The organism is Janthinobacterium sp. Ant5-2-1 (assembly GCF_001445815.1).
GTDB lineage: Bacteria > Pseudomonadota > Gammaproteobacteria > Burkholderiales > Burkholderiaceae_D > Janthinobacterium > Janthinobacterium lividum_E.
In genome coordinates this window covers 1-56,571 of record NZ_LNCE01000025.1, presented here as the reverse complement: position 1 = coordinate 56,571, position 56,571 = coordinate 1, and the positions used below count along the sequence as shown (strand labels likewise).

Sequence of the window (56,571 nt, the reverse complement as noted above, 5' to 3'; positions counted from 1 at the left end):
GGTTTCGGTTCCACATAGGTCGGCTTGACCGGTGCAGGCTGGGCGGCCGCCAGCACGGGTGCCGGTGTCGGTGCAGGGGTCGGCTTGGCCGCAGGCGGCAGCGGCGCGTCGACGATTTCCTCGGACTGGTCCAGGCCATTTGCCGCGGCCCGGGCCGGAACGGCCGGCACGGGCGCCGGTGCAGGCGCGACGGCCTTTTCCTTCGACGGAATGTCGATGGCGATATCGTTGAACGGCGCCTTCGGCTCGGAGTCGAGCAGCATCGGCAAGCCGACAGCCACACCCAAGGCCAGGGCAATGGCCCCGACCAGGCGGCGACGTGCGCGCTTTTTTTCAGGCAAGACCGGGTCCGGCGCTTCCTTGCCGCCACGGCGCGATCCACCGCCACCGGCCGTGTTGGCTGCGCGCTTGCGGGTCGGCGACTGTGCTTCGCCAGGGACATAAAAGCCGCTGTCTTCGCCAGAGGATTCTTGCTTGTTTTTAAACAGTTTCGAGAACAAGCCCATGCGTGATTTTCAGTCGAGTGCGTTTCAGTGAAGTGAGGATTTTCGGGCCTTCATCACGCCTGCAACGGTGAGGAAAGAACCAAAGACCACAATTCTATCATTCTCACCGGCCCGGCTCATTGCATTTGCAAAAGCTTGTGCCGGATCATCGAAAATAGACACAGTATGTTCGCTACTGTCGGGCTTATCTTCGAGCATGATCTGCACCTTGGCGGCCAGCTCGGAAGCCGTCGCCGCGCGCGGCGAAGGCAGGTTCGTCAGGCACCAGTGGTCGACGTGTTCGCTCATCGCGGCCAATACGCCATCGATATCCTTGTCCTGCATGGAGCCGAACACGGCATAGGTGTACGGGTGATAGCCCATATTGCCCAGGTTCTGGTTCAGCGCCGACGCCGCGTGGGGATTGTGCGCCACGTCGAGGATCACGCTGGGGCGGCCAGGCAAGACCTGGAAGCGGCCCGGCAGTTCCACCGTCACGAGGCCCGTGCGCACTTCCTGCGCGCCCACGGGCAGTTTCAGCTTCAGCACTTCCAGCGCGGCCAGCACGGCCGTCGCATTGAGGATCTGGTTGGCGCCGCGCAAGCTTGGATACGCGAGCGAATTGCGGCGCTGCTCGCGCCCGCCGTAGTTCCACTGCTGCTTGTCGCCCGAATAGTTGAAATCGCGGCCCATCAGCCACAGGTCGGCGCCGATGGTCTCGGCATGATCGATCAACGACTGCGGCGGCACGGGGTCGCTGCAGATGGCCGCCTTGCCCGGACGGAAGATGCCCGCCTTTTCAAAGCCGATCGCTTCGCGCGTGTCGCCCAGGTAATCCGTGTGGTCGATATCGACGCTGGTGACGATGGCCACGTCGGCATCGATCACGTTGACGGCGTCCAGGCGCCCGCCCAGGCCCACTTCCAGGATGGCCACGTCCAGCTTGGCCTGCGACAGCAGATGCAGAATCGCCAGCGTGGTGAATTCGAAATACGTCAGCGGCGTGTCGCCGCGCACGGCTTCAACGGCTTGGAAGCTGGCGACGATCTGTTCGTCGCTGGCCATCTCGCCCAGCACGCGGGCGCGCTCGTTAAAATCGAGAAAATGCGGCTTGATGTACAGCCCCACTTTGTAGCCTGCACGCAACAGTACGGATTCCAGCATGGCGCAGGTGGAGCCCTTGCCATTCGTGCCCGCCACCATGATCACGGGGCAAGCAAACGCCAGCTGCATGCGCGCCTTGACGGCTTGCACGCGGTCCAGGCCCATGTTGATCTGGGTTTCCGAATGGCGGGTTTCCAGCATGGCGAGCCAGTCCGGCAAGGTGGTGGGGAGGTTTTGCATGGGAGACTTCTTGATGAGGAGACAGTGCGCGAGGCGCGGAGACGGTGTTGCATGGCAACCGGGCGGGTCCGCAGGACACCGCCCGGCCTGATACTTTGGCGTTACGCCAGCACTTCCACAGCCTGGTTTTGCAACAAGGCCAGCAAGCGTGCGATTTCTTCGCGCATCTTGCGGCGGTCGACGATCATGTCGACGGCGCCCTTGGTGACGAGGAACTCGGCGCGCTGGAAACCTTCCGGCAGTTTTTCGCGCACGGTGTTTTCAATCACGCGCGGGCCGGCAAAACCGATCAGCGCTTTCGGTTCGGCGATGACCACGTCGCCCATGAAGGCGAACGAGGCGGACACGCCGCCCATGGTCGGGTCGGTCAGCACGCTGATGAATGGCAATTTCTTTTCGGACAACTTGGTCAGCATGGCCGTGGTTTTTGCCATCTGCATCAGGGACAGCAAGCCTTCCTGCATGCGCGCGCCACCGGTGGCTGTGATGCAAATGAACGGCACTTTCTGTTCCAGCGCGATTTGCGCGCCGCGCACGAAGCGCTCGCCCACGACGGAGCCCATGGAGCCGCCCATGAATTCGAATTCGAAGCACGCCACGACAACCGGCAGGCTCATGATGGCGCCGCCCATGACGACCATCGCATCCGTCTCGCCCGTCGCTTCCATGGCGGACTTCAGGCGGTCAGGATATTTCTTGCTGTCCTTGAATTTCAAGGTATCGACAGGCAGGATTTCCTGGCCGATTTCATAGCGGCCGCCCGCGTCGAGCAGGCTGTCGAGGCGTTCACGCGCGCGGATGCGCATGTGGTGGTCGCATTTCGGGCACACGTGCAAATTCGATTCCAGGTCCGTACGGTACAGCACGGCTTCGCACGACGGGCACTTGACCCACAGGCCTTCCGGCATGGTCTTGCGCGCGGCGGCATCAGAACGCTGGATGCGCGGTGGCAGCAGTTTTTCCAACCAACTCATATTTTCTCCTTGGGCCCTTGTAGGGGTAGCGTCGGTGGACGCCCCCGGCAGACGGTAAACGGCGACGCCCCGCAGGGCGCCACCAAAAATTTTATCTATTGCACAATAACAGGCAAATCAGTGGCCGAAGTGTAGCCGTTTATCGCCGGGCTGTCGAACTTTGCCGCCACCCGAGCTTGCGTAAACAACAAGCTTGCTCAGGCGTCCAGTGCGGCGCGGATGCCTGCCGTAAAGCTGCGCACGGCGTCGACGGCGCCGCCTTCCGGGGCATTTTCAATTTCCTGGATGATGCGGCTGCCGATCACGACGGCGTCGGCCACCTTGGCAACAGCCTTGGCCGTGGCCCCATCGCGAATGCCGAAGCCCACGCCGATGGGTAATTTTACATGCTGGCGGATGGCCGCGAGGCGCTCCGCCACCTGTTGCGTATCAATGTTGCCGGCGCCCGTGACGCCCTTGAGCGACACGTAATAGCTGAAGCCGCCGCCAACCTTGGCCACTTGCGCGATGCGCTCTTCCGTCGAAGTCGGTGCCAGCAGGAAAATCAGGTCAAGGCCCGCTTCGCGCATGGCGCTGGCAAATTCCTCGCACTCTTCCGGCGGATAGTCGACGACGATGGCGCCGTCGGCGCCGGCCGCTTGCGCCGCTGCAATAAAGGCGGCGCTGCCGATGCGCTCGATGGGGTTGGCATAGCCCATCAGCACCACGGGCGTCGTCTGGTTCGTCTCGCGGAACTGGCGCACATAGCCGAACACGTCGTGGATGCCAACATTGAATTTCAAGGCCCGCTCGCAGGCGCGCTGGATGACGGGGCCTTCGGCCATGGGGTCGGAAAACGGCACGCCCAGTTCCAGCACATCGGCGCCGCCCTCGACGAGTGCGTGCATCAGGGGCACGGTGGCGTCGGGGCCGGGGTCGCCGGCGGTGATGAAGGTGACCAGGCCGGTCTTGTTGTTGGATTTTAAGTTGGCGAAGATGGTGGCGATACGGGACATGGGATGCTTTCTTTATCGGTGGGAGATGTCGGATTACGCGCATGCGCGCTAATCCGACCTACGCAATACTGGGGTTGTCAGTTATTTAACTGAAATTCAATCCCATGCGTTCCGCCACGGTATGCATGTCCTTGTCGCCACGGCCCGACAGGTTGGCCAGCACGATCTGGTCTTTCGGCAAGGTGGCCGCCAGCTTGGCCGCATAGGCCAGCGCGTGCGACGATTCCAGGGCCGGGATGATGCCTTCGATATGGCAGCAGTCGTGGAACGCCTGCAAGGCCTCGTCATCCGTGATCGACACGTATTGCGCGCGGCCCGAGTCTTTCAGCCACGCGTGTTCCGGTCCCACGCCAGGATAGTCGAGGCCGGCCGAGACGGAGTGCGTCTCGATGATCTGGCCATTTTCATCCTGCAGCAGATAGGTGCGGTTGCCGTGCAGCACACCCGGGAAACCGGCCGTCAGCGAGGCCGAATGCTTGCCCGTGTCCAGGCCTTCGCCGGCCGCTTCCACGCCGATCAGTTTTACCTCTTTCTGGTCGATATATGGGTAAAAGATGCCCATGGCGTTCGAGCCGCCGCCGATGCAGGCCAGCACGTAGTCGGGCTGGCGGCCCGTCATTTCCGGCATCTGCACCAGGCATTCCTCGCCGATCACGGACTGGAAGTCGCGCACCATCATCGGATACGGGTGCGGGCCTGCCACGGTGCCGATGATATAAAAGGTGTTTTCAATGTTGGTGACCCAGTCGCGCATGGCTTCATTCAGCGCATCCTTGAGGGTCTTGGAACCGGACTCGACGGGCACGACGGTCGCGCCCAACAATTTCATGCGGTACACGTTCTGCGCCTGGCGCTTGACGTCTTCGCTGCCCATGTAGACCACGCATTCGAGGCCGAAGCGGGCGCAGATGGTGGCCGTGGCCACGCCGTGCTGTCCCGCGCCCGTCTCGGCGATGATGCGCGGCTTGCCCATGCGCTTGGCCAGCAGGGCCTGGCCGATCACGTTATTGATCTTGTGCGCGCCCGTGTGGTTCAAGTCTTCGCGCTTGAAATAGATTTGCGCGCCACCGGCCAGCTCGGACCAGCGCTTGGCGTGGTAGATGGGCGACGGACGGCCGACAAAGTGTTTCAACTCATAGCGGAACTCTTCGAGGAATTCCGGATCGACGCTGTAGCGGGCGTAGGCGTCTTTCAGCTCGGCCAGCGCATGCGTGAGCGTTTCGGCAACGAAAGAGCCGCCGTACGGGCCGAAGTGGCCGCGCAGGTCGGGAAACGGATAATCGGTAGCGTGGAACAATGCGGCGGCTGCGCCGGGCGCTGTGGTGTGGTCATTCATGGTTGTTTCCTCTGGCAATGATGGCATCGGCATCCTGCACCGCGGCGATAAACGCGCGAACACGGGATGCGTCCTTGATGCCCTTGGACGCTTCGACACCACTGCTGATGTCGACGGCGTAAGGGCGCACGCGCACCACTGCGTCAGTCGCGTTTTGTACGCTCAAGCCACCACTTAAAACGACCCGAGGCGCGAGTTCTTTTGGAATGAGGGACCAATCAAATACCTTTCCTGCACCGCCATAAGCATCCACATAGGTGTCCAGCAAGAGGCTGGCAAACAAGGGACTGGCGGCGCGATAGCGCTGTTCGTATTCTAGCAAATCTTCAAAGCTGGTGTCGGGTTTGACGCGGAACACTTGCGTAAACGGCGTATTCACGGCCGCAGCCAGCGCGGCGCTGTGTTCTGGCGTCTCGTCGCCATGAAATTGCAGCAGCGACAAGGGCGCCACGGCTTTCGTTGCCCGCACCTCGTCCAGCGTGGCGTTGACGAACAGGCCCACCGTCGTCACGTACGGCGGCATGGCCGCGATCAGGCTGGCGGCCTGTTCAGGCGTCACGTAGCGGGGGCTTTTCGGATAAAACACGAAACCGATGGCGTCGGCGCCCGCCGCCACGACGGCCTGGATATCTTCGGCGCGGGTCAGGCCGCAGATCTTGATGCGTGTGCGTGGCATGGCTTTTCCTTGAAGTAAACGTCAGAACCAGGGCAAGGCGCTGCTGCTGTCTTGCGGCAGTTCCCATTTCGGATCGTAATCGATCTGCGCCAGGTACAGGCCGTCCGGCATGAAGGTGGGCGCGGCCGCATGGCGGTCCTTGCTTTCCAGCAGATGGCCGAGCCAGTCCGGCTTTTCGCGCCCCGTGCCGATGTAGACGAGCGAACCGACCAGGTTGCGCACCATGTGGTGCAGGAAGGCATTGGCCGTAATCGTAAAAATGACGCAATCGCCGCGCCGCTCGATGCGGATGTCATGCATGAGCTTGACGGGCGACTTGGCTTGGCATTGCGCGGCGCGGAAGGCCGTGAAGTCATGCCAGCCCAGCAGCGGCTGCACGGCCTGGCGCATCAGTTCCACGTCCAGCGGGCGGAAAAAGAAGCCGGCGCGCCCTTCCACCAGCGGCGAGCGGGTGGCGTTGTTGTACAACACATAATGATAGGTGCGAGCGCGGGCGCTGAAGCGGGCGTGGAAGAAGTCATTGACCGTCGGATCGCCTTCCAGTTCCCTGGCCCAGCGCACGGCGATGGACTTCGGCAGGAAGGCGTTGACGCCGCGCACCCATGAGTGCACGTCGCGGTTCAGTTCCGTATCGAAATGCACGACTTGCTCGAGCGCATGCACGCCCGTATCCGTGCGGCCGGCGCAGGTGGTGGCCAGGCGCACGCGGGCAAACTGTTCCAGCGCGTTTTCCAGCTGGTCCTGCACCGTTTGCCCGTCTTCCTGTTTCTGGTATCCATGCCAGGCCGTGCCGTCGTACTGCAGGCCGAGGACGATACGCTTCAATGGCGTTGCTGTCGTAATATTTTGCATCGAAGCATTATACCGGCGCGGCAGCCTGCCGCACCGGCGGGCACTGCTAGCTCAACAGCGCGCGCATGGTATTGGCTTTCGCAACCTGCTCGTCGCTACCGCCCTTGATGACCTCATCGATCAGTTCGCGCGCGCCTTCCTTGTCGCCTATTTCCTGGTACGCGATCGCCAGGTCCAGCTTGGTATCCATTTCCATGTGGATGGCCGAAAGCGGATCGTCCACGCCCACGCTGGCCGTCTTGCCATCGTTGAGGTCCAGGTCGATGCCGGACAAGTCGAATTCCTGCGCAGGCGGGATATTTTCCGGCGGCGCGGCCGGCGTTTGCGCGTCGTCGAACAGGCTGTCGAGCGAAGGCTCGGCCGCCGCGACCGGCGCGCTAGCTGGCGCCACGGGCTCGTCGAGGTCAAAATGGGCCAGGTCGATATCTTTCAACGGATCAGGCAGCGGCGTCAAGCCGGCACCCACGCCATTCACGGGGCCGGCTGGCGGCTCCAGGTCCAGGCCGAAATCCATGCTGGCGTCATACTGCGCATCCTGCGCGGCGGAGACGGGCTTGCTGTCCGGTCCCGGCATGACGATCGGGTCGCCGGTGGAAACGGGCTCGAAATCGAGGCTGTCGAGGTCAAAGTCGAGGGGATCGCGCGCATCGCGGGCCGCCACGGAAGACACGGACTCGGCCGGCGCCAGGTCGGCCAGCGGCGCGGCTGGCTCGTCAGGCAAATCCATGCTCTGGCCATGCACGTCGTTGCCGGCAGCCTTGCTCAGGCTGACGACGGCGTCGTCTTCCGTATCGCCATACAGGGGATTGGTGGGGTCGAGCGCCAGGCCTAGCGCGGCCGCTTGCGGCCACTCTTCGCCCTGGCCACGCGTCAGGCTGTACAGCTCGCTGGCCTGGTCTTCAAACGCGCGCACGTCATTGCGGGCCGAATAGATTTCCAGCAGCTTCAGGCGGGCAGCATGGCGTTCCGGGTGGATACGCAAGGCTTCCTTGAGGATATCTTCCGCCTGACCATCGCGGCCGTAGGCGATATACACGTCCGCTTCGGCGACCGGGTCCGTTTCATTCGCATCGAGCATGCTGGCGCCCGCTGCGGCGGCCACGCCGGCAGCGGCGGCGCCCGTGCCGAACAGGTGATTGCTCGCTTCGGACTGCTGGTCTTCCGGCGCCAGGCCTGACGGCGGCGCGACGGGCGGCTCTGGCTCGAACACGGGCGGTACGTCTTCGCGCGCAGGCGGCGCATCCTTGCGGCGGCGCGCGATCACCAGCGCAGCCACGGCAGCCAGCAGCGCGGCGATGCCGATGCCGATGGCGCCCAGGTGGTCATTGATCTTGTCGGTGATGGTCGGTTCCAGCGGCGATGGTTTTTTCACCAGCGGCACCGGTTTCGCTTTGGGAACGGGCGGCTGCGCTTCGGCTGGCACGCTGGCAACAGCCGGCGAGCTTGCCAATGCGCTGGCGGCAGCTTCGGCCGGCTTGGCGGGCGCCGGGGCGCTCTTGTCGGCCATGGCCTTGCTCTTGACCGCCATCAATTTTTCCAGGTCGCTGACGTTCTTTTCCAGCTCCTTGACGCGGGCAGCCGCTTCATCGACCTGCTTCGCCTTGGCGATCTTGTCTTCCTCGCTGACCACGGCGCTCTTGCCGGCCGACTTGGCCGCCGGTTCCGCCTTCGACAGTTTCAGCTTGTCTTGCGACTCGCTCACGGCCGTCGGCTTTTCCTGCACCTTGGTCGCGCCGATCTTGCCGGCCGTGCTTTGCGTCGCTTCGGCCGCCTTGGCCGGCTTGCTTTGCGACACCTGGCCCGCCAGCTTGTTGCGGTAGGCTTCGAAATCGATGGCGTGCGCCGTCACGATGCCCTTCGCTTCAGCCGCACCGGTGGCACGCACGGCGTCCGCGCCCGGCACGGCCAGGATGCGCCCGGCCTGCATGCGGTTCATGTTCTCGCCCTTGAAGGCGTCGGGATTGGCGCGGTACAGGGCCACGAGCATCATGTCGAGCGACACGCCAGAAGGCTTCAGTTCGCTGGCGATGCGGCTCAGGGTATCGCCCGCCTTGACCTTGTATTCGCCTGCCGCCTTTTTCGCGGCAGGCGGCGCAGTCTCGGCAACGGCGGCCGGCTTGGCCTTGCCCGGCTCGACTGGCGCCGTCACTTGCGCGCCGCGCGTCTGGCGCGCTTCGGGCGTGTCGAGCACGAACGCATATTCGCGCACCTGGCGGCCGCTCTTGCTGCTCAGTTCCAGCAGCAGGTCGACCATCGGCTCGGCCACCGGTTGCGCCGAACTGATGCGGATGAAAGGCTTGCCATTGCGGTTTTCCACGGCAAACGTCAGCGCATTCAACGCGGGATTGAATTCCACGTTGGCCTGACGGTAGGCGTCCGGCGGCGCCAGCTTGGCCAGCAGGCTGGTGGCTTCGCCTGGCTTGATGGCCGACAATTCGACCTCGGCGCGCAGCGGCTGGCCGGCGGCGGACAGCACCGTAATCTTGCCCAGCTCGGCTGCGGATGCCGCCGGTGACAATAACACCGCACAGGCGACAGCGCTGCTGAGTGTTTTAATGGCAAGGGAGGCGACCCGGGGACGAGTGTGTACAGGCATAGTTGGCGGCATCTTAGTTGACATGGGAAAACTGTTACTTTTCCAGAGGTATCAACATATCATCATGCCCAGAGCTATGCAAGCTCCGCATGGTTGAGCCTTGACGGGCTTGGGACGAAAAAAAAGCCGGGAAAACAGCCCCGGCTTGATCTTGATCAGCAATTTGTGGCGATTACGCGTCCAAGAGAATACGCAGCATGCGGCGCAACGGCTCGGCCGCGCCCCACAGTAACTGGTCGCCCACGGTGAAGGCAGACAGGTATTCGCCGCCCATGCTCATCTTGCGCACACGGCCGACGGGAATCGTCAGGCTGCCGGTCACGGCCGCCGGCGACAGGTCGCGCACGGACGCTTCGCGCGTGTTCGGCACGAATTTCACCCATTCGTTGTTGCTGGCGATGATGTCGTTGATCTCATCGAGCGGCACGTCTTTTTTCAGCTTGATGGTCAAGGCTTGCGAATGGCAGCGCATGGCGCCGATGCGCACGCACAGGCCGTCGACAGGAATTTCCTTGGTACCGAAGTCGATGCCGCGGCCGAGGATCTTGTTCGTTTCCGCGCCCGCCTTCCACTCTTCCTTCGACTGGCCGTTGCCCAGGTCCTTGTCGATCCACGGGATCAGGTTGCCGGCCAGCGGCGCGCCGAATTGCTTGATTTCATCCGGGGAATAGCCGTGCTGGGTGGCCAGCACCTGGCGGTCGATTTCCAGGATGGCGGAAGCAGGATTGTCCAGCAGCGCCTTGACGGAACCGTTGATGGTGCCAAATTGCGTCAGCAGTTCGCGCATGTGCTGCGCGCCGCCGCCCGATGCCGCCTGGTAGGTCATCGACGTCATCCAGTCGATCAGGTCGTGCTGGAACAGGCCGCCCAGGCCCATCATCATGCACGACACGGTGCAATTGCCGCCGATGTAATTCTTGACGCCCTTGCCCAGCGCATCCTTGATGACGTGCAGGTTGACGGGGTCGAGCACGATGACGGCGTCTTTTTCCATGCGCAAGGTCGAGGCCGCATCGATCCAGTAGCCATTCCAGCCCGCTGCGCGCAGCTGCGGGAACACGGCGCTCGTGTAGTCGCCGCCCTGGCAGGAAATAATGATGTCGCACTTGGACAGTTCGGCGATGTTGTTGGCATCCTTGAGGATGGTTTCATTCTTCGCCATGGCCGGCGCCGAGCCGCCCGTGTTCGACGTGGTGAAAAACACCGGTTCGATATGGGCGAAATCGCCCTCTTCCTGCATGCGTTGCATCAGGACCGAACCGACCATACCGCGCCAACCTACCAAGCCAACTAATTTCATTACCATTCCTCAAGATGAGACGGCGACTGCCGTCATTAGACTATTTTATCCCAGTGCTTTTACAACTGCATCACCCATGGCCTCGGTACCGACCAAAGTCGTGCCCGCTTCGTGGATGTCGGCCGTGCGCAGACCCTGCGCCAGCACTTGCTTGACGGCACCCTCGATGCGGTTTGCCTGCTCTTCGCGGTTCAGCGAATAGCGCAGCATCATGGCGGCCGACAAGATCGTCGCCAGCGGATTGGCGATGCCCTTGCCCGCGATATCGGGCGCCGAACCATGCGATGGCTCGTACAAGCCCTTGTTATTGGCGTCCAGCGAGGCCGACGGCAGCATGCCGATCGAGCCCGTCAGCATGGCGGCCGCATCCGACAGGATGTCGCCGAACATGTTACCGGTCACCATGACGTCGAATTTCTTCGGCGCCCGCACCAGCTGCATGGCCGCGTTGTCGACATACATGTGGTCGAGCGCCACGTCCGGGTATTCCTTGTGCACGTCAGTGACGATGTCTTTCCAGAACTGGAAGGTTTCCAGCACATTCGCCTTGTCCACGCTGGTCAGGCGCTTGTCGCGCTTTTGCGCAGCCTGGAAAGCCACGTGGGCGATGCGGCGGATTTCGCCTTCTGCATAGCGCATGGTGTCGAAGCCTTCGCGCTGGCCCTTGAACGGACCGTCCGGGCACTCGCGCACGCCGCGGGGCTGGCCGAAATAAATGTCGCCCGTCAACTCGCGGATGATCAAAATGTCCAGGCCGGACACCACTTCCGGCTTCAGGGTCGAGGCGCCCGCCAGTTCCGGGTACAGAATAGCCGGACGCAGGTTGGCGAACAGGCCCAGGTTCTTGCGCAAGCCCAGAATCGCCTGTTCCGGGCGGAACTGGCGCTCCAGGTTGTCATATTTATAGTCGCCCACGGCGCCGAACAGCACGGCATCCGCCGCTTTCGCCAGCGCCAGGGTGGCTTCCGGCAAAGGGTGGCCATGGGCCGCATAGCCGGCGCCGCCCACGGGTGCCGTTTCCAGCTCGAACGATTCGCCCAGCACATTCAAGACCTTGACGGCTTGCGCGACGATTTCAGGACCGATCCCGTCGCCGGGTAAGATTGCAATTTTCATGGAGTGATCTTTAGATAACGTTGGCCAGCCAAGGCTGATTATGCAGATGCCGTTCTTCGAAGGCGCGGATATCGTCCGCGTGGCGCAGGGTCAGGCCGATATCGTCGAGGCCATTCATCAGGCAGTATTTGCGGAAGGCGTCGATCTCGAACGGGTACGAGACGGAACCGTTGCTGGTGCGCACGCACTGCTGTTCCAGGTCGACCACCAGCTTGTAGCCGGGGAAAGCCTTGACTTCATTGAACAGGTGCTCGACCTGGCTTTCCGACAGTACGATGGGCAGCAAACCGTTCTTGTAGCAGTTGTTGAAGAAGATGTCGGCAAACGATGGCGCGATGATGGCGCGGAAGCCATATTGATCCAGGGCCCACGGCGCGTGTTCGCGCGAGGAGCCGCAGCCGAAGTTCTTGCGTGTCAGCAAGATCGAAGCGCCCTGGTAGCGCGGCTCGTTGAGCACGAACTCGGGGTTCAGCGGGCGGCGGCTGTTGTCCTGGCCCGGTTCGCCATGGTCGAGGTAGCGCCATTCGTCGAACAGGTTGGGGCCGAAGCCGCTGCGGTGGATCGATTTCAGGAATTGCTTCGGGATAATCGCGTCGGTGTCGACGTTGGCGCGGTCCAGCGGGGCCACCAGGCCTTCGTAAATCGTAAATTTATCCATGCTGTTTCTACTCGGTAAGACGCGCGGCGCAGGGCGCCGGCACGTCACGGTTTATTTTCCGCCGGCGCCAGTGACAACCTGGCCGACTTTCTGCACGTCGCGGCCGATGCCGGAGACGGTGTTGCAGCCAGACAGGATGACGGTGGCGATGAGGAGGGCGAAGAGTTTTTTCATGATGAGTTCTCGATAAGAAAGATGGGACTGAGACCGCTAGTGTAAACCAGCGGCGCCAGTCCCTGCCGTCATCGCAATCCCCGCACGTCGACAAAGTGGCCGGCGATACCCGCCGCGGCCGCCATCGCCGGCGACACCAGGTGGGTACGTCCGCCCTGCCCTTGCCGGCCTTCGAAGTTGCGGTTCGAGGTCGACGCGCAGCGTTCGCCCGGCTCCAGGCGGTCCGCATTCATGGCCAGGCACATGGAACAGCCCGGTTCGCGCCACTCGAAACCGGCATCCTTGAAGATGCGGTCCAGGCCTTCGCGTTCCGCCTGGTCCTTGACGAGGCCGGAACCTGGCACGACCAGCGCCAGGGTCACGTTCGATGCACGGTACTTGCCGCGCACCACGGCGGCGGCCGCGCGCAAATCTTCGATGCGCGAATTGGTGCAGGAACCGATGAAGACCTTGTCGATGCGCACGTCGGTGATCGGCGTATTCGGTTTCAGGGCCATGTAGACGAGGGCCTTTTCGATGGCATCGCGCTTGACGCTGTCTTTCTCGTTGTCCGGGTCCGGCACGCGGCCATCGATGCCGATGACCATTTCCGGCGACGTACCCCACGTCACTTGCGGCTCGATCTCTTGCGCGTTGAGCGTGACGACCAGGTCGAAACGCGCGCCCGGGTCCGAATGCAGGGTGCGCCAGTAAGCCACGGCGCGTTCCCAGTGCGGACCGGCCGGCGAAAACGGACGGCCCTTGACGTAATTGATGGTGGTGTCGTCGACGCCGATGATGCCGGCGCGCGCGCCCGCCTCGATGGCCATGTTGCACACCGTCATGCGCCCTTCCATCGACAGCGCGCGGATGGCCGAGCCGCCGAATTCGATACAGTAGCCCGTGCCGCCGGCCGTGCCGATCTTGCCGATGATGGCCAGCACGATATCTTTCGCCGTCACACCGGCCGGCAGCGCGCCGTCGACTTGCACCAGCATGGATTTGGATTTCTTTTGCAGCAAGGTTTGCGTGGCCAGCACGTGTTCCACTTCGGACGTGCCGATGCCGTGCGCCAGCGCGCCGAAAGCGCCATGCGTGGACGTGTGCGAATCGCCGCAGACGACCGTCATGCCGGGCAGGGTCGCGCCCTGCTCGGGGCCGATCACGTGCACGATGCCCTGGCGCTTGTCGTTCATGTTGAAATAGGTCAAGCCGTAGTGCTTGGCGTTCTTGTCCAGGGTTTCCACCTGCAGGCGCGAGACCGGATCGGCAATGCCGTCCACGCGGCTGGTGGTGGGCACGTTATGGTCGGCCACGGCCAGGTTGGCGGAAATGCGCCACGGCTGGCGGCCCGCCACGCTGAGGCCGTCGAAGGCTTGCGGGCTGGTGACTTCGTGCAGCAGGTGCCGGTCGATGTACAGAATTGTCGTGCCATCATCTTCGGCCCGAACAACGTGGGATTCCCAAAGTTTGTCGTAAAGCGTCTTCATCATGATTTATGCAGCGTTGCCACAGCCTGTAGTAAGTGATCAAGTGATACCAGGTCATACGGTGATCCACAAGGATTATGCCATATATTGCGGGACACAGAACCGAAACAGGCAAAAGCGTGGGATTGGCGATACAAAGTTTGGCCACATTGTTGGATATGAGCTGGAAATTGCCGATATCGGCTTGCCAGCGGCATCATAAGCCCATCCGTACACGGCCGGCCGAAGGACTGACGGCGGCGGCAGAAATACATGTTTTTCCCTCAATCTTTCGTGTATTGTGTTTCGACAATAATGACTGCGCACGCGCGCCACCACCGGGGTACTTCGATGAAACTGAACTTGTTGGCGCTGGCCGCCCTGACCCTGGCCGGCAGCCATGCGGCGGCGGCCACGCCGGGAGAAACATGCGTGCAGGACTTGCGCGCCATTGCGCCCTTCCTGCTGGAAAACGATACGGGCGCGCGCCAGCATCTGGAACAAAAGGGACAGGCGTATTTCGACCTGGCGCTGGCCACGGCTGCCACGTCGGCGGCTGGCGCGGCCGATGGCAATGCCTGCGATGCGATTCTGGAAAACTATGCGCGTACGTGGCGCAAGGGCCACCTGCACGTAAAACCGGGCAGCGCGCTCGATATCGCCAAACCGGCGCCGGTGCGCCCCGCCGCGTCAGGACAGGCAGCACCCTCGAAGGCGCCGGCGCTGCAGATATTGTCGGACTCGACCGTGCTGCTGACCTTGCCCAGCTTCCACGGCAGCTACCGCGCCGCCGTGGCCAGCCTGCTCGACACGCACCGCGCGGCGCTGTCGGCGCGCCCCAACTGGATACTCGACGTGCGCCGCAACGGCGGCGGCAGCGACAGCACGTATGCGCCGCTGCTGTCCTGGATCAGTTCGGATGAAATAGTGACGATGGGCGCCGAATGGCTGTCCACTCCAGCCAATATCGACGGCCAGGAAAAAGTCTGCGCACTGCTGGCGCCCGGCGACCAGGCCTGCGCGGCCTTTGCAAGCCAGGCCGTGGCGCAGATGCGCAGCGTCAAGCCGGGCCAGTACGTGCCGCAGCAAAGCGGCGGCACCATCAGCTATACGCGCGTGGACACGCCGGAGCCGCGCCGACCGGCGCGCGTGGCCGTACTGGTCGACCGCGACTGCGCCAGTTCCTGCGAAGAATTCCTGCTGGCGGCGCGGCAAAGTTTTCACGTCAAGCTGATCGGCCGCAACAGCTATGGCGCGCTCGACTATTCGAACATGCGCCTGCACCTCCTGCCGTCGGGCCAGCGCCACCTGCAATACGCCACCTCGCGCTCGGCCCGCCTGCCGCAGATGCAGGTGGATCTCGGCGGCATCATGCCCGACATCTATTTGCCGCCGCCAAAGGACGAGGCGGGCCGCGCTGAAGAAGTGCTGCGCGTGCAGCGCTGGCTGGAAGGCGGAAGCCTTCGCCCAAGCGATATTTGACACCGCTGGTCCCATAAAAAAAAGCCCGCTATATCCAGCGGGCTTTCTAACGAATCGAGCAAGACTCAGGCAGCTAAACGCACGCTACCTCTACACCCGTCCATCAGGAACGACAGACCCACGACCAGCACCAGCTCGCCTTCGGCCGAGCGGGCCGTGCCCGTGATGCCTTCCACGGTGATGGCCGTCATCGGCTTGATAACGAGGTCGGCCGTGCCATCGACGGCTTCCACGGCAAGGATGTACGGCTGTGGCGCAGCGACCACGATGCCGACGCGCTCGCTGCACGATTCGTAGCCCAGGGCGCCGGCCAGCGAACGCACGGGCAATGGACGGCCCTGGTCTTTCAGCACGGGCGCGCCGCCCACTTCCATGAAGGTTTCCGGCAATTCGACGACGCGCTGCACCACCGCCATCGGCAGCGCCAGCGCGGCGCCCGAGGTCGACACGAGCATGGTCGGCACGATCGACAATTCGATCGGCAGGCGGATGGCGAACTTGGTGCCCTTGCCCAGCATGGATTCGATGTGGATGGCGCCGCGGTTTTTCTCCACGGCCGTCTTCACCACGTCCATGCCCACGCCGCGCCCGGAAACGCTGGAGGCGACTTCCTTGGTCGAGAAGCCCGGCAGGAACACCAGCTGGAAGCATTCGTCGTTGCTCAGTTGCGCGTTTTCGCTGATCAAGCCCTTTTGCTGGGCCTTGCTGCGCAGGAAGACGGGGTCCATGCCCTTGCCGTCATCCTGCAGCACGATCATGACGCTGTTGGCTTCCTGCCATGCCTTGAGTGAAATATACGATTTGGCGGGCTTGCCGGCGGCCAGGCGCGCTTCCGGCGATTCGACGCCATGGTCGAGCGAGTTGCGCAGCATGTGCACGAGCGGATCGTACAGGCTGTCCACCACCACGCGGTCGACTTCCGTCTCCGCGCCTTCGATGGTCAGTTCGACATCCTTGCCCAGGTCTTTCGCCAGTTCGCGCACCAGGCGCGGGAATTTCTGGAACAGGCGGCCGACAGGCTGCATGCGCGTGGCCAGGGTGGCCCGCTGCAATTCCGTCGAGTAACGCGAAGCGCGCTCCAGGGTTTCCGCCAGGGTCGCCATCAAAGTGGCGGCCTGGCCTTCGAATTTGAATTGCAACAAGCGCTCGAGCAGCACGGCAGCCTGGTTGGCGGCCTGCACGGATTCGCCGGCCACTTCCAGCAGCGCGTCGAGCTTGACGGCGTCGACACGGATGCTGTCTTCCTTGACGGGAGCAGCATGGCGCACTTCCGGACGCTCTTCGCGGCGTTCGGCGCCATCCCAGGCCTTGGCGGCCGGTTTGGCAGCAGCAGCGGCAGGTGCAGCAGGTGCGGCGGCCACGGTGGCAGGCGCAGCGGCAACGGCGGACACGGGCGCGGCAGCGACACGGCTACCGGCCGGGACGACGGCGTTGTACATGGCTTCCCAGTCCAGGCCATCGGCGCTGGCGGTGGACACGGCGGCAGCGGCGGGCGCTGCCACAACAGCTTCGGCGACCTGGGCAACGGGCGCGGCCACTTCCGCCACCACGGCGGCGGCAGGCGCAGGCGCGTCCATGCCCTTGCCTTCGATGGCGTTCGTCAGGATGTGTTCCAGCTCTTCCGGCATGGCCGGCAAGCTTTCCGGCGCGGCGCCATTGGCCAGTTCCGTCAGCTGGTCGGCGACGAAACCGGACGCTTGCAGCGCCGCCTCGATGGCGATCGGGGTGACAGGCGCGGCGCCCGTGCGCAAGGCGTCGAACAGGTTTTCCGTCAGATGGCAGGCCGCCACCAGCGCGGGCAAGCCCATGAATCCGGCGCCGCCCTTGATGGTGTGGAAGGAACGAAACACGGCATTCAGTGTTTCCTTGTTGTCAGGATCGCGCTCGAGGCGCAACAAGTGCTCTTCAACATTAACCGCAAGATCCATCGCCTCAACGACGAAATCCTTGAGCATATCGTCCATTAGAATCCCAAATCCGCAAGAAGGTCGTCGACATTATCCTGGTCCAGCGCCACCGACGGCACGGACGGGCCCTGCATCAGCGGCACCGGCTTTTGCGCCAGTTTTTCGCGTACTTCGGCCGGCGCGTTGTCGCGCAGCAGCTGGGCCAGTTCGTTTTCCACCGTCTTGGTGATGTTGACCACTTTTTTGATCAGCTGGCCCGTGATATCCTGGAAGTCCTGCGCCATCATGATTTCCAGCAAGCGCGCTTTTTCCGCTTCCGTTGCTTCAGCAACGGCTTGCGCGAACTGGCGCGAGTCGCCGGCCAGGGCCTTGAATTCTTCCAGGCTCAGCTTGCCATCGAACAGGGCCGTCCAGCGGCTGTCCATGTCCTTGGCTTTCTTCGACAGCACATCTTGCGCCGGCATGCCTTCGTCAAGCGTGTTCAAAACCTTGTTGGCGGCCTGTTCGGTCAGGGTGGCGACATATTCCAGGCGGTCCTGGGCGTCGACGATCTGCGACGACGCTTCCGTCAACGCCTTGTCGTAGCCCAGTTCGCGCAGCGAATCGTGCAGCAGGCGCACGATGCCGCCCAGGCGCTCGAACATCGGCTTGTCGGACTGGTCGACGGGATCGGCCGCCTCGCCAGACGCGTCGGCGCTGGCTGCGGGGGCCGCTTCCGGCTCGGTTGGCGCGGCGGCCACCGGCGCCGCAGCAGCGGCAGGCACGGCGGCGCTGGCCGACACGGAGTCGAACAGCGCGTCGAAATCGTCATCCGCGATCACGGCGGGAGCGGGCGCGGCGGCTGGTGCGGGCTGAGCCGCGGCCGCACTTTGCGCAGATACTTCATCGAATAATGCGTCGAAATCATCAGCGGCGTTGGTCATATCCCTGCTTCTCCATAATTTGTCAAAATTCCGCCTGAACTGTGCGTTTTACAGACTGATACCCACAATTTCTCGATTAAGATGATTTGAGGCAATACCGCTGCGATGGTGCGAGTGTAGCAGGGCGCCGCCCTGTTGGTAAATCTCAAAACGCGCTTCCTGGTGCAAAGCTGGCCCACAAGAGCTTTTCCACCAGGAAATAAGTGTTCCTGCTGTTGTATTTTGAAATACTACCATTGGCGTGCGTGCAAGACTACGCACCGTACAAGAAATCCTGCTTCCGGGCGCCTGCGCAACAGTGCGGTATGGACTCGTCGGACATCGTTGCAGCTAAACACGATCTTTCTGCCAATGTTGTCTATACTGAAGGTGCAGTTGTATTGATAATTATCAAGTCTTTACATGAATACAATGCTGCCGCCGCGTCTACAATAAGAGGCGTTGCGCGCGCTCAGTCACCGCCAAAGGACCTGCCATGTATAAGAAAATTCTGATCGCCACGGACGGCTCCACCGTCTCCAACTTGACAGCCTGTGCCGGCGTTGCCTTTGCCGAACAGATGCACGCCGACATCCTTGCCGTGTACGTGGCGCCCGAATACCAGTACCCGGTGTACATCGAGATCATTCCGCCAAGCTATCCCAGCGAGGAAGAATACCGCATCGCCATGCGCAAGGCGGGCGCCGACCACTGGCAGCCCATCCTCGACGCGGCCGCCAAGCGGGGCCTGGAAGCAACGGGCCTGACGGCGTTTTCCGACAGCCCGGCCCTGAAAATCGTGGAAGTGGCGCAATTGCAGCATTGCGACCTGATTTTCATGGGCTCGCATGGCCGCAGCGGCTGGGGGCAATTGCTGCTGGGCAGCGTGACCAACAAGGTGCTGTCGCACTCGAAATTGCCCGTGCTCGTGCATAGGCTGATCAAGGAACCCCTGGCGGAATAAGGGGTCACATGGCCACGGTGGCCGCTGTTGCCGGCACATTAAGAAAAAGGCAAATTTTCGGCCGCTTCAGTTAAAATGACAACGTTTCTCGCTTTTCAACATTTGATTGTCCGGTGACGGACATAGCAGATTTCACGCATCCAGATTGCCCGCCTATGATACGTATTGTGATTGCCGACGACCACACCATCATGCGAGAAGGATTGAAGCGCATCCTTGACGGCGCGCCGGACATCGATATCGTGGGTGAAGCCATCGACGGCTTTGAAGTCCTCAACCACGTGCGCCAGGGCGGCTTCGACCTGTTGCTGCTCGACCTGTCGATGCCGGGCCGCAGCGGCGTCGACCTGATCCGGCAAATCCGCAGCGAGGCGCCCAAGCTGGCCATCCTGATCCTCACCATGCACGAGGAAGAACAATATGCGGTGCGCGCCATCCGCGCCGGCGCGCAAGGCTATCTGACCAAGGAAAGCGCGGGCACCCAGCTCGTGGGCGCCATCCACAAGGTGGCGTCGGGACGCCCCTACATCAGCGCCGAGGTGGCGGAGCAGCTCGTGCTCAACATCATGATGCCGAATGAAAGCTTGCTGCACAAACAGTTGTCGGACCGCGAATTCGAAGTCTTTTCCCTGCTGGTGGCGGGCAAGTCGATCACGGAAATCGCCAACAACCTGCACCTGAGCGTCAAAACGGTGAGTACGCACAAGACGCGCATCATGCAAAAAATGGGCATGAGTTCGCTGTCGGAAATGGTCCAGTATGCCGTAGCGCACCGCCTGCTATCCCCCTTCAAGACCTGAGCCTTTCCACGCGCGCCAGCCGTAGGAACAATCCTACCTCACCTACCACAGCTCCTACTGCCATATTCAGCCACTGCTGATATTAATTGCATACGGTTGTTGGCATACTGAAACCAGTAATCAAGTTGCTGGGAAGTTATTTCATCACACAGCAAGTCGTCAGCGAATTGAGCTTTACCTGCCTGGACGCGCGCCGCCTCTTCCCTGCCCGCCGTCCTGCGCACCCTGTTATTCAACTCTGAACTACCTGTCACCAGGAGATGAACATGCTGTCCACGCAAACGCCCGAAACCCGCGCCGCCTCCCCATCGCTGGCCCCCTCCTCCCCGATGGAAGCAGGGCGCCAGCGCCAGGGGCGGCTATGGTCGAACCTGAAGGAGGTGTGCGATTTGCTGCATATCTCCAGTGCCTGCACCATCGCCGCCGACGAACTGCTGTTCCAGCACGTGCAATTCAAGACGGGCCAGCGCGTGCACACCATCGGCCAGCCGTTCGACACCCTGTATATCGTCAATTCGGGCTTCCTGAAAACCGTGCTCATCGATGAATTCGGCAATGAACAGGTACTGAGCTTCCCCATGAAGGGCGACATGCTGGGCGTCGACGGCATCCACTCGCGCCATTACTCCTCGGAAGCGGTGGCCCTTTCCGACTGCGACCTGATCCTGCTGCCGTTCAAGAAGCTGACGGCGCTGGGACGTGTTCACCTGGAACTGGAAAATGTCATGTACGGCGTGATGAGCCGCGAACTGGTACGCGAACAGGCCATGATCGGCATGCTGGGCGCCTTGAGCGCCGAAGCCCGCGTGGCGCGCTTCCTCGTCTCACTGGCCGACCGTTTCGCGCAGATGGGCTACTCGAGCAAGCTGTTCAACCTGCGCATGACGCGCCATGAAATCGGCAGCTACCTGGGCCTGACACTGGAAACGGTGAGCCGCACCCTGTCCGCCTTCAATGAAATCGGCCTCATCACGGTTGACCAGCGCACCATCGGCATCAAGGACCCGGACGCCCTGAAAACCCTGCGCCGCCTGCCGCCGTCGCGCTCGCGCGCCAAGCAACTGGCCGCCGCCAAGCTCAAGGCCGACACCAGCGCCGCGGCAGCCACCTCGGCGCAATTGCTGGCCACGATTTAACGCCATCCCGACTCTTCTTTCCAGCTTGGCACAGGCTTGACCCGGCCAAGGCGCGCACCGCCTTGCCGGGTCTTTTTTGCTGCCGCCCCTTCCACGCCGCGCCAGCGGCCGCCTTTGTACGACCGCCTCGTCCAAGGCGCCGCGCCGCCATAAAAAAGCGCGGATTCCCTACAAATAAGCCTTGCTTTTCGGGCCACATTCAACAATAATGCAAATACGAATCATTCTCAACTGAGATAAAGAAAGCCCAACATGCAAAGCTCAAAACCAGCCTTGATCCAGGATGCCGCTACCGCCCACGTCCGTCCTCCCGTCAGCATGGCCCAGCCGGCGCGCCGCATCACCAGCGAAGCGCTGCTGCAGCAGGGCCGCGAAGTGGAGATTGAGCACAGCGGCAAGATCTATCGCCTGCGCGTCACCCAATTGAACAAGCTGATCCTGACTGCCTGAAGCAGCACGGCAGCCAGTCACCACACTCGCCAGCCAGTCGCGCCCCGTGCGCGCAGCCAGCCAAACCACCGCACAGGAGTGTTTGATGGCGCACGACCGACCTTCCCCGATGCTTTCTCCCCCCCAAGGCCAACAGCCTGAATTGCTGCTGTCCGCCGTGCTGCACCTGATGTCGCACTACCATGCGGGCAGTCCCTGCGAGAAACTGGCGGGTGTCATCGAACGCCATCTGCAAGCGCTGGCCGGTTCGCCCGGCTTGGGCCCCGTACTGCAAGCAACTTGCCAGCAACTGTCGCAGCAATGGGCCGCCCTGGTGGCGCTGCACCAGCCCGTGCCGCCGAAGACCACCGTGCTGGAGCGTCTGGCACGGCTGCTGAGCGCCAGGCGTCCTGCCTCGCCCCTGCCGCAATAATTCTCTTCAACGACTGCCCCACCGCCCAACAGGATATCGCCATGTGTGACAAAGACAAGTCCCTGCCCGTCATCAGCAATTGCGCCCACGCCGACACGGAAACGGCCGCGCTCGCTTCGCGCCGCCGCCGGCTGTGGGAACTGTCGCACACCTGCCATTGCCCGCTGGTCGGCGTGGGCTTGCCATTGGGCTACCTGCGCAAGCTGGTGGGCAAGATGACGGGCGGGCGCGTGGTGGCCGACGACTACGAAGTGCACGTGGGCGCCGTGACGGAATGCGGCGCGCGCAACCGCCTGTCCGAAGCGCTGCAAAAGGAACTCGAACGCCGCTACGCTCCCGTGATCCTGCGCTTTCGCGGCGCCAAGACCACGGAGCAGGTAGCGCAACTGTGGCGCACGGCCGTCGCCAACGGCGACGTGTCGGGCGCTTTCTGGGCCGGCCTGACGCACCCGCGCTGCGACGCCGAGCTGGAAGAGCAGATGTGCCGCGACTTGCACATGATCCAGCACCAGGCCGGCGCCTGCGTGCGCGCCGACATGGGAAAATTTACGGCCTTGCAGGAAGAAAACGCGCGCCTGACGCACGAACTGGCCAAGCTGCAACAGCGCAGCCAGGCCGCGCTGATGGAAAAGACGGGCGAGCTGGAGCGCCAGGAAGCCTTGCTGCTGCGCACGCGTGCCGAAGCCATCGGCAAGGACAGCGTGATCGACGGCTTGCGCGCGGATCTGGCGCAATTGCAGGCCGCCATCCCCGCGCTGGAATCGCGCACGCGCCTGGTCGAACGCCTGGCGCAAATGGATGAGCGCGAAAAGGAATTGCGCCAGCAAATCGCGGAATTGAAACAGGCCCAGCCACGCCCGGCCGCCGTCGTGCCGCCACCGGCGCCGAAGCTGGAAGTGCCGACCGGCGGCAAGCTGAAAATGCCGATCCGCCTCGTCGATCAAAGCGTCTTGTGCGTGGGCGGGCGCAGCGGCAATGTCGCCACCTACCGCGCCCTGATCGAGCGGGTCGGCGCGCAATTTGCCCACCACGACGGCGGCCTGGAAGACAATGCCAACCTGCTCGATTCGAGCCTGGCGGCGGCCGACCTGGTGATATGCCAGACGGGCTGCATCAGCCACAGCGCCTACTGGCGCGTGAAGGATTACTGCAAGCGCACGGGCAAACGCTGCGTTTTCATCGACAACCCCAGCATCTCCAGCCTGGCGCGCGGCTTGCAGGAAGTGAGCGGCGACATGGACACGGCGCCGCTGGCCGATATCCAGCCGTAAGCCGTCCTTCTTTCTTAATACACGTCGCGCCGGTAGCGCCCTTCAGCTGCCAGCGCATTGAGCGCGGGCCGGCCCAGGATCTCTTGCAGCGCCTGGTCGACGCCGCCCGCCATGCCGGCCAGGCTGCCGCAAATATAGATGGCCGCGCCCTGCTCCAGCCACAGCTTGACTTCGTCGGCATTGCCGCGCAGGCGGTCCTGCACATAGGTCCGCTCCGCCTGGTCGCGCGAAAACGCCAGATCCAGACGCGGCAAGTCGCCGCTGGCGTGCCAGCCTTCGATCTCTTCGCGATAATGAAAATCGTGGGCCACATTGCGTTCGCCAAAGATCAGCCAATTACGCCGCTGCCCTGCCAGCACGCGGCTTTTCAAATGTCCGCGCAAGCCGGCGATGCCGCTGCCGTTGCCGATCAAAATCAGTGGCCGCTGGGCATTGTCTTCCAGGCGGAAACGCCGGTGCTGGCGCAAGCGCAGCTGCACCACGTCGCCGACCTTGGCCTGCGCCGTGAGCCAGCCCGAGGCCAGGCCCAGGCTGCCATCGGGATGCGCATGCTGGCGCACCAGCAAGTGCACGCCGCCATCGCGCGGGATCGAGGCGATCGAATATTCGCGCGGCTGCGACGGGTCGGCGGGCGCCGTCACCTGCACCAGGTCGCCCGATTGCCACTCCGGCAAGCCGCCGGCCACGGGCGCCAGTTCCACATGATAGATGGCGCCGCCGGCGCTGCCGGGATTCAACAGGCGCCGCTGCGTCAGCCGCCAGTCGCCAAACGCCGGCGCGCTCCAGTCGGGCGCGTCGCTGGTGCCAGCCAGGTGGCTCAGATGCTGGAACCACTGTTCGATGGCGGCATTCGCGCTGCGGTCGACTTCGATGCGCTCGAACAGGCGCGACGCGCCCTGCCCCGCCAGCCAGGCATCGAGCGCGCGGCCAAAGCCGCAATACTGGCCATAGCTGCGGTCGCCCAGGGCCAGCACGGCATAGTGCAATTGCGGCAGCGCAATCTCGCCCGTCATCAATCGGCCCATGAAGGCGGCCGCATTGTCGGGCGCGTCGCCTTCGCCATACGTGCTGACCAGGAACAAGGCCCGTTCCGCCTGTTGCAGATCGGCGGCCGTGAGTTCGGCCAGCGCGCACAGGCGCACGGGGATGCCGGCCAGCTGCAGGCTGTGCGCCGTTTGCGTGGCCAGTTCCTCGGCATTGCCCGTCTGGCTCGCATACGCCACCAGCCAGGGCCGGCTGTTGGCCAGCGCCGCTTTTGCCGCATCGGCTGCGCGGCGCTTGTTGCGCGCGCGCAGCCAGGGCGCCAGGCACACGCCCGCATAACTGAGTGACAGGGCGGCCAACAAGGCCAGCCGCGTCGTATCGTGCGTAAAAATCATAGATTAATCGTTCATTCGTCGAGCATGGCCAGCATGTGGCTGCTCAGCGTTTCGTGGTAGCCGCGGCCGTCGCGCTGCAGGAAGCGCGCGGCCAGGCCCTGCTCTTCCGCCAGCGCCATGCCGGCCTCGACACCCAGCACGGTCAGGGCCGTCGACCAGGCGTCGGCCGCCATGCATTCTGCATGCACGACGGTGACGGAAGCGAGTTGATTGGCGATCGGCATGCCGCTGCGCGGATCGATGGTGTGCGAGAAACGCACCGTGCCGTCCTGGAAGAAACGCCGGTAGTCGCCCGAGGTCGCCACAGAGAGGCCGTGCAGCGCCAGCAGCATTTCCGGCGGATGCTGTGCATTATCGGCACTATCGGCGGCGCCATCGACCTGTTCCAGCATGACCCACCAAGGCTGGCCGTCGGGCTTGCTGCCGGCGCCGCGCAGCTCGCCACCGACTTCGACCAGGTAATGGTGGATGCCCTGGCTATCCAGGTAGCGGGCCAGGCGGTCCACGCCATAGCCCTTGGCGATGGCGGACAAATCGAGCTGCAAGCCGCCCGGCTGGCGCGCGCGGCGGGCCGGCAAGTCCAGCTCCAGGCGGCGACGCTGGCGTTGCGCCAGCAGCAAGGCCACGCTATCGTCTTTCGGCGGGAGAAAGCCCGGCTCATCGTAGCGATGGCGGGGGCCGAAGCCCCACAGGTTGACGAGGGCGCCCGCGCATGGGTCGTACGCGCCGCCCGATGCTTGCGATACGTGCATGGCAAAGCCCAGCACCTCGCAAAACGCGGCTGGCAAGCTGTGCCAGCTGCCGGGCTCGGCCCGGTTGAAGCGGCCCAGGTCGGACTCGTCGCTCCAGTGGCTCATTTGCGCGACGACCAGGTCCAGCTGCTGCTGCAAGCCCTGCTGCAAGTCGGCGCTGCCCGCGCGTCCCGGCATGGCGGACTCGAGCAGGCGCACCGACCAGCTGGTGCCCATCGACAAGCCGCGCAAGTCCCGGATCGCGGCGCCGGGCGGCGCGGCCTGATCGGAAATATGCTGCGGCAGCAGGACCCGGCGCATCGGCGCTCTCGTAAAGACGCCGCCGCTTACTGCGGCAGCACTTCCACGGTGGCCGCGTACGTCATGCGGCGCTCGGGCATGGCTGGCGGCTGGCCGGCCACGGCCGGTGCGGCCGCTGGCCAGGTGCTGCTCAGATAATACATGCCGGCCGCCGGCACAGTGAACGTGATCTCGCCCTTGGCGTCCGTGCTCTGGCGGATTTCACCGAGCACGCCACGGTAGCGCACGCCGCCTGGCACGAGGCTGAAGGCCTGATTTGCCGCCGGCTTGCCGTCGACGAGGAAGCGCCACGTGGCTTTCTCGCCCGCACGCAAGTCGTTCGGGTGCGTCACGGGCACGAATTCCAGGCCCACGCCGGTCGGCTTGAACACTTCCGTGCTCGTTTCGCCATTGCTGAAGAAAGTTTCCAGGCGCGCTGCCGTGCGCGTGACTTTCAGCTCTTGCGCGTCGGCCGGCACTTCCTTCTTGAACGTCTCTTCGTTGCCGCGGAAACGCTTCTGCTCGCCGTTGAGCTTGTAGCTGCCCATCACGTTTTGCGACACGATGGCCGCTTTATACGTGCCCGGCTTTTCCATTTTCACGTCGAAGACGCTGCGCAAACGGCCCGTGACCGTGTTCGCCGGCGTGACTTTCGCGCCGTCCGGGCCGATCACCTGCAGCGCGTCCAGACGCAGCGGCTGGTGGTCAATCTCGAACAGGCCGTCGGAGACGGCGGCATCCACCGTCACCCAGGCGTCCTTGCTTTCCACCATCGTGCTCGATGGCACCATCCAGCCGCGGTGGGCATGGGCGTTCATGGCCAGGCCGGCCAGGGCCAGGGCGATCAGGGGTTTATTGAATTGCTTGAACATGATGTGCGCCTTATGGTTTGAGTTGGACGACGACATTACCGAGTTCTTCCTTGCCCTTGCCAGGCACGGACTGGGCCGATTTCAGCGGCCACTGGAACGGCACGCGCACCAGTTCGCGTCCGCCCGCTTCGCGCGCTGCTTCCACGACGACCTGGTATTCGCCGGCCGGCAGCTTGTCGAGCAAGGCTTTGGCGCCGGGGAACGTCAAGGTATGTTCGCCGGGCGCGCGCGTGGCGCCGCTGACGCCGTCAACAGGCATGGCCAGGTCGCGGCCACTCTTGCGCCACCATTGACGCATGTCCTTCAGCCATTTTTCGCCCGCCTTGTCCTTCTTTTTCACGTCATACAGCACGGCCAGGTTGCCAACGACCTTCTGGTCCGCCGTTTCCAGCCACGCCGCCACGTAAGGACGGTGGTATTCCGCCACATTCAATTGCGGAATTTCAATCTTGAGGGCCAGGTCGGCAGCCATCGCCGACGTACCGATCAGGGGAAGGCCAAGCGCCAGGGAGTAGCGTAATTTCATGGTGTGCCTGTAAAAAGGAAAAAACATCAGTGGATAAACAGCAAGGCGATCGCGCAAGGTATCAAGATACCGAGACCCACCATCGGCCAGGTAAATGGCCGGTTGGCCGCGTGGAATTTCAAAATCAATAGCCCCGTCAGGCAAAACACGATGCAGGCGCCGGCAAAGATGTCGATGAACCAGCTCCAGGCCACGCCCGTGTTGCGGCCCTTGTGGACGTCGTTGAGCCAGGACACCCAGCCCCGGTCCGTCAATTCATATTCGGCCGCCCCGTCTTCGAGGCCGATGCGCACCCAGGCGTCGCCGCCCGCCTTGGGCAGCGGCAGATACACTTCGTCGATCGACCATTCGGCGGGACGCCCGCCCGCATTGAGCGACCATTGCTGCTTGAGCCAGGCTTCGGCCGCGGCCGGCATGGGCGCGTTGGCGCCATCGTGCTTGGCGGCATAGGCGGCCAGTTGCGTGACGAGGGGCGCCGGCAGCTCCGCCTTCTGGCGCGTGATCGCAGGCTTGGATTCGATCTGGCCAGCGTGGTTCAGGGTGATGCCGGTAATGGCGAACAGAAACATGCCCAGCAGGCAAAGCGCGGAACTGATCCAGTGCCATTGATGCAAATTCTTCAGCCAGACGGCGCGGCTGGCGTTGTTCTTGGCCTTGTCTGCGGCACCCGCATTACCCATCAAGCGCTCCCGGCAAGGAGCGGGCCAGGTGGCGCGACAAGTCAGTGTGCTTCATTCCCATCCTTCAATCAAAGTGCATGCTTATATTTTCAAACAAATGATAATGATTATCATTTATTAAGTCAATACATGGGGCGCTCCGTCGGGCCAGCGTTTTGTAACAGCTTTGAAACAAAGCTGGGCTGCTACGTAAGCTGCCGTACAGAGCCGCGTGCCATGCCCGTCTATGCTGTTGTTCAGGACAATCAAACAGGAGCACACCCATGCAAGCGTATTCCAGCGAACAACTGGCCAGCATCGCGGCCAAGATCAAGGACGTCAAATTCGGCATGCTGACCACCAGCGACGACATGCGCACCCTCACCAGCCGGCCGTTGACGCAGCAGCAGGTCGACAGCGAAGGGCAAATCTGGTTTTTTGTCTCGGACGATGCCACCTACACGCGCGACTTGCCGAACAATCCGCAAGTCAACGTCAGCTTTGTCGACACGGGCGACAGCCTGTATGTATCCGTCTGCGGCCACGCGCAACTGCTGAAGGACCGCGCCAAGGCGGAGGAATTGTGGAACCCGCTGGTGAAAGCCTGGTTCCCGGGCGGACTCGACGATCCGAAACTGTCGCTGATCAAGGTGACGATCCAGTCGGCCGAATACTGGGATAGCAGCGCCAGCAAGATGATGCAATTCTATGAAATGGCCAAGGCCGCCATCACGGGCGAGCCGCCGAAGGATATGGGCGAACATGGCCGGGTCGATCTGTAGCAGATTTACCCTATTTTACCCGGGTGTTATTGACTTTCAATTTAACCCGGGTAAAATTGCCTGCATTCTCCATGGAGGCAAACATGCATACCCCCGCAACATCCCAGCTCACCGCCTTCGCCGGCAAACGCAAAGTGGCCGCCGGCCCCTTGCACGCCGTGGCGCAAACACTGAAGGAACTGGTGACGCGCGAACCCGATGCGCAAATCCTGATTTTCGACGACGCCAGCGGCAGCCAGGTCGACCTGAACCTGCATGGCAGCCTGGCCGATGTGCTGCAGCGCCTGCCACGGGCAGCCACGCCGGCGCCGCAGGAAGAAACGCCCGCGCGCACGGCAGGCCGGCCGAAGCTGGGCGTGGTGGCGCGCGAAATCACCCTGCTGCCGCGTCACTGGGAATGGCTGGCAACGCAGCCGGGCGGCGCTTCCGTGGCCTTGCGCAAACTGGTGGAACACGCGCAGCGCGGCAACAAGGCGCACGATAAGCAGCGCCAGGCACGCGAAGCGGCCTATAAAGTCATGAATGCGCTGGCCGGCGATGCGCCCGGCTTCGAGGAAGCGAGCCGCGCCCTGTTCGCCGGCAAGCAGCCAGCGTTCCTCGCGTGCGTGCAGGACTGGCCAGCCGACGTGCGCGAACACGTCTTGCAGCTGGCCCAGCGGGGATGGTCCGAAGATTAAGCGAAGGTTGAAAGATCAGACGCCCGTGCTGCCCGTGGTATCGGGCGCATCGTCGGCGCTCTGCCGGCTCTGCCCGGCTGAGCCGGCCTGGTGATGGGGCAAGCGGTCGGCGCGCCGCACTTCGCCGATGGAAAACAGATCGTCGCCGATATCGAGGCCTTGCTCGCTATCGACCAGCACAAAGCTCTCGGCCGACTCGGCCGTGCTTTGCTTGCTGCCTGCCGTGGACGGCGTGCCGCCCTGGCTATTGCCGGGCTGCGGCGTAGTGGAGTTGCCCATCATCTTCTCCCTGATCGTGAGTGCGAGTGGATTGCAGATTGACTGCGCGTGGACCACGGCCGGCGCAGCTCTTTCATCATAGTCCATGCCTGCTGCATTGCATCAAAATTTTGCGCTAGCCAGCGGTAGCCAGCGGTAGCCAAACAAGCGCGGCCCTGGTCAGCGGCGTGCCTGTCTCCCGCTGGCCAGGGCCCATTGCTACCTTCTACTTGCTACTGCTTGCCAGTCACTACTTGTTGCGCGAACCCGAGCTGGAACCCGAACCGCCGCTTTGCTTGTTGCCACTGTCGCGGCCGCCATCCTGGTTCATGCTGGCATTGTCGCGCGACCCGCTGGAGCTGGAAGCGCTTTGCCGGTTGGCGTCGTTCTTGTGGCTTTGGCTGCCTGCGCGGCGGGCCTCTTCCGACGTGAATTCATGCGCCGTGCCTTTTTCATGCGCCGCACGTCCGCCTTCGCTGGCGATTTCACGCTGCTGGGCAGGGTCCATGGAAGCGAAACCCCGTTTGCTGGTATCGCTTTGCTTGTTGCCGCCGCTGCTACTGCTGCTGCTACTGGTTTTACTACCTTGCTGTTTATTGTCGCTCGATGTGGCCATGATGATCTCCTTGATCGATGGAATCAGAAACAATGCAAAAAACAATGCAAACCATGCAAATCTTCCCCCTCGCATGGCAAGGGAACCGTCATCTTAGTGCGCGCATGGGGCACAAGAAATAGGAGGATGGCAAGAGCGTATGTAGGATGAGTCCCGCCTACGGTAGCGTAGTTACTTTCAGTTTTCCACCAAAAGTACCAGACACTCAGCAGTTAGCGGGTAGTGCGAAAATCGCCGCGTCGGCCGTCACGTAGACGCGTTCGCCAACGCCTGGGCGCACCGCATGGCCGCCCGTGAAGGCGCCAAACGAGGGCAAAATGGCGCCCTCCTGCCCCAGCAGGAAACACGGCAGACGCAAGCCGACCCTTTCAGCGCGCAAGTGGAACACGGGATGCACGTGGCCGGCCAGCACATAGCCGGGCGCGGCGGTATCCGGGTGATGACAGAACGACAGCTTGCCCACCTGGTGCGGTTCGTCGACCATGCGTATCCCCAGCGCGGCGGCCGGGTCGCCCGCATGCGCATCATGGTTGCCGCGCACCACCGTCAGGCGCAGGCCCGGATGGCGCGCGCGCCAGGCCAGCATGGCGGCCACGGTGGCGGGCGCATGCGCGGCGCGCGCGTGCAGAAAGTCGCCGAGAAAGACGATTTCCTCGCAAGCGTAAGTGGCCAGCAAGGCGTCGAGCGCCAGCAGGTTTTGCGTCGTGGTGCCGCGCGGCACGGGTACGCCCAGCGCGCGGAACGCGGCCGCCTTGCCGAAATGGATGTCGGCGATGACCAGCATCTTGCGCGTCGGCCAGTACACGGCCCTGTGCGCCAGCAGCCACAGAATCTCGCCGGCCAGTTCCACCACGCAGTGCGCCTGCTGCGACTCACTCATGCGGCCGCCTTTTCCAGCGCGCTTACCAGCCGCGCCACCCGGTCCGACAGCTTTTCCGTCGTCAGCTGTTCGCGGAAGCGCTCGACCATCAGGCCGAAGGCAAATGGGGAGGCCCGCTCCAGCGCTTGCAGGCTGATGCTCCTGCCATGCAGCTCGCGCAAGGTGGCGCGCAAGCGCGTCAATTCCAGCTCCTGTTCCAGCACTTCGCGCTGCGCCTGCGTGAGCAGCAAATTGGTCGCATCGTGCTTGCGGAACACTTCAAAGAACAGCGAGGACGAGGCCTGCAACTGGCGCGCGCTTTTCGGCTGGCCCGGATAGCCCTGGAACACGAGGCCGGCGATGCGGGCGATTTCGCGGAAGCGCCGCTGCGACAGCTCCGTCGCATTCAGGCTGGCCAGCACGTCTTCCAGCAAGTTATCAGTGCTGAACAGGGCAAGATCGGCGCCGCTGGCACCAATCAACAGCGGCGCAAAATCAATGTCGTCCGCGCCCAGCAATTCAAAGCCGTAATCGTTGACGGCGATCGACAAGGTCGCCGGCTGCACGCGCGCGATCCGGTAAGCCAGCAATGACGCCAGGCCCACGTGCACGGAGCGCCCGGCAAACGGATACACGAACAAATGATGGCCTTCGCGGCTGGACAAGGTTTCGAGCAAGAGGCTGGCGCGCGTGGGCAGGCTCGACCATGCCTGCTGGATGGCCAGCAGCGGCGCCAGCGCGCGCATTTCCGGCCCGCTGGCCTTCCCTTCCTGCGCCAGCTGCAACTGGTCCAGCACGGCATGTGCCAGCTCCGACGACAGCGGCATCTTGCCGCCCTGCCAGCGCGGCACAGCGCCGCGGCTGCCAGTTGCGCGCCGCACGTAGGCCGTCATCTCGTGCACGCGCACGAATTCCAGGATGCGCCCGCCAAACAAAAAATGGTCGCCCTGCTTCAGGCGCGCGATGAACGATTCCTCGATGCTGCCGATGCGCCCGCCGCCGAGGAACTTGACCTGGATCGCCGCCTCCGACACGATGGTGCCGATGCTCATGCGGTGGCGCCGCGCCAGCGCCACGTCGGGCACGCGGTACACGCCGTCCTCGTCCGGCAGCACTCTGCGGTATTCCGGATACACGGTCAGGCTTTGTCCGCCGCGCGCGACGAAATCGAGCGCCCATTGCCACTCGTCCGGCGTCAGATGGCGGTAGGACCAGGCCGCGCGCACTTCCGCGTACAGCTCGGGCGACGCAAAACCGCCGCCCATGGCGATCGTCACCAGGTGCTGCACCAGCACGTCGAGCGGCTTGTCCGGTACGGGCCGCGCTTCCAGGTGGCCTTGCGCCAGGGCAGTGCGGGCGGCGGCCGCTTCCAGCAATTCCAGGCTGTTGGTGGGCACCAGGGTGACGCGCGAAATGCGCCCCGGCGCGTGACCGCTGCGCCCGGCCCGCTGCACCAGGCGCGCGATACCTTTCGCGCTGCCCACCTGCAGCACGCGCTCGACGGGCAGGAAATCGACGCCCAGGTCCAGGCTGGACGTGCACACGACGGCTTTCAGCTCGCCCGTTTTCAGGTGCTGCTCGACCCACTCGCGCACTTCGCGGTCCAGCGAACCGTGGTGCAGGGCGATCAAGCCCGCCCAGTCGGGCCGCGCATCGAGCAAATGCTGGTACCACAGCTCGGCCTGCGAACGCGTGTTGGTAAACACCAGGGTGGTGGCGCTGCCTTCGATCTCGGCGATCAGGGGCTGCAGCATCTGGATGCCCAAATGCCCGCCCCAGGGAAAGCGCGTGGGATTGACGGGAATCAGGCTGTCGACGAGGATGCGCTTTTTGACTTTGCCTTCCACCAGCACGCCAGCGTTTTCCTCGCCCAGCAAGACGTCCTGCGCCTGCTGCAAATTGCCCAGGGTGGCCGACAGGCCCCACGTCATCAACGTGTCATTCCAGCGGCGCAAGCGGGCCAGCGCCAGCTGCACCTGCACGCCGCGCTTGCTGCCCATCAATTCATGCCACTCGTCGACGATCACGGTTTCCAGCAGGCTGAAACGTTCCCGGGCATCCGCCTGGCTGAGCATCAATGACAGGCTTTCCGGCGTCGTGACGAGCACCTCGGGCCAGGCCTTTGCCTGCCGCGCCCGCTGAGCGGCGCTCGTGTCGCCCGTGCGCGCCTCGATGCGCCAGCCGGGAGCCAACTCCGCGCCAGACGCTTGCAAGGCGCGCACGGTGTCGGCCGCCAGCGCCCGCATGGGCGTGATCCACAGCACGCGCAAGCCCTGCTTCCTGCCCTTGCGCGCCAGCCGCTCGGCGCGCAGCAAGGCCCCGAACCAGACGGCGTAGGTCTTGCCGGAGCCCGTGCTCGCATGCAGCAGGCCGGACTGGCCCTGTGCTGCCGCACGCCAGACGGCGCGCTGGAACGGGAACACGGTCCAGCCGCGCACGACAAACCATGCATCGATGCGCTGCGCCAGCGCACTTTTGCTCATGTGGCCTGGACCAGCATGGCCTTCAGGGTGGCCAGGGTGTCCGCATCGGCGATGGCCTTGTCGTCGCGCCGGCGCAGGATGCGGGGAAAGCGCACGGCGATGCCCGCCTTGTGGCGGCTGGACGCGGCAATGCCTTCGAAGCCGATCTCGAACACCATCGTCGGCTTGACGCTGCGCACGGGGCCGAATTTTTCGATCGTCGTCTTGCGGATGGCGGCGTCGACTTGCCCGATTTCCGCATCCGTCAAACCGGAATACGCCTTGGCGAACGGCACCAGCTTGCGTTCCCCTTCCTCAACGTCATCCCACACGGCAAACGTGTAATCCGTGTACAGCGACGCGCGCCGCCCGTGACCCGCCTGGGCGTAGATCAGCACGGCGTCGATGGAATACGGATCGATCTTCCACTTCCACCAGGTGCCCACGTCTTTCGTGCGGCCCACGCCATACGCGGCCGACCTGGCCTTGAGCATCATGCCTTCCACGCCGCGCGCCCGCGATTCGCTGCGGATGGCCGCCAGCGCCTCCCAGCTTGCCGCCTCGATACGCGGCGACAGGCGCAGCGCGGGAGCATTTACCTGCGCCACTACGCTTTCCAGCAGCGCGCGGCGCTCGAGCTGGGGCAACTGACGCACGTCCACGCCATCGAGTTCCAGCACATCGTAGGCCACCAGCACGGCCGGCAATTCGGCCAGCAACTTGGGCGACACGCTCTTGCGGCCCATGCGTTGTTGCAGATCGGCAAACGGCGCCGGCATGCCGCCCGGTTGCCAGATAAGGATTTCGCCATCGAGCACGGTGCCTTCGGGCAAGGCCAACTGCGCCAGTTCGGGAAAGCGCTCCGTGATCAATTCCTCGCCGCGCGACCACAGCCAGTTCACGCCCTCGCGGCGCAACAGCTGGGCACGCATGCCGTCGTATTTCCACTCGGCCAGCCAGTCGCCGATATCACCGAGGCTCTGCGGCTCCGCCTGCAAGGGATGGGCGAGGAAAAACGGATACGGCTGGCCGCCGCGCAGCGCATGTTCGCCATCGGACTGCGCGGCGATCAGCTTGAGAAAGCCCGCGCCCGTGGGGCTGACCTTGCCATCGGTCCAGCCCATCAGGCGCTGAGCGATCAGCTTGCTGTCGACGGCGGCGATGGAGGCCAGCGCGCGCGTCACCAGCAGTTTGGATACGCCCACGCGAAAGCCGCCGCCGATCAGTTTGATCAACAAAAAACGTTCGCGCGTTTCCAGCTCGTCCCAGTAGGCCAGCAAGTCGGCGCGGATGGTGTCGGGCGGCGCGCCGCGCAACGGTGCGATGCGCTGCTCGACCCACTCGGCCAGGCCGATGTCGCTGCGTCTGGCGGGCGCGGGCAGGATCAGGGCGATGGTTTCGGCCAGGTCGCCGACGGCGTGGTAGGCCTCGTCGAACAGCCAGGCGTCCAGGCCCGCCCGCTCGGTCGCGTATTCGCGCAGCAATTTGGTGGGCACGGCCTGGCGCGGCTTGCCGCCGGCCAGGAAATACACGGCCCAGGCCGCATTCTCGGGCGAGGCACCGCGAAAATACGCTTGCAGCGCCGCCAGCTTGCGGCTGGTGGAGGTCGTCTCGTCGAGTTCCGCGTACAGCCGGGCAAAGTCACGCATGGGCGGCGTCCTCCGCTGCCGTGGACGCACCGGGCACGTCGTCGGCCTCGTCGTCGCCATACTCCGTCTCGAAGCCGCCCGCCTGCCAGCCATTCTGCTGCAGCCAGCGCACCATCACGGGAATCGAGCCGTGCGTGACGATGATGCGCTCGGCCTGCGTGGCCGTGATCGCTTGCATCAGGCCGGGCCAGTCCGCATGGTCGGACAGGACAAAACCCCGGTCCACGCCACGCCGCCGGCGCGCGCCGCGCAGCAGCATCCAGCCGCTGGCGAACGCATCGCTGTAGTCGCCGAAACGCTTCATCCACGGCGAACCGGCGGCCGACGGCGGCGCGATCACCATCGCCGTCTTCAGGGCCGCCTTGTCCGTCACGTCGCTCACCATCACGGTGGCGGGCAAGGCCACGCCCGATTCGCGGTAGACCTGCGTCAATGCCTGCGCCGCGCCATGGCAGATGATGGGGCCGATGCTGGCGTCCAGCCCCGCCAGGATGCGCTGCGCCTTGCCGAAGGCATAGCAGAAGAGCACGCTGGTGCGCCCTTCGGCCGCATTCCTGCGCCACCATTGGTTGATGTCATCATAAACTTCCTGCGGCGCCTGCCAGCGGTAGATGGGCAGGCCGAAGGTCGATTCCGTAATAAAAGTATCGCAGCGCACGGGCTCGAACGGTACGCAAGTGGGGTCGGGCTGCAGCTTGTAGTCGCCCGAAGCCACCCACACTTCGCCGCCCACTTCCATGCGCACCTGGGCCGAACCCAGCACGTGGCCGGCCGGATGCAGCGACACGCGCACGCCGTGGTGGTCGATGCTCTCGCCATACGCAAGGCCCTGGATGGACACGGCGCCCAGGCGCGCGCGCAATACCTGCTCGCCGGGCGCGGCGCACAGGTAATGCCGGTGGCCAACTCTCGCATGGTCCGCGTGCGCATGGGTGATGATGGCGCGCTCGACGGGGCGCCACGGGTCGATGTAGAACTGACCCGGCACACAGTACAAGCCTTCCTTGCGCACCACCACCATGTCTGCCATGCCCTGCCCCTTGCGTTAAAAAAAGCGCGTTGGAATGGGCTGATTCTAGCGCGCTTGCGCCAGATCACTGTTCGGCAGCGCACCATGGCTTCACGCGGGGACGACGAACTCCGCCATGAAGGTGCGCGTGGTGTTTTCCGGAAAGGCAATGGTGACCTGGTCGCCCGCCACCGACAGCACGGTGCCGATCTGGTAGCGCGGCACGCGCACGCGGCTGCCGACGGCGATCTGGGGGGCTGGTGCCGGCGGTGTCGCTTCAGCAGGCACTGGCGGGAACTCGTCAAGGCTGATGGGCGCGGCCAGCGCGGGCGGCGACTGGCAATTGTCGCAGGTGCAGCAGCGCTCGAAATCGCCGGCATCGCCGAAGTAATCGAGCAGCAGTTTCCAGCGGCACAGGCCGCTTTGCGCATACGCCACCATCTGCTCGAGCGCCTGCTTGTCGCGCTCCTGCTTGTCGACATAGATCTGCGCCAGCTGCGCATACGCAGGCGTGGTAGCCGATGGCGCTTTCAAGCTGTAGCCGAGCTTGCGGTCCTGGCGCAGCAGCTTGCCGTCCTTTAACAATTTCAGGCAGACCTTCAGGTGGCCGTCGGAAAACTCGGGCAGGCTGGACGCCAGCGCAGCGAACGTAAAGGTGGCAGGCAATTCTTGCGCCGCCGCCACGATGGCCGCCAGTTCTTCGGCCGTGGGATAGTGCTTGGCCAGAAAGAATTGCTGCACCCGCTTGTCTTCCTGGAAGTACAGCAAGGTGCAGTCGGCGGGCAAGCCGTCGCGCCCTGCCCGGCCCGATTCCTGGTAGTACGCTTCCAGGTTGGCCGGCACTTGCAAGTGGATGACGAAGCGCGTGTCGGGCTTGTCGATGCCCATGCCAAACGCGTTGGTGGCGACCATGATGCGACGCTCGCCATTCATGAACAAGTCCTGGTTCTGCTTGCGCTCGCGCGCCGCCAGCTTGCCGTGGTAGCACGTGACGCTCTCGCCCAGTTCCGCCAGCCGCGTCGCCAGCTCTTCGACGGCCTTGACGGTGGCCGCATACACGATGCCCACGCCTGCCGCCTCGCGCAGCAGGCGCAGGACTTCGTCCTGCTTCTCTCCCGCATTCGTGACCTGGATCACGCGGTAGCGCAAATTGGCGCGGTAGATGCCCGTATTGATGACCTGCAACTTGCGCGCTTCCAGCTGCGCGTCGATATCGTCTATCACTTCGCCCGTGGCCGTGGCCGTCAGCGCCAGCACGGGCGGACGGCCCAGCGCGCGCAGGGCGGCCGCGATTTCCAGATAGGCGGGACGGAAGTCGTGGCCCCACTGGGAAATGCAATGGGCTTCATCGATGACGACCAGGCTGGGCGGCGCGCCGGCCAGCAAGGACAGGAAGTCGGGCATCGCCAGGCGTTCCGGCGTGCAAAAGATAATGAGCCTGCCGCCCTGGGCGATGCGGGCGAGGGCGTCGTCCTCTTCGGCGCGCGACAGGCTGCTGTTGAGTTGCACGGCCGTGATGCCCAGTTCATGCAGCTTTTCCAGCTGGTCTTTCATGAGCGAGATCAGCGGCGACACGACCAGGGTCGCGCCCGGCAACAGGGCGGCGGGCAACTGGTAGCACAGGGACTTGCCGCTGCCGGTGGGCATGATGGCCAGGGTGTCGCGTCCGGCCAGCACGCTGTCGATGACTTCCTGCTGGCCCGTGCGCAGCCGCGCCACGCCAAAAACCGAGCGCAGCAGGCGCTGAATGAGTCGACCGGACTTGTTCGCAGTAAGCTGCATCGTTGCCATCCCAAAAGTAAAAGCGCCATGCCGGCGCCCTTGCGCCTGGCTGCAATTACTTTAAGGCCGGGCCTGGCGCGCCGCCATAGGACGGCTGCTACAGCCCGTGTAGGATATCAAGAAGCAAACAGGATGGCCCAGAACAGCATCAGCAAGCCGGCAATCGACACGCACCACACGAGCGTGCGCACGATGGGCACGCCAAACGCATACAGGGGCAGATACAGCACGCGCGCGGCCAGGTACAGGGCGGCGCCGTACAAGGTCAGCGCGCTTTCCTGCGCCGTCACGTGGGCGATCAGCACGGCGGCGGCGAACAGGGGCAGGGTTTCAAACAGATTCGCCTGGGCCCGCCGCAAGCGGCCCGTGATCTTGCCCACGGGCGGCCCGTCGCCATCGCGGGCGCTCACGTTATAGGCCGTGCCCGTTTCGCGCGTGCGGAACAGCGCGGGCAGGAGGATTTGCACCAGCGCCAGCACCAGGGTGCAGGCCAGCATCGTCAGTTCAGGGGTCATGCTTTACCTCGCGGATGAGACAGGCAAGCCGTGCGGCGCATGCCCGTCAGGGTTGGTCGAGTGCCGCTTGCAACTCCAGCAAATCATAGGGCTTGCGCAAGACGCTGGCGGAAAAGCCCAGTTCATCCATCGATTCCTTGCCGTAGCCCGTGGAAAAGATGATGCGCATGCCCGGTTTATCGCGCAGTACCATGCGCGCCAGCGCGATGCCGGACATGCCCGGCAGGCTGACATCCGTAAACAGGATATCGAAGTCTTGCTCGTTGAGCAATTTCCACGCCGCCTCGCCATCGGATACGCCGCTGACCGTGTGGCCCAGCATGCCCACCAGTTCGCACACCATCAGCTGCGAATCGAGATTGTCTTCCACCACGAGTATCTTCATCGATGTCGGCATGTCCCCCTGCGGTTCCGGTGCGTGGCCCGTCAAGTCCAGCCCCGGCGTGCCGCCTCCCAGCATGCTGACCGACGTGCTGCTGCCAGCCACCGGCGCGCCGGACCGTTCAAACTGGCGCGCACGCATTTGCTGCTGGCGGTTGGCCAGCACGTGGCGCAGCTTGCGCGCCAGCTCTTCGCGCCGGTACGGCTTGCTGAGCAATTCCACTCCCGCGTCGAGACGCCCTTCGTGCACGATGACATCCTGCGCGTAGCCCGACGTAAACAGTACGGCGATATCGGGCTGCAACTCGCGCGCCTGGCGCGCCATCTCCGTGCTGCTGACGGGACCGGGCATGATCACGTCCGTAAACAGCAGGTCGATCTGCGCGCCGCTGTGCAGCACGGCCAGCGCGCTTTCGCCATCTTCGGCCTTGAGCACCTTGTAGCCAAGCGCGCCGAGCATGTCGACCACGGTGGTGCGCACGCCCACGTCGTCTTCCACCACCAGCACCGTTTCCGTGCCGCCCGTGACGACGCCGCTCAATTCCAGTTCCTCGTCCGCTTCCGCCATCAGGGAACGGGGCAAATAGATTTTGACTCCCGTACCTACGCCAGGTTCACTGTAAATGCGGATATGGCCACGGCTTTGCGTGACAAAGCCATACGCCATCGACAAGCCCAGGCCCGTGCCCGCGCCTTCCGGCTTGGTGGTGAAGAAGGGCTCGAACGCGCGCTGCAGCACCGAGCCGCTCATGCCGCGGCCCGTATCGGTCACCGACAGCATCACGTACTGCCCCGCCGGCACGTCGACCAGGTTGTGCACATACTGTTCGTCGAGCACGACATTGCCCAGCTCGATGGTCAGCTTGCCCACGCCATCCATGGCGTCGCGCGCATTGATGGCCAGGTTGAGGATGACGTTCTCGATCTGGCTGCGGTCGACGAGGGTATTCCACAGCCCGCCGCCGCCCACCAGCACGATGTCGATCGCTTCGCCCAGGGCGCGCCGCAGCAGCGCATCCATGTTGCGCACTACGCGCGCCAAGTCGGCCACCACCGGTTGCAAGGGCTGGCGCCGCGCAAACGCTAGCAGGTGCGACGACAGCTTGGCGCCCCGCTCGACGGCGGCAATCGCCGTGTCCAGGCGCTGGCGCATCAGGCCATCCGTGCCCGCCAGATGCTGCAGCAGATGCAAATTGCCGGAAATGATTTGCAGCACATTATTGAAATCGTGCGCGATACCGCCCGTCAGCTGACCCACGGCTTCCATCTTCTGCGCCTGGCGCAAGGCGTCTTCGGCCTTGGTGCGCTCACCGACTTCCTGTTCGACCCGGTGTTCCAGCGTTTCGTTCAATTCATGCAGCGCTTTTTCCACGCGGCGCCGGTCCGTGATATCCGTCTTGACGGCGATCAGGGAACGCGTCTGTCCTTGTTCATCGACCAGCCGGCTGACATTGCTCGACACCCACACTTGCGAACCATCGGGCTTCAGGTAGCGTTTTTCCAGAGAGAACGATTCGCCCGTTTCCACCAGGCGCCGGAACAGCACGCTGTTGCCGGGCACGTCCGCCGGATGCATGATGTCGTTCATGTTCAGGTTCAGCAGCTCTTCGGCCGAGCGGCCCAGCATGCAGCACAGGGCGCCGTTGACGCGCTGGAAGCGGCCATCGAGGCCCAGTTCGGACAAGCCCACCGAGGCCTGGCCGAAAATGGCCGCCATGCGTTCCTGGCTGGCGTTCAGTTCATCCTCGATCTGGCGCCGCTCCGTCACGTCGAACGACACCCCCACGTAGCGGCGCTGGCCCGGCACGCGGCCGGCCACCACCTCGCCCTGGCGCGCGATCCAGCGCAGCGCGCCATCGGCGGGACGGCGGATGCGGTACTCCACGTATTCCAGGGGATTGGGCGCCACGTCAAGCTTGCTCGGCCCGACCTTTTGCTGGTCGCGCGCATCGACCAGGCTCACCAGCAGGCGTTCCGTTACTTCTTCCTCGTCGGCAATGCCCCACAGGCGGCGGAAAGTGGGCGACACCAGCATCGCGCCTGTCTCGGGGAACCATTCGAAGGTGCCGATGCCGCCCGCCTGCTGTGCCAGGCGCAAGCGCTCCTCGCCTTCCATGCGTTCGGTGACATCGATGCCTTCGACGAGAATGCCCGTGACCACGCCCTCGTCATCCTTGATGGGCTGGTAGACGAAATCGATCTGGCGCTGGCCCGTCTGCCCGTCCGCCGTCTGCAAATCCACCTTCACCTGGCGTCCCTCGTACGGTTCGCCCGTGCGGTAGACCTGGTCGAGCAGTTCGATGAAACCTTGCTCCTTGACTTCAGGCAAGGCCGCTTCGACTGTCTTGCCCAGCAGATCGCGGTGGCCGACCAGGCGCAGATAATGCTCGTTCGCCAGTTCGAACACGTGCTGCGGCCCGCGCAGCATGGCCATGAAGCTGGGCGCCTGCTGGAACAGGGCGCGCAGCAGGGCGCGCTCCTCGCCCAGGCGGCGGTTGGCCGCGCGCACGGCCTCGCTCTCGGCCTGCAAGGTGGTGTTGAGTTTGCCCAGCTCGGCCGTGGCCAGCTTCAGCTGGCGCCCTTCTTCCATGCGCGCCGTCAATTCCAGTGCCGTGCACAGCACGCCGTCCACCTGGCCATCGGCGCCATGCACGGGCGTGTAATACAGGTCGAAACAGACGTCCGTGCGCTGTCCGCCACGCAACAGCGGCAAACAGCATTCGCGGTGCACCTGCGTCTCGCCGCGCAGTCCCGCTTCGAGGATGCGCGCGTTCCAGTCCCAGATTTCGGGCCAGATGCCCGGCACCGTGCCGCCCAGCGCCGCCGGATGGCGCTCTCCTGCAATCTGGATGTAGTCGTCGTTGTAAATCATCACGTGCTGCGGGCCCCACATCAGCACCATCGCCATCGGTGAATTGAGCACGATGTCGACGCTGGTGCGCAAATGGGCGGGCCAGCCATCGAGGGCGCCCAGGCTGGTGGCGGACCAGTCGCGCTGGCGCACCAGCTCGCCCATGTTGCCGCCGCCGCGCGGCCAGGCTGGCGCGCTCATGTGGCCATTTCCGCTTGCACGCGCACCTGGCATTGGCGCGGGATGCGCACGGTCGCCAGCGTGCCATGGGCGGCCGTCGAGCTGATCTCGACCGTGCCGCCGTGGGCCTTGACGAACATGTTCACCGTGTACAGGCCCAGCCCCAGGCCCTGCCCCGTCCTGCGCTTCTCGCCCGCCTGCTGGAACGGCTCGAACAGGGTCGGCAGCAAGGCGGCGGGAATGACGCCGCGATTGGCGATGCGCAATTCAATGCGGCCGGCGTCCCGTCCATCGAGGGCCAGTTGCACGGGCGCGCCCGGCTCGCCATGCGTGATGGCATTGCTTAACAGATTCGAGATGACTTGCGACAGCAGGCCCGCATCACATTGACCGTGCAAGTCGCCCACGCTGCTGACCTCGACCAGCGGGGCCTGGCCAGCCGTCTCGAATTCCTCGACGATGGCGCGCGCCAGCGCCAGGTAGTCGTGCGTGCTGCTGCGCAACTCCATCGTGCCGGAACGGATGCGCGCCAGGTCCAGCAACTGGTCGACCATGCGCCCCATGCGCTTGGCGCTGCTTTCGATGCGCTGCGCCGTGACGATCACCTTCGGGTGGTCGCTCATCATCGGCAGCAGCATGGCGCCGTTCATCACGACGGACAGGGGCGTGCGCAAGTCGTGGCCCAGCACGGCCGTAAACAGTTCATTCAGGTGCAATGCATGCTTGAGTTCGTCGAGCTGGGCCGACAATTCGCGTTTCTGCCGGTACAGCTGGACCAATACGGCCACCTTGCTTTGCAAGGCTTTCACGTCGATGGGCTTGTAGAGGAAATCGACGGCGCCCGCCTCGTAGCCGCGGAAGCTGTAGCTCGGTTCGCGCGACGCGGCCGTGAGGAAGATCAGGGGAATGCTGCGCGTGCGCTCGCTGCCGCGTATCAGCTCGGCCAGCTCGAAACCATCCATGTGCGGCATTTGCACGTCGATCAGGGCCAGCGCCACTTCATGTGTCAACAGCAATTCCAGCGCTTGCGCGCCCGAGCTTGCCTTCAGGATGACAATACCGGGCCGTGCCAGCACGGCTTCGGCGGCGACCAGGTTTTGCGCGATGTCGTCAACGACGAGGATATGGATAGGTGCGGTCACGGGGTCATCTTCAGGCATCGCAACGGCGAGACGCCATCGTGTTTCGATATGGACATAAACATTGTTTCAATTTTCACATATATTACACGCACTACACCACTCCCATTCACTTGTGTTCGCCGTTGCCCAGCAATGCCAGGCTGGCCGCCATTTGCGGCAAATCGAGCACGCGGTCGGCGCCCGCCAGCTTGAGCGCGGCCGCCGGCATGATGCCACAACTGGCCCGCTGCGGGTCTTGCACCCAGGCACTGCCGCCCAGCTGCCGCACGCGCGCCAGGCCCGCCGCGCCATCGGCCGAGGCGCCCGTCAGGATAATGGCCAGCATGGCGCGCCGGTAAGCCAAGGCCGCCGTTTCCAGCAAGACATCGATCGATGGGCGCGAAAAATACACGGGCGCTTCCTGTGACAGGGAAAAACAGCCATCGGGCTCCACTTGCAGGTGATAGTCAGGCGGGGCGAAATACACGGTGCCCGCTTGCAGCGGCTCCTTATCCTGCGCCTCGCGCAAGGGCAGCTGGCAACGTTCCGCGTACAACTGTGGCAACTGGCTCGAGCGGCTCGGCGCCAGGTGCAGCACCACCACGACGGCCGCGCGGCAGGTGGCGGGCAAGGCGCGCAGCACGATGCCCAGCGCTTCCACGCCGCCGGCAGAGGCGCCGATGGCGATCAGGCGCAGGCCGGCGGGCGGTGGCGCGACGTCGCAGCTTGGCAGCATGTCAGGCACGCTGGAAAATGCGTTCGGCCGGGCTCAGCTCGTTGAAGCTGTCCGCATGGCGGCTGAAATGCAGGCTTTCCTTCATGCCCAGGCCCAGGAAGCCCCGGTTCACCAGCGCTTCGTGAAACAGGCCCAGGCTGCGGTCTTGCAAGTCTTTATTGAAATAAATCATGACATTACGGCAGGAAACCATGTGCACCTCCGAAAACACGCTGTCCGTCGCCAGGCTATGGTCGGCGAAGACGAACTGGCGCCGCAAGCGCCGGTCAAAGATGGCGCCCTTGTAGGCGGCCGTGTAATAGTCGGACAGCGAGCGCTTGCCGCCCGCCAGCTGGTAATTCTCGCTGAACTGGGCGATGCGCTCGACCGGATAGATACCCGCTTCGGCGGCGGCCAGCGCTTCGACGTTGATGTCGGTCGCGTAGATCATGCTGCGCTCGAGCAAGCCTTCCTCTTCCAGCAAGATGGCCAGCGACCAGACCTCTTCCCCGCTGCTGCAGCCGGCCACCCAGATCTTGATCGAAGGATAGGTGTGCAGGATGGGCACGACTTTTTCGCGCAAGGCGCGGAAATACGCGGGATCGCGGAACATCTCGCTCACTTGCACCGTGAAAAACTGCAGCATCTGCGCGAACATGGCTGGCTCGTGCAAGATGCGGTCCTGCAATTGCGACAGACTGGCGCAGCCGAAGCGCTCCATGGCCTGGCGCATGCGCCGGCGCAGGGACGCCACGGAATAATCGCGGAAATCGTGCTGATAGCGCAGCAGTATTCCCTCAAGCAATAACTTCAGTTCTATATCGAAAATATCGTCATCTAACAACATCCACCTCATCGGATACCTGAACATTGAACGGCGTGCATAGCGCAGCGCGCAGTCACTGCCAAATGCTAGCAGATCGCCGGCAATTATCCTGCAGAGAAAGTTTCAGTTAGGTACGCTGGCGTACACTCGCGCGTTTTTTTCAGGCATCCACGCCCTTCATGCCCTCGTCCGTATAGCGCGCACCCGCCGCCATGCCCAGGGGAAAGGCAGCGTTCATCGTCGCCAGTTCGGCCCCATCCAGCCGCACGGCCAGCGCGCCGAGATTATCGTGCAGATACGCGATGCGCTTGGTGCCGGGAATGGGAATGATGTCGTCGCCTTGCGCCAGCAGCCAGGCCAGCGCCAGCTGGGCCGGCGTGCAGCCTTTTTCGTGCGCGATGTCCCTGACCTGCGCGACGATGGCCTGATTGCGCGCCAGGTTCTCGGCGGCAAAGCGGGGATTGAAATGGCGAAAGTCGCCCGCGTCCAAGCTGGCCGCATCGGCGATGGCGCCCGTCAGGAAACCGCGCCCCAGCGGGCTGTAGGCAAAGAAACTGGCGCCCACGTCGCGGCAGGCGGCCAGCACGCCCTGCTCCGGTTCGCGCGTCCACAGCGAGTATTCGCTCTGCACGGCGGCCACGGGGCAGATCGCCGCCGCGCGCCGCAAGGTGGCGGCGCTTACTTCGCACAGGCCCACGGCGCGGATCTTGCCCTCTTGCCGCAGTTGCGCCAGCGCGCCCATCGACTCTTCCAGTGGCGTCTCGAGGTTCAGGCGGTGCAGGTAAAACAGGTCGATGGCGTCCACGCCCAGGCGCGCCAGCGACGCTTCGCACGCCTGGCGGATGTAGGCGGGGGAATTGTCGACGCGGCGCGCATAACTGCCCGCCTCGCGCGCCAGCCCGCACTTGGTGGCGATCAGGGCCTGGCCCCGATGGCGCGCCAAAAAGCGCCCCAGCAATTGTTCGTTGTGGCCGAAACCGTAGGCGTCGGCCGTGTCGAACAGGGTCACGCCCGCCGCCAAGGCCGCTTCCAGGGTGGCCAGGGATTGCGCCTCGTCCGTGGCGCCGTAGAATTCCGACATGCCCATGCAGCCCAGGCCCAATGCCGAACTGCTCATGCCGCTATTGCCGATGCGTCGCTGTTGCATGCTGCTCTCCTCAGTTGTTGACTCGATGCCGCCAGTCTGGACCGCGCCGGGTGGCAAGGGAATGCCCGATTTCGTGATACCTTTCTGGTATGAGAGCCCTCGACACCCATGCCTTGAGCCTGTTTTGCGCCGTCGCCCGCTGCCTGAATTTCCGCCAGGCGGCGGAGCAATTGCACATGACCCAGCCGCCATTGTCGCGCGCCATCAAGGGGCTGGAAGACAAGCTGGGCGCGCGCCTGTTCGAGCGCGACACGCAAGGCGTGGCCTTGACGCAAGCGGGACGCACCCTGCTGCCGCAGGCGCTGCACATCCTCGATTTGCTGGAGACGGCGCAGCAATCGCTGCGGCAAGACAGGGCACCCGCGCGCCTGCGCCTGGGCTTGACGAGTTCCGTGGCGGCAGGCCTGTTCCGGCCGCTGCTAGCGGCGCTGGAGGAGCAACTGGGCAATGTCCGCCTGGAATTGACGGCGGCCCCGTCGCCACGCCTGGTCGCGGCCGTGCGCAAGGGCCAGCTCGATGCGGTCCTGCTTGCCTTGCCCAGCGCCACGTTCGAGCTGGCCGTGCAGCCGCTGGCGCGACAGTCCATGATGCTGGCCCTGCCCGCCGGTCACCGGTTGGCGAAAAAGCGCAAGCTGAGTCTGTCTGACATCTCTCAGGAGCCCGTCTACTGGTTCGAGCGGGCACGCCAGCCCGCCTTCTTCGACCATTGCCAGCAAGTATTTCGCCGCCATGGTTTCGCGCCAATGTTCTTGCGCGAAGCGCCCGACCACCATGTGCTGCTGGGCGACGTGGCCGCCGGCAAGGGCATGGCCCTGCTGGCCGATTCGTTCCGCGCGCTGCGCCTGGATGGCGTGGCTTACCGGCCATTGGCGGAGGGCGAAGAATTGGCGGCCGGCATCGGCCTGGCCTGGCAAGCCGACCACGGCCATGCGGCCTTGCCCCTGCTGCGCCAACTGGCGCAAGAACACCTGAAAAAGTGAGCGCCACACGCGGATGACCCGAACGCGCTACCATGTCGCCTTCCCCATTTTCAAGCGCCACCACGACCATGACGTTTACCATCAGCGACGCCGCCTACGGCACCGATACCCCCGCCGCCAAGCAAGCCATGTATGCGGACTTGCGCGCGCAGCTGCAAGGCTTGCTGTCGGGCGAGACCGACTTCATCGCCAATACGGCCAACTTCAGTTCGCTGGTCTTCAACACCATGCCGGGCCTCAACTGGGCCGGCTTTTATTTTCTCAAGGGCGAGGAACTGGTGCTGGGGCCGTTCCAGGGCAAGCCCGCCTGCATCCGCATCAAGAAAGGCCGCGGCGTGTGCGGCACCACGGTGGTCGAAGGCAAGTCCATCGTCGTGCAGGACGTGCATGCGTTTCCCGGCCATATCGCTTGCGACGTCAATTCCCGTTCCGAGCTGGTGGTGCCCGTGTTTGCCAACGGCCAGATCATCGGCGTGTTCGACCTCGACAGTCCATTGACGGGCCGCTTCGACGACGTCGATGCGCAAGGCGTCGAATCCCTGGTGCACGTGCTGGAAGCGGCTATCGTTGCCGAATAATCAGTTGCCCGCCTTGACGGCGATGAATTCGCCCTTGCCGACCGTGGCCAGGCACGTCGTGTAGCGGCTGTCGGCGCGCACGGCCTCGATGAAGCCGGCCATGTCCGCGTAATGCGAACTGGCGTTGTCGACCACCAGCACGCCGCCGGCCGCCAGCGCGCGGTCCAGCTGCGGCCACCATTGCGCGTATTGCTGGCGGGCGGAATCGAGGAAGATGAAATCGTAGGCGCCGTCCGCCGCATCGCGCAGCACGTCGCCCGCGTCCGCCAGCAACTGGCCGATCGCGCCCTGCAATTGCGCGCGCACGAAGTTGTCGTGCGCCATGTCGAACTTGTCCTGCGCCTTTTCCACCGTCACGACCTTGCCGCCCAGCGCCTGCACGGCGCGCGCCAGCCACAGAGTGGAATAACCGTTCGAGGTGCCGATTTCCAGCACCCGCCGCGCGCCGCGCGCGTGCACCATCACGGCCAGCAATTCGCCCGTGTCGCGCGTGATATTGAGCATGCGGCTGGCGCGCGCCGTGTGCGCCGCATCGTTGCTGTTACCAAATGCTTCCAGTTCACTCAACAGTGTATCGATGCTGGGCATGGCGCCTCCTTGTTCAAAACACCAGCATAGCAAAAAAAACTATGCCGGTGCGCGGCGCAGCGGACGTTTCAGATACTGCACCATCACCACGCCCAGCAGGGTCACGCCGCCGCCGATGACGTCGTAGCTGTGCAAGGTTTCGCCGAGGAACAGCATGGCGATGATCACCGTGAATACGGGCAGCAGATTCATCAAGGTCGTCGCGCGGCTGGGGCCCAGCTTGGCCAGGCCATGCATCCACAAGAACGGCGCGATGATGGAGGCGGGAATGCCGGCAAACAGCACCAGCGGCAAGCCGGCGCTGGTGACGGGCGGCGCGGACTGGCTCAGGTAATACACGAACAGCACGGGCACGGCGCACCACACCTGGATCAGCAGCGAATGCCAGTTATTCAGGGGAATCTTCCAGCGCTTGAGCAGCACGCCATAGCCCGCATACGACAGGCAGGCCAGCAGCATCAGGGCGTCGCCCACGGCCGCGCCATGGGCGATCAGGGCGGCCGGGTCGCCATGGCTGAGCAGGTAAGCCAGGCCCAGCAGCGACACGAGGCCGCCAAACACGCCGCCCACGGTGGGCGCCTCACCGAGCAGCAGCACGGACAGACCCACGGCCAGCAGCGGCATCATGGATGCGAGGATGCCCATGTTGGTGGCCGTCGTCGTTTGCGCGGCGATGTAGGCGAGGCACTGGTACATCACCATGCCCAACATGCCCAGCACAAACAGCTTGCCCAAGTAGGGCTTCACCACGGCCCGCTGCTTCCACACGGGACGGGCAAACACGAGCGCCAGCAGCACGCCGGCCAGCAGCCAGCGGTAGAACGAGATGGCGGCCGGATCGATCACGCCGACAGCCATCTTGCTGACGATGGTGTTGATGGCCCAGATCAGCACGGCGATCACGGGTAACAGATAGTGCTTGGCTTGCATGCGGCGGACTCCAGTATTCAAGACCGCCATTTTCGCATGGTCCGATTCCATGGATATAATGCATACCGGACAAACGATGCGAAGAACAGGACAAAAACACCATGGCCAGCAACCAGCATTTCCCCGCCGTTTCCGACGTCCTGCCCTATCCCGTGTATTTCCGCCTCGACGATTACCACGCGCACCAGCAATTCGATTACCAGAGCCATCCGTGGGGACAGCTCACGTATTGCTCCACAGGCGTGATGGAAATTATGGTGGCGGGCCAGCGCTACCTGTCGCCGCCCCAGTACGCCGTATGGATACCGCCCGAGACCTTGCACGACGGCTATATCCGCCAGGATGTCGTGTTTCACTCCGCCTACATCGACGCCAGCCTGTGCGCGCAACTGCCGGCGCAGCCGTGCGCGCTGGTATTGAGTCCCCTGCTCAAGGCCATCCTCGGCGACTTTGCCGAGCGCAACATCACCACGCCCGCCACGGAAGCCGACCAGCGCCTGGCGCAAGTGCTGGTCGACCAGCTGCAACTGGCGCCGTGCAGCCGCAACTACCTGCCGGGCAGCGACGAGCCCGTCATCGCGGCGCTGCTGGCCGCCCTGCAGGCGGAGCCGGGCAGTAACCGCTCACTGGCCGAGTGGGCCGCGCGACTGCACGTGACGGAACGCACGCTGGCGCGCCGCTGCCAGCGCGAACTGGGCATGCCGTTCGGCGAATGGCGCCAGCGCCAGCGCTTCCTGGCCGCCCTGCCCCTGCTGGAACAGGGAGACACCGTGCAGGCGATCGCGCTGGAACTGGGCTACAGCACGGCTTCCGCATTCATCGCCATGTTTCGCCGCCAGAGCGGCGGCACGCCCGACCAGTTCCGTCGCGGCCTGCGCTGAAAAAGCGGGTCCGCTTTGTCATGGTTTGTCATATTGGGATGCTAAAATTCAAACATCTTTCCAGAGAGCAAAAGGACGCGCATGAACCCCAGCACCGACACGGCCACCGATATCCAGGGCAGCGAGGACATGCCCCAGGCATCAGCAATGGCCGTGACGGCGCCCATCCGCCTCGAGAAAGAAGACGTCCCCACGGTGCTGGGCAAGCTGCGCACCCTGGTGCAGGACAAGACGCGTTTCGAACCGCACGACATCACGCCGCTGGGCGAGGAAGACGTGCTGCAGGAGTTTTCGCTGCAGGCGAACTATGCGCTTGAGGCGCGCTTCGAGCAGCGCGTTATCAATGGCTATTTCACGCCAGCGGGCAATGACTGCCGCTGCGGCTCCCATGAAGTGGGAGCGCTCGCTCACGCGCAGGAAAAGGAAAGGCTGCGCCGCGCGGCGGGCAAGCTCGACAATGACTTGCGCCAGGCAGGCCAGGCCTACAACGGCGTCGAGGCGGGCGTCTACCTGCCGCACGCCGTCAAGTACTGGCACCTGGACACCTGCGGCAACTGCCATGGAAAAGGCCGCATCGGCTGCCACACCTGCCACGGCGCGACGACGGAAACGTGCTGGAACTGCCACGGCGGGCGCACCGTCAGCTGCGACGCGTATGGCTGCTACGGCAGCGGCAAGGTATCGTGCTCGTATTGCAGCGGCAGCGGCACGGTGTCCGAACAAGTCACCGATTACATCACGGTGCAAGTGCCCACTACCACCTACAGCAACGGCAGCTCGCACACCAGCTACCACAGCGAAACGCGGCCCCAGTACCGCACCGAATACCGTTCTTGCTACCATTGTAGCTACGGCAAGGTCAGCTGCAACACTTGCCACGGTTCCGGCAGCATCAATTGCGGTACCTGCCGCGCCAGCGGCAAGGTCACGTGCCGCACCTGCAGCGGCGTGGGCGACTTGCGCTGCAACCCGTGCGACGGTTCCGGCAAGGTGGGCAAGGCGGCCTGGGTCGACGTACATGTGACACCCGGCTACAGCGTCAGCCTGCCCAAGCAGGCGCCCGACGATGCGCGCCGCATCCGCGACAAGGAGAGCGTGCACTCACTGGCAGCCATTGCCAGCAGCCTGGCACTGGCGAAAGTGAGCATTTACAATGAAGACCAGCCGCAGGAGGTCGACGCCCTGTATGCGGCCAAGCTGCGCATCGTGCGCCTCGATGCATCGTGCAACGCGGAAAAGCACCACCTGGTGGCGTATGGCACGGACTTGCGCTGGCTGACCCTGGACGACATCGTGGAAAAGCTGCTGCGCGGCGACCTCAAGGCGCTCAGCGACGCACTGGCCGGCAGCGCCGACGACGGCCTGTTCTCGGCCCACGTGCAAGGTTTGCTGACGCCGCTGCGCGACGTGGCCGCCTCGGAACTGAATGCGGACGTGATCGAGTCCGTCCTCAGCGGCGACGCGGACCACGCGCACGTCGATGTCGTCTCCGCCGACTATGCCAACAATGTACGTACCTGCGTGCTCGGCGCCCTGCGCCAGGTCTACACGCGGCTGGCCAAGCAATTCTGGTGGAAAAGCGCGCTGGCCGCGCTGGTCGCCGCCATCGCCACCTGGTTCTTCGCCGGACGCGGTGCGGCCGCCGTCGCCGGCTTGCTCGTCACGTGCGCCGGCTACTGGCTGTTCAACCGCAAGGTGAAAGCCGTGCTGAGCGAGGCGCTGGGCGGCGAGCGGCAAGCCGAACGGGCCATGGGCATCGCCGGCAAGGGCCGCCGCAACCAGCTGGCGCAAGTGCTGATCCTCGCGCCCGCCACTCTGGCCGTGCTGGCCGCCAGCTATGGCTTGCCGGTGCGCGTGCGCCCGGCTGCTCCACCGCCGCAAACGGCCATCGCGTCGGCGCCCATCGCGCCTCATGTGCCAGCCCCAGTGCAGCCAGATGCGAGTAGCGCCAAGGCCGTCAAGCTGTACGAAAATGGCGACAAGGTGCAGGCGCTGGCCATGCTGGAAAGCCTGGTCGGCAAGGGCGACGCCGGTGCGTATGGTCTTTATGGCTGGATGCTGCTGATGGGCGAAGGCAAGCCCGGTCCCGTCACCGCGCCAACGGCGCAGCAGCGCGAAGCGCGCCAGGTGGCTGCCAAGCCCCTGATCGGCAAGGGTCTCGTGAAGAACGACAGCTATGCGCTGACGGCGAAAGGCGTGATGCTGGCCGAAGGCTGGCAAGAGCCGCGCAACATGGCGCGCGGCCTCGATTTGCTGAAACAGGCTGCGAACAAGGGCAATGCGCAAGCCATGCACTTACTGGGCCTGTACCACGTGCGCGGCTACCAGATTCCCGTCAACCACAAGGAAGCGCGCAAATGGTTCACCCTCGCCGCCGACAAGGGCAGCGCGGGCGATATCTACAACCTGGGACTGATGGACTGGGAAGGCGCGGGCTTGAAACGCCCGGACCGCGCCAGCGCCATGCAGCGCTGGAAGATCGCCGCCGCCATGGGCGAGGAGCGCGCCATCAAGGCGGTGGCGCAAGGCAAACCTTAAGCTGCCGCCGCCAGCGCCTGCAAGGCCATCGGATTCGGCGTCGGTTCGGCGATTTTCGTCAGCAGGTTGCGGTCAGTGTGATGGAACGGTTCGTCCTTGCCGCGGATCAGCATGACCGTGTCTTCATCGTAGCCCCACGTGCCATCGGCGTGGATATCGACCTTGATGCGGTATTCGACGGTGGTGAACGCGTGTTCGAGGAAGGGATTCGAGCAGATGCCGTACGCCGTCGAATCGCGCTTGGCCACCAGCTCGAAACTGGTGGCGTCCGCCGTCGTCGTGCCGGACGCCATGGCGATCTGGCCGCGCGGGATGGCCAGGGTCTGGATCACGGCACCCGTGGCCGGCTCCCACAGCCAGTAGCCCACCTGCTCATGATACGTCTTGACTTGATCCGGCTTGGTGATGTGGATGTAGTAGCGCAAGCCGTAGAACAGTTGCGGGCCGTTGGTGACGGGGTCGATCGGCTGCAGTTCGATGCGCTCGACAAAGGCCTGCTTGCGCGGGCCATCGGCCTTCGGCTTGACGTCCAGGCCGCGCGTACCCGTCCAGATGCCGGCCATGCCCGTCAAGGGGCCCAGGTTGTTCAGGGTGTGCACGTCGGCGGACGGCTCGGTGTAGATATCTTCGGGAAAATCGCTCATGCGGAAGTCTTCAAAATGGGGCAACAGTGCTTGCCGCCATTGTAAGACGCAGGGCACTCTCAGGGAAAGAGCGCGATGTGGCGTTCGATGAATAGCAGGGCCGCGGCAGCCAGCGCGGGGCGCTGCGCTTCGAACACCGTTTCGTCGCGCGCCTGCAGCAGATTGGCGGCCACCTCGGGCAGGTCCAGTGCGCCGGCGATGAACGCCGCCACCGCGTCGATATTCGCGTACAGGGCGCTGTCGTAGCCTTCCCAGTCCACATAGGCCAGCCACTCGGCCAGCATCACCATGCCGGCGACGGGCGGCGCCAGGGCCGCGATGCGCTCCGCGCGCAGCACGCTGTCGCTGCCGATGCCTTCCTGCTGCAGCACGGCCAGCGCCACGTGCTGCAGCGCGTCTTCCGGATCGCGCCGGTATTTGTTCAGCAGCCGCTGCGTCAACGTATAACGTTCAGCGTCGATGCCGCGCAGGGCGGCCGCCACGTCGTCATCATGCAGCGCCAGGTGGCGCGCCGCGCAAGCGACATCCACGCCGGCTTTCGCGGCGACGATATCGGTAAGCTGCTGCCGGCGCGCGTCATCCATGCTTACACCAGCGGTTCGGTCAAACCGGTCAGGGTAAAGATTTCAAAACCCGTTTCCGTCACGGCCAGCGAGTGCTCGAACTGCGCCGACAGCGAACGGTCTTTCGTCACCGTCGTCCATTTGTCGGGCAAGACCTTGACCTGGTAGCTGCCCACGTTGAGCATCGGTTCAATGGTAAAGATCATGCCCGGTTCCAGCACGATGCCCGTGCCGGCGCGGCCGTAATGCAGCACTTGCGGCGTGTCGTGGAAGACCTGACCCACGCCATGGCCGCAGAAGTCGCGCACGGAGGAAAAGCCCTGCGCCTTGGCCACCGCTTCGATGGCGGCGCCCACGTCGCCCAGGGTCGCGCCCGGACGCACGGTGTGGATGCCGGCCATCATGGCTTCATACGCCGTGTTGACAAGGCGGTTGGCGAGGATGGAGACGGCGCCCACCTTGAAGGTGCGGCTGGTGTCGCCGAACCAGCCATTGAACTTGGGCGTCACGTCGATATTGAGGATGTCGCCCACTTTGAGGATCTTGGTCTCGGACGGGATGCCGTGCGTGACCACGTGATTGACGGAGATGCAGCTGGCGTGCTTGTAGCCGTGGTAGTCGATAGTGCCCGGGATGGCGCCGGCGGCGCGCATGAATTCTTCGCACAGGGCGTCGAGCTTGGCCGTCGACACGCCCGGTTTCACGAAAGGCGTGATGTAGTCGAGCGTGTCGGCGGCGATGCGGCCGGCCGCGCGCATGCCGATGAAACCTTCTTCGTCGTGCAGGGGGATTTTCTTGCCGTGTTCAAGCTGGGTGGAATAGCGCATGGGGATTCTTTTCTTTGTTAGTGTGAGGTGGTGTGGGCGGCCCAGCCGCGCACGGCGTCGTGCGAGGCGCGCAGCATGGCGTCGACGCTGGCCGGTATCGGCCGCTCCTGGGTCAGGTAAGGCTTGACGACGGCCACGGGCGCGTCGATCAGGACGAATTTGAGCAGCATGTGATCGAGGTCCAGTTCCGTGGTGGCGGGCATGGCTTCGGCACAGCGGACAAAGCAGGCGTCGAGCGCGGCCTGCTCCTCTTCCACGGCGGCCAGCAATTCCTCGCTGAGGCCATTGCTGAAATCGGGGCTGTCCGCGCATTGCAGCAGGAAGCGCGCATACACGGGCTTGCGCCGGCACCAGTCCAGCAAGCCATGCACGCCGGCCCAGGTATCGCCACCGAGCCAGCGGCTGGCCACTTCCTCGCGGAAGTCGCTTTTTACGCGCAGCCAGGCGCGCGCCAGGATGGCGTTGCGCGAATCGAAGCGGTGATATACGGAGCCGATGGGCGCACCGGCCTTGACGGCAATGGCGGCCATCGAGACGGCGCCCACGCCGCACTGGGCGACGACGGCGATCGCGCTGTCGATGAAGTTGTTTTCGTTGAATTTAGCTAGTCTGACCATCCAAATAGAATACAGATTCTATTTGGATCCGTCAAGCGGCCCGGTTCGCTGAGAAACACGTCCAACGCGACTGGCCTTGCTGCCTTACAATGGTATGCACGAACCGCCACAAGGAGAATCCGCTTGCTTACGCCCCCCTTCATCGCCTCCTCCCGCTTCGACGATCCACGCCTGGCGCTGGAACAGGTGCAAGCCATTTATCGCAGCAGCATCGAACATTTGCGCGATGCGCTGCAGCGTTTTGTCGCCGGCGAAGACATGCACGAAAGAGTGCGCGCCTGCTACCCCTTCGTGCGCATCCAGACGGATACCGTGGCGCGCGCCGACTCGCCGCTGGCCTACGGTTTTGTCGCCGGTCCCGGCGTGTTTGAAACCACGCTGACGCGTCCCGACCTGTTTGGCGATTACTACCTGGACCAGTTCACCCTGCTGCTGAAAAACCATAACAGCGGCCAGAAGGTGCACCTGGAAGTGGGCGTCAGCGCCCAGCCCATCCCCGTGCATTTCTCGTTCGCCGAACATGACCATATCGAAGGCAATATGGACGCGGGCCGCCGCCTGGCCATGCGCGACCTGTTCGACCTGCCCGACCTGTCGGCCATGGACGACGGCATCGCCAACGGCACGCATGAACCGGCGCACGGCGAAGCGCAGCCGCTGTCGCTGTTCACGGGCCCGCGCGTCGATTACTCGCTGCAGCGCCTGCGCCACTACAGCGGCACCTCGCCGCAGCACTTCCAGAACTTCGTCCTGTTTACCAACTACCAGTTCTACATCGACGAATTCATTCGTCTGGGCCACGCCATGATGGACCGCGCACCCGATGCGGCCGCGCCATCGGACGACGACGGCTACATCGCCTTTGTCGAACCCGGCAATGTGGTCACGCGCCGGGTCGGCCAGACGGTCGAGAGCGAAGATGCGCTGGGCGCCGCCCCGCCGCGCCTGCCGCAGATGCCTGCCTACCATTTGCTGCGCGCCGATGGCAGCGGCATCACCATGGTCAATATCGGCGTCGGTCCCGCCAATGCGAAGACCATCACCGACCATATCGCCGTGCTGCGCCCGCACGCCTGGCTGATGCTGGGCCACTGCGCCGGCCTGCGCACGACGCAAAGCCTGGGCGACTACGTGCTGGCGCATGCGTACGTGCGCGAAGACCACGTGCTCGACGAGGATTTGCCGCTGTGGGTACCGATCCCGCCGCTGGCGGAAATCCAGCAGGCGCTGCAAACGGCCGTGGCGGAAATCACCCAGCTGACGGGCCATGACTTGAAACACATCATGCGCACGGGCACCGTGGCCAGCACGGATAACCGCAACTGGGAATTGCTGCCGCAGCGCACGCCGGAGCGCCGTTTCAGCCAGAGCCGCGCCATCGCGCTGGACATGGAAAGCGCGACCATCGCCGCCAACGGCTTCCGTTTCCGCGTGCCCTACGGCACCTTGCTGTGCGTGAGCGACAAGCCGCTGCACGGTGAAATCAAGCTGCCCGGCATGGCCAATCACTTCTACCGCGAAAGGGTTGACCAGCATCTGCGCATCGGCATCCGCGCCGTGGAACTGCTGCGCCGCCAAGGCGTGGACCGGTTGCACAGCCGGAAATTGCGCAGCTTTGCGGAAGTGGCGTTCCAGTAACAGCCGCCTTTGCCAATGCCAGCCGCCCTCTCCGGGCGGCTTTTTTTTGCCCGGCACCCTACCTTACACGGCGTAAATGTCGTCACAAAAAAACAACAGCTGTCTAGACAGGTAACGGACAAACACCAAACTTTCAACGATCATTTTACCCAATTACAAATTTAATTTATTTAACAATTGAATTTTGGCACTTTCCTGCCTGACACAAATAA

At 64.0% G+C, this 56,571-nt stretch carries 53 protein-coding genes (1 of these 53 only partly in view); 14 read left to right on the top strand and 39 right to left on the bottom strand.

All coding sequences use genetic code 11. The features are described from left to right. From ASN89_RS09335 to leuC, 13 genes are all read right to left on the bottom strand, one after another. Positions 1-506: the 5' portion of an SPOR domain-containing protein gene (locus ASN89_RS09335; protein WP_058049074.1), read on the bottom strand. It extends 484 nt beyond the left edge of the window; only the first 506 of its 990 coding nucleotides appear in the window; the start codon lies at positions 504-506; its stop codon lies off the left edge, out of view. Positions 507-530: 24 nt separating this feature from the next. Further along, positions 531-1,829: a bifunctional tetrahydrofolate synthase/dihydrofolate synthase gene (gene folC, locus ASN89_RS09330; protein WP_058049073.1), complete on the bottom strand. Its 1,299-nt coding sequence runs from the start codon at positions 1,827-1,829 to the stop codon at positions 531-533. 101 nt (positions 1,830-1,930) lie between these two features. Then, on the bottom strand, positions 1,931-2,803 hold the full coding sequence (gene accD / locus ASN89_RS09325) for an acetyl-CoA carboxylase, carboxyltransferase subunit beta (RefSeq protein WP_010400390.1): 873 nt from the start codon (positions 2,801-2,803) through the stop codon (positions 1,931-1,933). Positions 2,804-3,000: 197 nt separating this feature from the next. Next, positions 3,001-3,798: a tryptophan synthase subunit alpha gene (trpA, locus tag ASN89_RS09320; protein WP_058049072.1), complete on the bottom strand. Its 798-nt coding sequence runs from the start codon at positions 3,796-3,798 to the stop codon at positions 3,001-3,003. A gap of 85 nt (positions 3,799-3,883) precedes the next feature. Then, entirely contained in the window at positions 3,884-5,134 is a 1,251-nt protein-coding gene (gene trpB / locus ASN89_RS09315) for a tryptophan synthase subunit beta (protein WP_138829015.1), read from the bottom strand. Further along, positions 5,127-5,810 (bottom strand): phosphoribosylanthranilate isomerase, encoded by a 684-nt coding sequence (locus ASN89_RS09310; protein WP_058049071.1) that lies wholly within the window; start codon positions 5,808-5,810, stop codon positions 5,127-5,129. Before ASN89_RS09310 ends, trpB begins: the two co-directional genes overlap by 8 nt. A 21-nt stretch (positions 5,811-5,831) precedes the next feature. Beyond that, a complete protein-coding gene (gene truA, locus ASN89_RS09305; RefSeq protein WP_185982128.1) occupies positions 5,832-6,662 on the bottom strand; it encodes a tRNA pseudouridine(38-40) synthase TruA in 831 nt (276 codons plus the stop codon). Positions 6,663-6,708: 46 nt separating this feature from the next. Further along, complete coding sequence (locus ASN89_RS09300; RefSeq protein ID WP_058049070.1) at positions 6,709-9,180, bottom strand: FimV/HubP family polar landmark protein; 2,472 nt, start codon at positions 9,178-9,180, stop codon at positions 6,709-6,711. Positions 9,181-9,430: 250 nt separating this feature from the next. After that, complete coding sequence (gene asd, locus ASN89_RS09295) at positions 9,431-10,558, bottom strand: aspartate-semialdehyde dehydrogenase (protein ID WP_082654496.1); 1,128 nt, start codon at positions 10,556-10,558, stop codon at positions 9,431-9,433. 45 nt (positions 10,559-10,603) lie between these two features. Further along, the gene (gene leuB / locus ASN89_RS09290) at positions 10,604-11,674 is read right to left on the bottom strand and encodes a 3-isopropylmalate dehydrogenase (RefSeq protein WP_058049068.1); all 1,071 of its coding nucleotides are present in this window, start codon (positions 11,672-11,674) and stop codon (positions 10,604-10,606) included. A 10-nt stretch (positions 11,675-11,684) separates the two neighbouring features. Next, positions 11,685-12,332 carry a 3-isopropylmalate dehydratase small subunit gene (leuD, locus tag ASN89_RS09285; RefSeq protein WP_058049067.1) on the bottom strand — a complete coding sequence of 216 codons (648 nt, stop codon included), beginning with the start codon at positions 12,330-12,332 and terminating at the stop codon, positions 11,685-11,687. Positions 12,333-12,383: 51 nt separating this feature from the next. Then, complete coding sequence (locus ASN89_RS28130) at positions 12,384-12,506, bottom strand: lipoprotein (RefSeq protein WP_010400408.1); 123 nt, start codon at positions 12,504-12,506, stop codon at positions 12,384-12,386. Between the two features lie 68 nt (positions 12,507-12,574). Beyond that, positions 12,575-13,978, bottom strand: coding sequence for a 3-isopropylmalate dehydratase large subunit (gene leuC / locus ASN89_RS09280; protein ID WP_058049066.1), 1,404 nt, complete (start codon positions 13,976-13,978; stop codon positions 12,575-12,577). 327 nt (positions 13,979-14,305) lie between these two features. Between leuC and ASN89_RS09275 the strand changes: the two genes are divergently transcribed. Then, positions 14,306-15,436 carry a S41 family peptidase gene (locus ASN89_RS09275; RefSeq protein WP_058049065.1) on the top strand — a complete coding sequence of 377 codons (1,131 nt, stop codon included), beginning with the start codon at positions 14,306-14,308 and terminating at the stop codon, positions 15,434-15,436. Positions 15,437-15,501: 65 nt separating this feature from the next. Here the strand turns inward: ASN89_RS09275 and ASN89_RS09270 are convergent, their stop codons facing one another. Further along, the gene (locus ASN89_RS09270; protein ID WP_058049064.1) at positions 15,502-17,400 is read right to left on the bottom strand and encodes a chemotaxis protein CheA; all 1,899 of its coding nucleotides are present in this window, start codon (positions 17,398-17,400) and stop codon (positions 15,502-15,504) included. Further along, entirely contained in the window at positions 17,400-18,266 is an 867-nt protein-coding gene (locus tag ASN89_RS09265; protein ID WP_058049063.1) for a protein phosphatase CheZ, read from the bottom strand. Before ASN89_RS09265 ends, ASN89_RS09270 begins: the two co-directional genes overlap by 1 nt. A gap of 475 nt (positions 18,267-18,741) precedes the next feature. On the opposite strand from ASN89_RS09265, the gene ASN89_RS09260 reads away from it, so the two are divergent. From ASN89_RS09260 to ASN89_RS09235, 6 genes are all read left to right on the top strand, one after another. Further along, on the top strand, positions 18,742-19,209 hold the full coding sequence (locus tag ASN89_RS09260) for a universal stress protein (protein WP_046685803.1): 468 nt from the start codon (positions 18,742-18,744) through the stop codon (positions 19,207-19,209). A 155-nt stretch (positions 19,210-19,364) separates the two neighbouring features. Then, positions 19,365-20,009, top strand: a complete 645-nt coding sequence (locus ASN89_RS09255) for a response regulator transcription factor (RefSeq protein WP_034750556.1) — start codon at positions 19,365-19,367, stop codon at positions 20,007-20,009. A gap of 329 nt (positions 20,010-20,338) precedes the next feature. After that, complete coding sequence (locus ASN89_RS09250) at positions 20,339-21,145, top strand: Crp/Fnr family transcriptional regulator (RefSeq protein WP_046686236.1); 807 nt, start codon at positions 20,339-20,341, stop codon at positions 21,143-21,145. Between the two features lie 252 nt (positions 21,146-21,397). After that, a complete protein-coding gene (hemP, locus tag ASN89_RS09245; protein ID WP_034750559.1) occupies positions 21,398-21,595 on the top strand; it encodes a hemin uptake protein HemP in 198 nt (65 codons plus the stop codon). A gap of 85 nt (positions 21,596-21,680) precedes the next feature. After that, a complete protein-coding gene (locus ASN89_RS09240; RefSeq protein ID WP_058049062.1) occupies positions 21,681-22,007 on the top strand; it encodes a hypothetical protein in 327 nt (108 codons plus the stop codon). Positions 22,008-22,048: 41 nt separating this feature from the next. After that, the gene (locus tag ASN89_RS09235; RefSeq protein ID WP_082654494.1) at positions 22,049-23,278 is read left to right on the top strand and encodes a DUF2325 domain-containing protein; all 1,230 of its coding nucleotides are present in this window, start codon (positions 22,049-22,051) and stop codon (positions 23,276-23,278) included. A 14-nt stretch (positions 23,279-23,292) separates the two neighbouring features. Here ASN89_RS09235 and ASN89_RS09230 read toward each other — a convergent pair whose 3' ends face one another. Genes ASN89_RS09230 through ASN89_RS09210 form a run of 5 tightly spaced genes read right to left on the bottom strand, consistent with a single transcriptional unit; the run spans position 23,293 to position 27,766 of the window. After that, positions 23,293-24,657, bottom strand: a complete 1,365-nt coding sequence (locus ASN89_RS09230) for a sulfite reductase subunit alpha (RefSeq protein ID WP_058049061.1) — start codon at positions 24,655-24,657, stop codon at positions 23,293-23,295. A gap of 11 nt (positions 24,658-24,668) precedes the next feature. After that, entirely contained in the window at positions 24,669-25,709 is a 1,041-nt protein-coding gene (locus ASN89_RS09225; protein ID WP_058049060.1) for an FAD:protein FMN transferase, read from the bottom strand. 26 nt (positions 25,710-25,735) lie between these two features. After that, positions 25,736-26,560 carry a DUF4198 domain-containing protein gene (locus ASN89_RS09220; RefSeq protein ID WP_046685807.1) on the bottom strand — a complete coding sequence of 275 codons (825 nt, stop codon included), beginning with the start codon at positions 26,558-26,560 and terminating at the stop codon, positions 25,736-25,738. Positions 26,561-26,570: 10 nt separating this feature from the next. Then, entirely contained in the window at positions 26,571-27,086 is a 516-nt protein-coding gene (locus ASN89_RS09215) for a DUF2271 domain-containing protein (protein ID WP_058049111.1), read from the bottom strand. A gap of 26 nt (positions 27,087-27,112) precedes the next feature. Then, positions 27,113-27,766: a PepSY-associated TM helix domain-containing protein gene (locus tag ASN89_RS09210; RefSeq protein WP_058049059.1), complete on the bottom strand. Its 654-nt coding sequence runs from the start codon at positions 27,764-27,766 to the stop codon at positions 27,113-27,115. Between the two features lie 263 nt (positions 27,767-28,029). Here ASN89_RS09210 and ASN89_RS09205 point away from each other — a divergent pair, with 263 nt between their 5' ends. Together ASN89_RS09205 and ASN89_RS09200 are read left to right on the top strand one after the other, a co-directional pair. Further along, positions 28,030-28,527: a pyridoxamine 5'-phosphate oxidase family protein gene (locus ASN89_RS09205; protein ID WP_058049058.1), complete on the top strand. Its 498-nt coding sequence runs from the start codon at positions 28,030-28,032 to the stop codon at positions 28,525-28,527. Positions 28,528-28,610: 83 nt separating this feature from the next. After that, complete coding sequence (locus tag ASN89_RS09200) at positions 28,611-29,204, top strand: DUF2239 family protein (RefSeq protein ID WP_058049057.1); 594 nt, start codon at positions 28,611-28,613, stop codon at positions 29,202-29,204. 15 nt (positions 29,205-29,219) lie between these two features. Here ASN89_RS09200 and ASN89_RS09195 read toward each other — a convergent pair whose 3' ends face one another. The 13 genes from ASN89_RS09195 to ASN89_RS09135 form a co-directional block, all read right to left on the bottom strand. Beyond that, the gene (locus ASN89_RS09195) at positions 29,220-29,483 is read right to left on the bottom strand and encodes a hypothetical protein (protein WP_152988523.1); all 264 of its coding nucleotides are present in this window, start codon (positions 29,481-29,483) and stop codon (positions 29,220-29,222) included. A 229-nt stretch (positions 29,484-29,712) separates the two neighbouring features. Then, positions 29,713-30,078, bottom strand: a complete 366-nt coding sequence (locus ASN89_RS09190; RefSeq protein WP_058049110.1) for a KGG domain-containing protein — start codon at positions 30,076-30,078, stop codon at positions 29,713-29,715. Positions 30,079-30,283: 205 nt separating this feature from the next. Further along, positions 30,284-30,958, bottom strand: a complete 675-nt coding sequence (gene pdeM / locus ASN89_RS09185) for a ligase-associated DNA damage response endonuclease PdeM (RefSeq protein ID WP_058049056.1) — start codon at positions 30,956-30,958, stop codon at positions 30,284-30,286. Continuing rightward, on the bottom strand, positions 30,955-33,420 hold the full coding sequence (locus ASN89_RS09180) for a ligase-associated DNA damage response DEXH box helicase (RefSeq protein WP_058049055.1): 2,466 nt from the start codon (positions 33,418-33,420) through the stop codon (positions 30,955-30,957). The genes pdeM and ASN89_RS09180 overlap by 4 nt, the downstream gene beginning before the upstream one ends. After that, positions 33,417-35,048: an ATP-dependent DNA ligase gene (locus ASN89_RS09175; protein WP_058049054.1), complete on the bottom strand. Its 1,632-nt coding sequence runs from the start codon at positions 35,046-35,048 to the stop codon at positions 33,417-33,419. The genes ASN89_RS09180 and ASN89_RS09175 overlap by 4 nt, the downstream gene beginning before the upstream one ends. Further along, positions 35,041-36,078, bottom strand: a complete 1,038-nt coding sequence (locus ASN89_RS09170) for a ligase-associated DNA damage response exonuclease (RefSeq protein WP_058049053.1) — start codon at positions 36,076-36,078, stop codon at positions 35,041-35,043. Before ASN89_RS09170 ends, ASN89_RS09175 begins: the two co-directional genes overlap by 8 nt. A 90-nt stretch (positions 36,079-36,168) precedes the next feature. After that, positions 36,169-37,839 carry a RecQ family ATP-dependent DNA helicase gene (locus ASN89_RS09165; RefSeq protein ID WP_058049052.1) on the bottom strand — a complete coding sequence of 557 codons (1,671 nt, stop codon included), beginning with the start codon at positions 37,837-37,839 and terminating at the stop codon, positions 36,169-36,171. 116 nt (positions 37,840-37,955) lie between these two features. After that, positions 37,956-38,354 (bottom strand): MAPEG family protein, encoded by a 399-nt coding sequence (locus ASN89_RS09160; RefSeq protein WP_058049051.1) that lies wholly within the window; start codon positions 38,352-38,354, stop codon positions 37,956-37,958. 46 nt (positions 38,355-38,400) lie between these two features. Next, positions 38,401-41,787 carry a PAS domain S-box protein gene (locus ASN89_RS09155; protein ID WP_058049050.1) on the bottom strand — a complete coding sequence of 1,129 codons (3,387 nt, stop codon included), beginning with the start codon at positions 41,785-41,787 and terminating at the stop codon, positions 38,401-38,403. Next, on the bottom strand, positions 41,784-42,908 hold the full coding sequence (locus tag ASN89_RS09150) for a hybrid sensor histidine kinase/response regulator (RefSeq protein WP_058049109.1): 1,125 nt from the start codon (positions 42,906-42,908) through the stop codon (positions 41,784-41,786). Before ASN89_RS09150 ends, ASN89_RS09155 begins: the two co-directional genes overlap by 4 nt. A 106-nt stretch (positions 42,909-43,014) precedes the next feature. Further along, positions 43,015-43,623 (bottom strand): chemotaxis protein CheB, encoded by a 609-nt coding sequence (locus tag ASN89_RS09145; protein WP_058049049.1) that lies wholly within the window; start codon positions 43,621-43,623, stop codon positions 43,015-43,017. Between the two features lies 1 nt (position 43,624). After that, on the bottom strand, positions 43,625-44,449 hold the full coding sequence (locus ASN89_RS09140) for a CheR family methyltransferase (protein WP_200899269.1): 825 nt from the start codon (positions 44,447-44,449) through the stop codon (positions 43,625-43,627). A 139-nt stretch (positions 44,450-44,588) separates the two neighbouring features. Further along, on the bottom strand, positions 44,589-45,575 hold the full coding sequence (locus ASN89_RS09135; protein WP_058049048.1) for an aldo/keto reductase: 987 nt from the start codon (positions 45,573-45,575) through the stop codon (positions 44,589-44,591). A gap of 89 nt (positions 45,576-45,664) precedes the next feature. Here ASN89_RS09135 and ASN89_RS09130 point away from each other — a divergent pair, with 89 nt between their 5' ends. Both ASN89_RS09130 and ASN89_RS09125 read left to right on the top strand, forming a co-directional pair. After that, complete coding sequence (locus ASN89_RS09130) at positions 45,665-46,555, top strand: LysR family transcriptional regulator (RefSeq protein ID WP_058049047.1); 891 nt, start codon at positions 45,665-45,667, stop codon at positions 46,553-46,555. A gap of 68 nt (positions 46,556-46,623) precedes the next feature. Further along, positions 46,624-47,133 (top strand): GAF domain-containing protein, encoded by a 510-nt coding sequence (locus ASN89_RS09125; protein WP_058049046.1) that lies wholly within the window; start codon positions 46,624-46,626, stop codon positions 47,131-47,133. Here the strand turns inward: ASN89_RS09125 and ASN89_RS09120 are convergent, their stop codons facing one another. Then, complete coding sequence (locus ASN89_RS09120; protein WP_058049045.1) at positions 47,134-47,721, bottom strand: O-methyltransferase; 588 nt, start codon at positions 47,719-47,721, stop codon at positions 47,134-47,136. A gap of 39 nt (positions 47,722-47,760) precedes the next feature. Next, positions 47,761-48,651, bottom strand: coding sequence for a DMT family transporter (locus ASN89_RS09115; protein WP_058049108.1), 891 nt, complete (start codon positions 48,649-48,651; stop codon positions 47,761-47,763). A 101-nt stretch (positions 48,652-48,752) separates the two neighbouring features. On the opposite strand from ASN89_RS09115, the gene ASN89_RS09110 reads away from it, so the two are divergent. After that, on the top strand, positions 48,753-49,532 hold the full coding sequence (locus ASN89_RS09110) for an AraC family transcriptional regulator (protein WP_058049044.1): 780 nt from the start codon (positions 48,753-48,755) through the stop codon (positions 49,530-49,532). A gap of 81 nt (positions 49,533-49,613) precedes the next feature. Then, on the top strand, positions 49,614-52,070 hold the full coding sequence (locus ASN89_RS09105; RefSeq protein WP_058049043.1) for a tetratricopeptide repeat protein: 2,457 nt from the start codon (positions 49,614-49,616) through the stop codon (positions 52,068-52,070). On the opposite strand, the gene ASN89_RS09100 is transcribed toward ASN89_RS09105, so the two are convergent. Genes ASN89_RS09100 through ASN89_RS09085 form a run of 4 tightly spaced genes read right to left on the bottom strand, consistent with a single transcriptional unit; the run spans position 52,067 to position 54,721 of the window. Next, positions 52,067-52,714 carry an FABP family protein gene (locus ASN89_RS09100; RefSeq protein WP_034750633.1) on the bottom strand — a complete coding sequence of 216 codons (648 nt, stop codon included), beginning with the start codon at positions 52,712-52,714 and terminating at the stop codon, positions 52,067-52,069. The two genes, ASN89_RS09105 and ASN89_RS09100, sit on opposite strands and share 4 nt — an antisense overlap. Before the next feature lie 59 nt (positions 52,715-52,773). Further along, on the bottom strand, positions 52,774-53,298 hold the full coding sequence (locus ASN89_RS09095; RefSeq protein ID WP_058049042.1) for a hypothetical protein: 525 nt from the start codon (positions 53,296-53,298) through the stop codon (positions 52,774-52,776). Between the two features lie 2 nt (positions 53,299-53,300). Next, positions 53,301-54,104 carry a type I methionyl aminopeptidase gene (gene map / locus ASN89_RS09090; RefSeq protein WP_058049041.1) on the bottom strand — a complete coding sequence of 268 codons (804 nt, stop codon included), beginning with the start codon at positions 54,102-54,104 and terminating at the stop codon, positions 53,301-53,303. A 17-nt stretch (positions 54,105-54,121) separates the two neighbouring features. Beyond that, a complete protein-coding gene (locus ASN89_RS09085; RefSeq protein ID WP_058049040.1) occupies positions 54,122-54,721 on the bottom strand; it encodes a TetR/AcrR family transcriptional regulator in 600 nt (199 codons plus the stop codon). Between the two features lie 123 nt (positions 54,722-54,844). Here ASN89_RS09085 and ASN89_RS09080 point away from each other — a divergent pair, with 123 nt between their 5' ends. Next, entirely contained in the window at positions 54,845-56,359 is a 1,515-nt protein-coding gene (locus tag ASN89_RS09080; RefSeq protein WP_034750639.1) for an AMP nucleosidase, read from the top strand. The last annotated feature ends 212 nt before the right edge of the window (positions 56,360-56,571 follow it).

Coding starts and splice junctions, on each gene's coding strand:
- ASN89_RS09125 (WP_058049046.1), top strand. CDS start 46,624: ATGACGTTTACCATCAGCGACGCCGCCTACGGCACCGATACCCCCGCC.
- ASN89_RS09260 (WP_046685803.1), top strand. CDS start 18,742: ATGTATAAGAAAATTCTGATCGCCACGGACGGCTCCACCGTCTCCAAC.
- ASN89_RS09190 (WP_058049110.1), bottom strand. CDS start 30,078: ATGGCCACATCGAGCGACAATAAACAGCAAGGTAGTAAAACCAGTAGC.
- ASN89_RS09140 (WP_200899269.1), bottom strand. CDS start 44,449: ATGTTGTTAGATGACGATATTTTCGATATAGAACTGAAGTTATTGCTT.
- ASN89_RS09085 (WP_058049040.1), bottom strand. CDS start 54,721: ATGGTCAGACTAGCTAAATTCAACGAAAACAACTTCATCGACAGCGCG.
- ASN89_RS28130 (WP_010400408.1), bottom strand. CDS start 12,506: ATGAAAAAACTCTTCGCCCTCCTCATCGCCACCGTCATCCTGTCTGGC.
- ASN89_RS09195 (WP_152988523.1), bottom strand. CDS start 29,483: ATGGGCAACTCCACTACGCCGCAGCCCGGCAATAGCCAGGGCGGCACG.
- ASN89_RS09275 (WP_058049065.1), top strand. CDS start 14,306: ATGAAACTGAACTTGTTGGCGCTGGCCGCCCTGACCCTGGCCGGCAGC.
- ASN89_RS09270 (WP_058049064.1), bottom strand. CDS start 17,400: ATGGACGATATGCTCAAGGATTTCGTCGTTGAGGCGATGGATCTTGCG.
- leuC (WP_058049066.1), bottom strand. CDS start 13,978: ATGATGAAGACGCTTTACGACAAACTTTGGGAATCCCACGTTGTTCGG.
- ASN89_RS09250 (WP_046686236.1), top strand. CDS start 20,339: ATGGAAGCAGGGCGCCAGCGCCAGGGGCGGCTATGGTCGAACCTGAAG.
- ASN89_RS09230 (WP_058049061.1), bottom strand. CDS start 24,657: ATGATTTTTACGCACGATACGACGCGGCTGGCCTTGTTGGCCGCCCTG.
- ASN89_RS09095 (WP_058049042.1), bottom strand. CDS start 53,298: ATGGATGACGCGCGCCGGCAGCAGCTTACCGATATCGTCGCCGCGAAA.
- asd (WP_082654496.1), bottom strand. CDS start 10,558: ATGAAATTAGTTGGCTTGGTAGGTTGGCGCGGTATGGTCGGTTCGGTC.
- ASN89_RS09205 (WP_058049058.1), top strand. CDS start 28,030: ATGCAAGCGTATTCCAGCGAACAACTGGCCAGCATCGCGGCCAAGATC.
- trpA (WP_058049072.1), bottom strand. CDS start 3,798: ATGTCCCGTATCGCCACCATCTTCGCCAACTTAAAATCCAACAACAAG.
- ASN89_RS09255 (WP_034750556.1), top strand. CDS start 19,365: ATGATACGTATTGTGATTGCCGACGACCACACCATCATGCGAGAAGGA.
- ASN89_RS09265 (WP_058049063.1), bottom strand. CDS start 18,266: ATGACCAACGCCGCTGATGATTTCGACGCATTATTCGATGAAGTATCT.
- leuB (WP_058049068.1), bottom strand. CDS start 11,674: ATGAAAATTGCAATCTTACCCGGCGACGGGATCGGTCCTGAAATCGTC.
- ASN89_RS09215 (WP_058049111.1), bottom strand. CDS start 27,086: ATGAAATTACGCTACTCCCTGGCGCTTGGCCTTCCCCTGATCGGTACG.
- ASN89_RS09170 (WP_058049053.1), bottom strand. CDS start 36,078: ATGGCAGACATGGTGGTGGTGCGCAAGGAAGGCTTGTACTGTGTGCCG.
- ASN89_RS09165 (WP_058049052.1), bottom strand. CDS start 37,839: ATGCAGCTTACTGCGAACAAGTCCGGTCGACTCATTCAGCGCCTGCTG.
- ASN89_RS09160 (WP_058049051.1), bottom strand. CDS start 38,354: ATGACCCCTGAACTGACGATGCTGGCCTGCACCCTGGTGCTGGCGCTG.
- ASN89_RS09210 (WP_058049059.1), bottom strand. CDS start 27,766: ATGGGTAATGCGGGTGCCGCAGACAAGGCCAAGAACAACGCCAGCCGC.
- ASN89_RS09240 (WP_058049062.1), top strand. CDS start 21,681: ATGGCGCACGACCGACCTTCCCCGATGCTTTCTCCCCCCCAAGGCCAA.
- ASN89_RS09235 (WP_082654494.1), top strand. CDS start 22,049: ATGTGTGACAAAGACAAGTCCCTGCCCGTCATCAGCAATTGCGCCCAC.
- ASN89_RS09155 (WP_058049050.1), bottom strand. CDS start 41,787: ATGAGCGCGCCAGCCTGGCCGCGCGGCGGCGGCAACATGGGCGAGCTG.
- ASN89_RS09100 (WP_034750633.1), bottom strand. CDS start 52,714: ATGAGCGATTTTCCCGAAGATATCTACACCGAGCCGTCCGCCGACGTG.
- folC (WP_058049073.1), bottom strand. CDS start 1,829: ATGCAAAACCTCCCCACCACCTTGCCGGACTGGCTCGCCATGCTGGAA.
- ASN89_RS09310 (WP_058049071.1), bottom strand. CDS start 5,810: ATGCCACGCACACGCATCAAGATCTGCGGCCTGACCCGCGCCGAAGAT.
- ASN89_RS09105 (WP_058049043.1), top strand. CDS start 49,614: ATGAACCCCAGCACCGACACGGCCACCGATATCCAGGGCAGCGAGGAC.
- pdeM (WP_058049056.1), bottom strand. CDS start 30,958: ATGAGTGAGTCGCAGCAGGCGCACTGCGTGGTGGAACTGGCCGGCGAG.
- ASN89_RS09220 (WP_046685807.1), bottom strand. CDS start 26,560: ATGTTCAAGCAATTCAATAAACCCCTGATCGCCCTGGCCCTGGCCGGC.
- ASN89_RS09180 (WP_058049055.1), bottom strand. CDS start 33,420: ATGAGCAAAAGTGCGCTGGCGCAGCGCATCGATGCATGGTTTGTCGTG.
- map (WP_058049041.1), bottom strand. CDS start 54,104: ATGCGCTATTCCACCCAGCTTGAACACGGCAAGAAAATCCCCCTGCAC.
- truA (WP_185982128.1), bottom strand. CDS start 6,662: ATGCAAAATATTACGACAGCAACGCCATTGAAGCGTATCGTCCTCGGC.
- leuD (WP_058049067.1), bottom strand. CDS start 12,332: ATGGATAAATTTACGATTTACGAAGGCCTGGTGGCCCCGCTGGACCGC.
- trpB (WP_138829015.1), bottom strand. CDS start 5,134: ATGAATGACCACACCACAGCGCCCGGCGCAGCCGCCGCATTGTTCCAC.
- ASN89_RS09225 (WP_058049060.1), bottom strand. CDS start 25,709: ATGCGCCGGGTCCTGCTGCCGCAGCATATTTCCGATCAGGCCGCGCCG.
- ASN89_RS09115 (WP_058049108.1), bottom strand. CDS start 48,651: ATGCAAGCCAAGCACTATCTGTTACCCGTGATCGCCGTGCTGATCTGG.
- accD (WP_010400390.1), bottom strand. CDS start 2,803: ATGAGTTGGTTGGAAAAACTGCTGCCACCGCGCATCCAGCGTTCTGAT.
- ASN89_RS09135 (WP_058049048.1), bottom strand. CDS start 45,575: ATGCAACAGCGACGCATCGGCAATAGCGGCATGAGCAGTTCGGCATTG.
- ASN89_RS09175 (WP_058049054.1), bottom strand. CDS start 35,048: ATGCGTGACTTTGCCCGGCTGTACGCGGAACTCGACGAGACGACCTCC.
- ASN89_RS09130 (WP_058049047.1), top strand. CDS start 45,665: ATGAGAGCCCTCGACACCCATGCCTTGAGCCTGTTTTGCGCCGTCGCC.
- ASN89_RS09110 (WP_058049044.1), top strand. CDS start 48,753: ATGGCCAGCAACCAGCATTTCCCCGCCGTTTCCGACGTCCTGCCCTAT.
- ASN89_RS09200 (WP_058049057.1), top strand. CDS start 28,611: ATGCATACCCCCGCAACATCCCAGCTCACCGCCTTCGCCGGCAAACGC.
- hemP (WP_034750559.1), top strand. CDS start 21,398: ATGCAAAGCTCAAAACCAGCCTTGATCCAGGATGCCGCTACCGCCCAC.
- ASN89_RS09145 (WP_058049049.1), bottom strand. CDS start 43,623: ATGCTGCCAAGCTGCGACGTCGCGCCACCGCCCGCCGGCCTGCGCCTG.
- ASN89_RS09120 (WP_058049045.1), bottom strand. CDS start 47,721: ATGCCCAGCATCGATACACTGTTGAGTGAACTGGAAGCATTTGGTAAC.